The organism is Hymenobacter monticola (assembly GCF_022811645.1).
GTDB classification, from domain to species: Bacteria; Bacteroidota; Bacteroidia; order Cytophagales; family Hymenobacteraceae; genus Hymenobacter; species Hymenobacter monticola.
Window position 1 is genome coordinate 4,933,368 of sequence record NZ_CP094534.1, and the last position, 57,671, is coordinate 4,991,038.

The following is a 57,671-nucleotide window of genomic DNA, read 5'->3' on the forward strand; positions in this document are numbered from 1 at the left end:
CGCAGTTTGAGGATTTCACCGAAAACGTGGTGGGCTGGAGCGGCACGCTCTACGACTGCGAGAACGTGAGCCTGGGCTACCGCCTCAGCAAGCTCGACGTATACACGCCGCTGGACATGCGCGCACCGGGCGCGGCCTCGGGCTCCATCGCGCTGGAAATTGCGATGGACGAAATGGCTTACGCCGCCGGCCTCGACCCGCTCGAATTCCGCATCCGCAACTACTCCGATTTCGACAAGGCTCAGAAGCTGCCCTACTCCAGCAAGGCCCTGCGCAAATGTTACGCTGAAGGCGCGGCCAAATTCGGCTGGGAGAAGCGCACGGCCGAGCCCGGTTCCATGCGCGACGGCAACCTATTGGTGGGCTGGGGCATGGGCGGTGGCATCTGGGATGCTTCCAAGCAGCCCGCCGTGGCCAAAGCCAGCCTCGACGCCGATGGCCACCTCACCGTGAGCAGCGGCACCAACGAAATCGGTACCGGCACCTACACCATCATGACGCAGATTGCGGCCGAAAGCATGGGCCTGCCCATTGAAGCCGTAACTTTCGTGCTGGGCGACACCGAGCTGCCCGAAGCCCCCGTGCAGGGCGGCTCCTGGACGGCAGCGTCCATTGGTGTGGCCGTGCAGGAAGCCTGCGCTAAACTGGGCGAAGCTTTGCTAAAGCAGGCGCAGAAGATGGACCACCCGGCCTTTAAGGACGCCAAAATCGACGACGTGCAATTTGCCAATGGCCAGCTGCGCCTTCGCTCGGATGAAACTCAAGCAGTAGTGTTGCGCGACCTCGTGCAGGCCAGCGGCGAGCCCAAGATGGAAGCTGAAAATTCCACGGTGCTCGCCAAGCTGGAACTGCTGAAACCGCCGACGCACTCCATGCACGCCCATAACGCCGTATTTGTGGAAGTAAAAGTCGACCCCGAGTTGATGACTGTGCACGTCACCCGTGTGGTGAATGCCGTGGCCGCCGGTCGCATCCTCAACCCCAAAACGGCCCGCAGCCAGGTACTCGGCTCGGTGGTTTGGGGCATCAGTTCGGCCCTGATGGAAGAATCGGTGATGGACCACCGCTTCGGCCGCTACATGAACCACAACTACGCCGAATACCACGTGCCGGTGAACGCCGACATCCACGACATCGACGTGATTTTCGTGAACGAGGAGGACGACAAAGTGAACCCGCTCGGCGTCAAAGGCCTCGGCGAAGTGGGCCTGCTGGGCGTGGCCGCCGCCGTGACCAACGCCATCTACCACGCCACCGGCAAGCGCGTCCGCGACCTGCCCGTGACGATTGACAAGCTGCTGTAGCAACTCCGGCGGCTGGTGCCGCTGCAGTGCCATAGAAACGCCCCGCAACTGGTTGGTTGCGGGGCGTTTTTGTGCTTAGCGTTTTGGCTGGTTCTGGTGAAAATTTATAAGCGGCAAACTCAGCCATAGTCATTGACTATAAAGTTATAGATAAAATCGATGTTGCTTATAACCTGCCATAAATTAGCTTTGTCCAAAGCTTTTACCTGAGGTATTGCTTCAGCTTTACAAACAGCTTTCTAAGACTGTCTGCAAGAGTTTACTCAATCTGGTCTTTCACAAGACTATATCAAAACCCAACCATAAGATGAGCGCCAACCTGCACGACCTCCCCGCAGACAACTCCATCCTCCACGACCTGAACGCGGAAGCCGCCCAGTGCCCCTTCCTCAACGGCGCGGTGAAGCAGACGGCCGGTGGCGGCCGCACCAACCGCGAGTGGTGGCCCAACATGCTCAAGCTAAGCATCCTGCGCCAACACTCCACCCTGTCCGACCCGATGGACAAGGATTTCAACTACGCCGAAGAATTCCAGAAGCTGGACCTGAACGCAGTGAAGCAGGACCTGTTCGAGCTGATGACCAACTCGCAGGACTGGTGGCCAGCCGACTACGGCCACTACGGCCCCTTCTTCATCCGCATGGCCTGGCACAGCGCCGGCACCTACCGCATTGCCGACGGTCGCGGCGGCGCGGGCATGGGCATGCAGCGCTTCGCCCCCCTCAACAGCTGGCCCGACAACGCCAACCTCGACAAAGCCCGCTTGCTGCTGTGGCCCATCAAGCAGAAATACGGCAAGCAAATTTCCTGGGCCGACCTCATCATCCTGACCGGCAACTGCGCCCTCGAGTCGATGGGTCTGAAGCCGTTCGGCTTCGCCGGCGGCCGTCCCGATGGCTGGGAGCCGCAGGAAGACGTGTACTGGGGCCCCGAAACCGAGTGGCTCGGCGACAAGCGCTACGTAGACGACCGGCAGCTGGAAAACCCGCTGGCCGCCGTGCAAATGGGCCTCATCTACGTGAACCCCGAGGGCCCGGACGGTGAGCCCATCCCCGAGCGCTCGGCCCGCGACATCCGCGAAACCTTCGGCCGCATGGCCATGAACGACGAAGAAACCGTGGCCCTGATTGCCGGCGGCCATACCTTCGGCAAAACCCACGGCGCGGCCGAGCCCGCCAAATTCGTGGCCCGCGAGCCCGCCGGCGCGCCCCTCGAAGAGCTGGGCCAGGGCTGGCGCAACAGCTTCGGCAAAGGCCACTCCGAGCACACCATCACCAGCGGCCTCGAAGGCGCCTGGACCCGCACGCCCGCGAAGTGGAGCAACGACTACTTCGACAACCTGTTCGGTTTCGAGTGGGAGCTGACCAAGAGCCCCGCCGGCGCGCACCAGTGGCGCCCCGTGAACGGCGGCGGTGCCGGCACCATCCCCGATGCCCACGACCCGGCCGTGAAGCACGCTCCCTTCATGCTGACTTCGGACATCGCCCTGCGCGCCGACCCCGCGTATGAGGCCATTTCGCGCCGCTTCCACGAAAACCCCGACCAGTTTGCCGACGCTTTCGCCCGCGCCTGGTTCAAGCTGACGCACCGCGACATGGGCCCCAAAGAGCGCTACCTCGGCCCTGAAGTGCCCACCGAAGAGCTGCTCTGGCAAGACCCTATTCCCGCCGTTACCTACCAAGTGATTGACGACCAGGACGTGGCCGCGCTGAAAGGCAAAATCGCTGAATCCGGCCTCACAGTGCCGCAACTGGTATCTACCGCCTGGGCTTCGGCCTCCACCTACCGCGGCTCCGACAAGCGCGGCGGCACCAACGGCGGCCGCCTGCGCCTGGCCCCGCAGCGCTACTGGGAGGTGAACAACCCCGCCCAGCTCTCCACCGTGCTCAACAAGCTCGGCGGCATCCAGCAGGAATTCAACACGGCCCAGACTGGCGGCAAGCAGGTTTCGATGGCCGACCTCATCGTGCTGGCCGGCGTAGTTGGCATTGAGCAGGCCGCCAAAAATGCAGGCCACTCGGTAACGGTGCCCTTCACCCCCGGCCGCGCCGATGCCTCGCAGGAGCAAACCGATGTGGTGTCGTTCCAGGCCCTGGAGCCGGCCGCCGATGGTTTCCGCAACTACCTGAAAACGCACCACCGCGCCGCCGCCGAGGAGTTGCTGATTGACAAAGCCCAGCTCCTGACCCTGACCGCCCCCGAGCTGACCGTGCTGTTCGGTGGCCTGCGCGCCATCAACATCAACTTCGACGGCTCGAACAACGGCGTGTTCACCACCCAAGCCGGCGCGCTCACCAACGACTACTTCCTGAACCTGCTCGACCTGAACACCACCTGGGCCAGCACCTCGGATGCCCAAAACCTCTTCAACGGCCGCGACCGCAAAACCGGCCAGACGAAGTGGACCGGAACCCGCGTCGACCTGATTTTCGGTTCGAACTCCGAGCTGCGCGCCCTGGCCGAAGTGTACGCCTTCGGCGATTCGCAGGAAAAGTTCGTGAAGGACTTCGTAGCCGTGTGGGCCAAGCTGATGAACCTCGGCCGCTTCGACTTGGCCAAGTCGTAAGGCCACCCGCCAGCGCTTCCGCCCCGTGAGGTGCGGAACTAGCTGAAGCCTCAAAAGAAACGCCCCGTAACGAATTCGTTACGGGGCGTTTTCTTTTGATGTGAAATAGAATATTGGCGTTTATTTCAGGTATATACCTTTATCCTTTAGTTTTCCAAAATATTTTTCGTACTGCTGGATGGCATATATATCCATCATGCCGCCTATATAGTCTTGCACTTTCCTTTCCCATTTAGGCTCATGACGATAATTCGCAGGAAGTAAGACCATTTTCTTATTGTATGATTTATCAGTGTACAATTCATACAATTTGGTCAAAACATGCTTACCTAACTGCTCATATTCAACAATATCTGGCTGCCGTTTGATTGCCTCAAATGTCAATGTCTTCAACCCGCTGATTAATAATCCAAACTGCTTGTACCCTAGTTTACCATCAACAAGGTCAACATCCCTAACAAATGTGTTTGCAAGAATGGATGTAAGCTCTTTCCTGTATAACATAGCATACTCTTCCGAAGTCTTATAGACATGCGCCTGTTCTGCAAATTGCCTTGCTAGCACGTTGAATTTCTTAAATTCGACAATAATGTCTTTGTATTCATCTCTTATTGAAAATTCATAAAGCAATTCATCAATTGTGAAGTATTTAAGCCTTAATGCATCTTCTAAGTCATGTATCGCATAGGCAATTTCATCTGACAAATCCATGATTTCGCAATCAATGGTCTTATGAGAAATCCCATACGTATCAAGCCAATCAGCAACAACTTCATAGTCACCGTTGTATAAAAACTTTTTGTTTTTAATTTCTTTCGAATTTCCATTCTCGTCCGTCGTAACGCCCATTTCTTGCTTGAAATATTTTACGACACCTAATAATGTTCTAATAGTTAAATTGAGGCCATTAAAATCATAATGCCGCTCTTCAATATTATTTAATATCCGAAATGTTTGAGCATTCCCCTCATAAGGATTGGATGTACACACTCCGCTCAAAAACACTTCCCCTGCGTGACCAAACGGAGGATTACCGATATCATGAGCCAGTGAGCATGTTTGTACAGTTATATTATCCTGTAACTTCAGCCTCTTGCTAATTGTCTTTGCTACCTGTGCAACTTCATTACTGTGTGTTAAACGGTTTCTATAGAATACTTGGCTCTTAGGAACAAACAACTGCATCTTACCTTGAAGCCGGCGATAAGAAGAAGAATAGAGGACTCTAGAGTAATCAACATCAGCGTTGGTTCTGAAGTAATCTGTGCTGCCTAGGTATTTATTGTCAGCACGAATATCTTTTACTACATCGAGCTGTGCTTCCTTAATTCGGGAATATTCTTCAAGTTCTGCGGAAATCATATTTTTCTCTATTTAGGTTAAAAAATTCATTCTCGGTTATTGATGACTGCAAATGGTTCATCATCAAGCATGCGCAATATACATATCTTCTATCTATAAATTTTCAGGTTCCGGAATACGGTTCACGGTGAAGTCTTAATCTAGACAACTAGCATACTCTATCCTTCTTGACTGGCATTAGTGATATTAGTTTTTACCTCCGCTCCCCAGCCGCACCCGCCAAGCGGCACCGAACGGGGGCGGCGCGAATAAAAAATCCGTCTTCATAAACCTTCATTTCCGCTTCATGCCATCGGGGGGAAGTTTGTATTGTCACCCCATGACCCAGGCCGCGCGGCCTCGCCCCTCCCACCCTGCGATGCGCGCTTTTGGCTTGGTTTGGCCCCGGCAGGTTGCTGATGGCCAAGGGCGTTCTGCTAGTTGAGCGGCGCCTTTCGTGAAGTATGAATAACCCCCAAACCGGCTAGCCCGGCCCTACCCATCTGCCGGCCGCGCCCAGCGTCGCGGGCTTCCCCCACTGCATTCTGGGTTTGGCCGGCCGCCGGGTGTTTCCCGCCGCATTACCGCTTTCTATGCAACACCCCCCGCTTGTCACGTTACCCCAGGTACTTATGAAAAGAGTATTCATGCTGCTGAGTTGCGGCGTTTTGTGCTACACCACCGGCTGCAAGGAAGAGAAAAAACAAGTAGAAGAACAGCTTAGACTGGTGGCCACCAGCCCCTTGCAGAAGGACACCACCATCACGAAGGAGTACGTGGCCCAGATTCACTCCTACCAGCGCATCGAGCTGCGGGCGCTGGAGAAAGGCTATCTGGAGAAGATTTTCGTGGACGAGGGCCAGAAAGTAGCGCAGGGCCAGACCATGTTCCAGATTAAGCCCACCGTGTACCAGGCCGAGTTGAAGAAGTCGCAGGCCGAGGCGCACTACGTGCAGATGGAGTACCAGAACACCAAGAACCTGGCCGACAAGAACATCGTGTCGAAGAGCGAGTTAGCGCTGTCGCAGGCCAAGTACGACAAAGCCAACGCCGACGTGTCGCTGGCCCAGGCCCACCTGCAATTCACCACGGTGAAGGCGCCGTTCAGCGGCATCATGGACCATTTCCAGGGCCGGCTGGGCAGCCTTGTGGACGAGGGCGACCTGCTGACGACGCTTTCGGACAACAGCAAAATGTGGGTGTACTACAACGTGCCCGAGGCCGAGTACCTGGCCTACAAGCAGCACGCCAAGACCAACGACAAGGCCGCGCACGTGAAGCTGCGCATGGCCAACAACGAGGTGTTCGACCAGACTGGCATCGTGCAAACCATTGAGGCTGATTTCAATAACGAAACCGGCAACATCGCCTTCCGCGCCACCTTCCCCAACCCCGACGGGCTGCTGCGCAACGGCGAAACCGGCAGCGTGCTGATGACCGTGCCGCTGAAACACGCCCTCATCATCCCGCAGAAAGCCACCTTCGAAATCCTCGAAAAGAAATACGTTTTCGTGGTTGATAAGAACAACGTGGTGCACCAGCGCGAAGTCGGTATCGCCTCCGAAATGCCTGACCTCTATATCATTGGCTCCGGCATCACGCCCAACGACCGCATCCTCCTGGAAGGCCTGCGCAAGGTGAAAGACGGCGACAAGGTGGCCTACGACTACAAGGCGCCGCAGGGGGTTCTCTCGAATTTGAAGGTGACGGCCGAGTAAGCGTCAGGGCGCCGCCCGGCGGGGTGTAGCGTGGACTCTGCGAGTCCGCGCCTGGGCGAACAGCCCGCTCATGCGCGGACTCGCAGAGTCCACGCTACAGGTGCCCGGCATCTCTACCCATAATATCCACACAGCCAGAAGAATATGTTTAGTAAATTCATTCGCAGGCCAGTATTTGCCATTGTTATTTCGGTGTCCATTCTGCTCATGGGCGGGCTGGCCATCATGCAACTGCCCACGTCGCAGTTTCCGGAGATTTCGCCGCCGCTCGTGATGGTGAGCGCCTCCTACCCCGGTGCCAGCGCCAAGGTGCTGACTGAGTCGGTGCTGATTCCGCTGGAGCAGGCCGTGAACGGGGTGCCAGGCATGAAGTACATGACCTCCGACGCCGTATCGGCCGGTGAGGCCAACATTCAGATTGTGTTCAACCTGGGCACCAACCCCGACCAGGCCGTGGTGAACGTGAACACCCGCATTGCGCAGGTGCTCAACCGCCTGCCGCTGATTGTGCAGCGCGAGGGTGTGATTGTGAACCGCGTGGTGCCCAACATGCTGATGTACGTGAACTTGTACTCAAAAGACAAGAACACGGACATGAAGTACCTGTTCAACTTCGCCGGGGTGAACATGATACCCGAGCTGCAGCGCTTGGGCGGCATTGGCCGGGCCAGCATCCTGGGCAGCCGGCAGTACGCCATGCGCGTGTGGCTGAAGCCCGACCGCATGCGGGCCTACAACATCTCGGTGGACGACGTGATGAAGTCGCTCGATGAGCAGAGCGTGATTGGCTCGCCGGGCCGGATTGGCCGCGCCGATGGCAAGAATGCGCAGTCGCTGGAATACGTGCTGAGCTACCAGGGCCGCTTCAACGATGTGGAGCAGTATAAGAACGTCATTCTGAGGGCCAACCCGAACGGGGAAAGCCTGCACCTGAAGGACGTGGCCAACGTGGAGCTGGGCTCGGAATACTACGACATCTACTCCAACCTGAACCAGTACCCTTCGGCCGCTATCGTGCTGAAGCAGACCTACGGCTCGAACGCTTCGGATGTAATTAAAGAGGTGAAAGCCAAGCTGGAAGAGCTGAAGAAAAGCAGCTTCCCACCCGGCATGGACTACAAAATCACCTACGACGTGTCGAACTTCCTCGACGCCTCGATTGAGAACGTGATTCACACCCTGCGCGATGCCTTCATTCTGGTGGCGCTGGTGGTGTTCATCTTCCTCGGCGACTGGCGCTCGACGCTGATTCCGGCGCTGGCCGTGCCGGTATCGCTGGTGGGCTCGTTCATTGCGATGCAGGCTTTCGGCCTCACCATCAACATGATTACGTTGTTTGCGCTGGTGCTTTCGATTGGTATTGTGGTCGATAACGCCATCGTGGTGATTGAGGCGGTGCACGCCAAGATGGACGAGCAGCATCTATCGCCTTATAATGCAGTCCGACAAGTGGTTGGGGAAATCAGCGGTGCTATTATCGGTATCACCATCATGATGACGGCCGTGTTCATTCCGGTGTCGTTCATGAGCGGCCCGGTGGGCATTTTCTACCGCCAGTTCTCCATTACCATGGCCACGGCCATCGTGATTTCGGGCCTCGTGGCCTTGACGTTGACGCCGGTGCTTTGCGCCATGATTCTGAAAAACCACCACGGCCAACCCAAGAAGCAAACGCCGCTGCAGCGCTTCTTCGACTGGTTCAACCGTGGATTTGAGAAGCTGACCAATGCCTATGTGGGTTTGCTGCAGCGCATTGTGGCCAACCGCATTGTGACGTTTGTGATGCTGGTGGCCTTCGGGCTGGGCATCTGGGCCATCTCGGCGGGGCTGCCGGCCGGCTTTATTCCGAGCGAAGACCAAGGCCTGATTTACGCCATCGTGCAGACGCCTCCCGGCACCACGCTGGAACAAACCAACGCCGTATCGAAGCGCCTGCGCGACCTAGCCAAGGACGTGCCCGGCATCGCCAACATTTCGACGCTGGCCGGCTACGAAGTACTGACCGAAGGCCGCGGCTCGAACGCCGGCACCTGTTTGATTGACTTGAAACCATGGTCGGAGCGCAAGGAATCCATTGCCGAGATTGTGGAGAACCTGGAAAAGAAAGCGCACGAGATTCCCGGCGCGACCATCGAATTCTTCGAGCCACCGGCAGTGCCGGGCTACGGCGCGGCGGGTGGTTTCCAGCTGCAGATGCTAGACAAAACCAGCACCGGCGACTACAAGGCCCTGGAACGGGTGAACAACGAGTTCATTGCCAAACTGAAAAAGCGCAAGGAGCTGGCGGGCGTGTTCACCTTCTTCTCGGCCAACTACCCGCAGTACGAGCTCAAGATTGACAACGAGCTGGCCATGCAGAAGGGCGTGAGCATCGGCAACGCCATGAACACGCTGAGCATCCTGGTGGGCTCGACTTACGAGTTGGGCTTCATTAAGTACCAGCGCTTTTTCAAGGTATTCGTGCAGGCCTCGCCGGAATACCGCAAGCTGCCCGAGGACATCCTGAACATGTGGGCCAAGAACGACAAGGGCGAGATGGTGCCGTTTTCGGCCTTCATGAAAATCGTGAAATCGCAGGGCGCCAACGAAATCAACCGCTACAACATGTACCCCACCGGCTCCATCCGGGGCGGTGCCGCGCCGGGCTACAGCTCGGGCGAGGCCATCAAGGCAGTGCAGGAAGTGGCCGAAACCCTGCCCCACGGCTACGGCATCGACTGGGGAGGCTTGTCGAAAGACGAAGTGAGCCGCGGCAACGAGTCGACCGTGATTTTCCTCATCGTATTGGTGTTCGTGTACCTAGTGCTGGCCGCCCAGTACGAAAGCTTCCTACTGCCGCTGGCCGTTATTTTCTCGCTGGTAGCGGGCGTGTTCGGCTCCTTCCTGTTCATCAAAATATTCGGTCTGGCCAATGACATCTACGCCCAGGTTGGTCTGGTCATGCTCGTCGGGCTGCTGGGTAAAAACGCGGTACTTATCGTCGAATTCGCGGCCCTGAAACACGAGGAAGGAATGAGCGTGCGCGACGCGGCCATCGAAGGTGCCAAGACTCGTTTCCGTCCGATTCTGATGACTTCGTTCGCCTTCATCGCCGGCCTGATTCCGCTGGTGGTGGCCACCGGCGCCGGTGCCATCGGCAACCGCACCATTGGTAGCTCGGCGCTGGGCGGCATGTTGTTCGGTACCGTGTTCGGGGTCATCATCATCCCCGGCCTGTACTACTTCTTCGGCACCCTGGCCGGCAACAGCAAACTAATTAAGGATGAGAACGAAGCGCCCATCCTCGAAGGCGTAGAGCCCCGCGTGACACTAGAAGAAATGGAGCCTTATGCTTAAGAAACGAATTTATCAATGCCTCGGCGCGGCCAGCCTGGCCCTCGCCGTGGGAGCCTGCAAAACGCCCGAACTGGTCGTAAAAAATGAAAACCGCAACGTGCCGGGCAGCTACTCTACCGCTGCCCCGGCCACGTCGGCCGGCACGCTCGACAGCACTAACACGGGCCGCGTGCAGTGGAAGCAGTTTTTCACCGACCCCAAGCTGCAGGAGCTGATTCAAACCGCCCTGCAAAACAACCAGGAGCTGAACATCACGCTCCAGGAAATTGAGATTGCCAAAAACGAAATCCGCGCCCGCCAGGGCGAGTACCTGCCCTTCGTGAGCCTGGGCGCCCGCGCCGACGTGGAGAAAGTGGGCCGTTACACCCTGCAAGGCGCTACCGAGGAGCAAGTTCAGATTCAGGAAGACCGCCGCACGCCCGACCCGCTCACCAACTTCCAGGTCGGCGCGTTTGCTAACTGGGAGGTCGACATCTGGCACAAGCTGCGCAACGCCAAGAAGGCCGCGGCCGTCCGCTACCTGGCCACCGTGGAAGGCAAGAACTTCATGGTGACCAACCTGATAGCCGAAATCGCCAACTCCTACTACGAGCTGCTGGCGCTGGACAACCAGTTGGCCATCGTGAAGCAGAACATCGGCATCCAGAGCAACGCGCTGGAGCTGGTGCGGCTGCAGAAGGAGTCGGCCCGTGCCACCGAGCTGGCCGTGAAACGCTTCGAGGCGCAGGTGGAGCACACCCGCGCCCTGCAGTTCAAGCTGCAGCAGAGCATCATCGAGACCGAGAACAAGTTGAACTACCTGGCCGGCCGCTACCCGCAGCCTGTAGTACGCAATACCCAGTCGTTCAACGACCTGCTGCCGTCCACCATTCAGGCCGGCTCGCCTGCGCAGCTGCTGGCCAACCGCCCCGATATCCGGCAGGCCGAGCAGCAGCTGGCCGCCGCGAAAATCGACGTGCAGGTCGCCCGCGCCAACTTCTACCCCTCGCTGGGCCTCTCGGGCGGCGTGGGCCTGGCCGCCTTCACGCCCGGCCTGCTCGTGAGCACGCCGCAGTCGATGCTTTACGCCCTAGGCGCCGACTTTGCCGGCCCGCTGTTCAACCGCAACGGCATCAAGGCCGCCTACTACACCGCCAACGCCGCGCAAACCCAGGCCGCCTACCAGTACGAAAAAACGGTACTGAATGCCTATGTGGAGGTGTCGAACCAAGTGGCCAACATCGGCAACTTGGCCAAGAGCTACGACGCGAAAGCCAAGGAAGTAGCCGCCCTCAACCAGTCGGTGGACATTTCCAACAGCCTCTTCCGCTACGCCCGCGCCGACTACACGGAAGTCCTCTTCACCCAGCGCGACGCCCTGGAGTCGAAGTTCGACCTCATCGAAACCCGCATGCAGCAACTCAATGCCACGGTGAACGTGTACCGCGCCCTGGGCGGCGGCTGGCAGTAACCGGAAATTGAGAGTAGCTGAAGCAGCTTAGTCCGCAAAGGAAACGCCCCGTAACCTGTTGGTTGCGGGGCGTTTTTGGGTTTGAGTAAATTGTAACAACTCCGATAGTAGTCTACAACCGATTAATCAGATGCCAAGCCGTTAATAAAAAGAGAGGTGCCGTTAGAATTGAATAGGATGAATGAGTAACCCCAAAGTATAGAGACATACGGAATGCCTGACTCGGCTGGATAATTAAAAATCACAGTTGAGTCTGTGAGATACTGCTGAATAAACAACTTATATTTTTCCTGCTCTATCAATAGTTCTTTCTCTTTCTCGTTGGAAAGTTTAAGTCCTGCTACATCATCGCCGCGATATTCAAGGCCGTATCTAATAGAATTCCATAAGTCTAATTCACTGGCCAATTCAGGTATTATGTCACAAAATCTAGCATCACTGTATTTCAAACTTAGTTCTTTTCTTATTTCATCTATTGATTTATATCCATCAAGAACATTTAATCCGAAATGCGCTTCATAATTATAGCCGTACATATTTCGTTCTAAATTTTTCAAGTTCTTTTTTGCTTCACCGACTGTCATCGTTTCTTGTTTTATAAGTGGGACTTAGGTAATTTAACCAAATGTATCAACACCAAGTAGCTTCAGGTGCTCCTCGATGGCGTTAAACTGTTCAGGCCGCGGCCACACTAATCGGTTGACTCTTCTGTGCACATCATCAGATGGTTTGAAAGGTAATTGACAACCTATATAAAGCAACGGCCCGCTACGAATTCGTGGCGGGCCGTTGCTTTTGGTTAACCTTACTCATCGAAATAGTCCCCCTCCTCCAAATCCGCCAGCAGGCCCGGGTGGGTGGGGTGCCACCCCAGCCACTGCTGGGTGAGGGCGCTGGAAGCCGTCAGGTCCAATGCGGCGAAGCGGGCCATCCAGCCGAAATGGTCGGCGGCTTCTTCGGGGGTTTTGGAGACGACGGGCAGGTTCAGGTGCCGGCCGATGATGGCGGCGAGGTCGCGCTGGGCAATGCCTTCGTCGGCGACGCCGTGGTAGTTGGTGCCGGCGATGCCTTGTTCCAGCACCAGGCGGTAGAGGCGGGCGGCGTCGAGGCGGTGCACGGCGGGCCATCGGTTGAGGCCGTCGCCGATGTAAGCTGCTTCCCCTTTTTGGCGGGCCGTTTCGATGAGCACCGGCACGAAGCCGTGGTCGCCTCGGTCGTGCACGGAGGCGGCCAGGCGCACCACCATGGCGCGCACGCCCTGCCCCGCCAGTTGCATAGCTGCGGCTTCCGACTGGCGCGGCGAGGCGGCGGGGTTGTCTTTCTCAGTGGCCGGGCGGCCCAGGTTGAAACCCGCCAGCCCGGACGTGACGATGAGCGGCCGGTCTGTGCCCGCCAAGCTTTCGCCGAGGGCCTCAATGGCCTGCCGGTCGGTCTGGCCCGCGGCGGTATACTGCGAAAAATCGTGGTTGTAGGCCGTGTGGATGACGCCATCGGCCCCGGTCGCGCCGCGCCGCAGGCTGTCGAGGTCGTCGAGCGAGCCGCGATGCACCTCCGCGCCGGCCGCCTGTAGCGCCTGGGCCGACGCCTCGGAGCGGGCAAGGCCGAGCACCTGGTGGCCCACGCCGAGTAATTCCTGAACAATGGCAGAGCCGACAAAACCCGACGCGCCGGTAACGAAAACACGCATGTGATGGTCCTTTAAAAGTGGGGAATGATTACGCCACAAAGGACCGGTGCGTGGGTGCCGGCAGCATTGCGCGGTACAAACGGTTTGCTGAATAAATCAAACAATTGGCCTAGCCGCGAAAGTCGCCGGGTGTCAGGCTGGTTTGGCGCTTGAAGAAGTTGCAGAAGTGCGCCGTATCGGCAAAGCCCAGACTGTCGGCAATTTCGGAAATGTTCCAGTTTGTTTGCTTGAGCAGGATTTTGGCTTCCTGCGCCATGCGGCTGCCAATCAGCGCGGTGGTGGTGTGGCCGGTGGTTTCCTTTAGCACGCGGTTGAGGTGGTTGACGTGCACGGCCAACTGCTGGGCGTAGTCAGTGGCCGTGCGCAGGCGTAGGCGCTGCTGCGGCGATTCCAAGGGAAACTGTCGTTCCAGCAAGTCGGCAAACTGGGTGGCCAGACGGGCCGCCGCTGAGTGAGCCGAGGCCTGCTCCGCGGCCGGCTGAAACTTCTGCACGTAATGAATCAGCTCCAGCAGGTAGGCCCGCAGCAGTTCGTACTTATAAGCATAGTCGGAGGATATTTCCCGCATCATCTTTTGAAAAACAGCTTCCATGGCGGCATACTCTTCGTCGGTGACCTGAAACACAGATGCCGCGCCGGGTTGAAAAGCCGGCAGCTCTTCCACCATCGTTCGCCCCTTCACTGGCAGTAAAAAGGCATCGGTGAAAATGCAGAAATGGCCAGTCTGCGCCTGGTCGTGCGGCAGCCAGCGGTAAGGCACGCGCGAGGAGGCAAACCACAGGGCCTTGTCCTCCACTTCCACCACCTGGTCGGCATACTCAATGCGACTGCGGCCCTGTATGAGGCTGATTTTGTAGAAGGCCCGGCGGTCAAACGTCATGGGCGGCCGCTCGCGGTTGGCCAGCATCAGGTCGGCCACGTTGAAAACGTTGAAATCGCCGACTTCGCGGGGCCGCTCTAGTAGCAGCGTTTCCGCAGCCTCGGGAACGAGTTTGGTGTATAGTTCGGAGAGCGGGCGAGATGGCATGGCTTGTAATTGAATAAATCAAATGTAAGCTGCCAGACAAAAACAGCCCGTCATGCTGAGCGCAGCCGAAACATCTCGTGTGTAGCAGTAAACCCTATCGAAAGGATTACTACCACCAGCGGGCTGCTTCGGCTACGCTCAGCATGACACCCTGTGAAAAGCTGACACTTAAAACGCCGCCGCAAACTCCTGGGCAAAATCTTCCAGCTTCACCTGACCCAGCGTGGGGCGGTGCTGCCAGTAGTCTTCGCCCAGTTTGCCGCTGTTGATGCTGGCGTAGACGCCGACTACTTCATCGGCGCGGTTGGCAGGCACGCCGTGGCTGGTCATGTTTTCCCGCATCTGCTCATCAGAAAAGGCGACCCATTTCAAGTTGGGCTTGCCGATGGCGTTGCCCAGCGCCCGCGCCACTTCATTTGCGGTGCGCTCGTCGCTGGCCACGTAGCGTACGTTGTGGCCAGCGCCATCAGCGGGCTTCACCAGTTCCTCTGCGGCAGCGGCGGCAATGTCGCGGGGGTGCACGAAGGCCACTTTGAGGTCGCCCACGTAGTTGGCGCCCATCATTCCCGCGCTTTTTATCATCCCGACTGAGGTGTAGAAATTGGTGTAGAATGACGTAGCCCGCAGGTGCGTGAGCGCCACGCCGGGCACCTCGCGCAACAACATCTCCACGTCGTGTGTGCCAATAATGCCGCCGCTGCCTTCGCTCAGGTGCGCGCCCCAACTGCTGAGTTGCACCATGCGCCGCACGCCCGACTCCCGAACGGCTTGAGCATAATTATGACCAACTTCCTGATGGTATTTCCGCGAATCGGCCACGCCGAATTTGGGCGGCACCATCAAATAAACGGCATCGGCGCCGGCGAAGGCATTGGTCAGAAATTCCGCGTCATCCACGGTTCCAATGGCAGCGGTAGCGCCGAGGGCCTCAATTTCCGCCTGCCTGTCCGCCTTGCTGCTGATGACCGTGACGGTGTGACCCTGCTGCACCAGCGCGGTGGCCAGGGGCTTGCTGATGTTCCCGAGGGAACCGGTGAGTGTGATTTTCATAGCACAAAGCTCCGCCTGGGCATCGCCGGCCGAAAGGGCAAAACAGCGGGAGCATTGGGCCGAAAGGCGGAAAAGCCGTAGCGCGAACGTTGTAGTTCGCGTGCCGGAACGTTAATCGGTCAAATAGCGCGGGCTCGCGAACTACAACGTTCGCGCTACGGCCTGCCGAAAGGCTACTGGCGAAACCCCGGCGCTTTTGCGGAAAAACCGGCCGAACGTGGATTGGTCGGCAAAATGCAGCGTATCGGCAATTTGGGCAATGGTCAGGGCGGGGTTTTGCAGCAGCACGTGGGCTTCGAGCAGCACGGCCTCGGCCAGCCACTCCACGGCGCGCTTGCCGGTGGCTTCCTTCACGGTTTCGGCCAAGTGCTTGGGAGTGATGCAAAGCTTATCGGCGTAGAAACCCAAGCTGCGTTCGGTGGCATAGTGACTGCTGACCAACTGCTTGAAGCCGGTGGCAATCAGCTGGCTGCGCGTTTGTTTGGCCTTGGTCGATACGTGCTGCGCGCTGTAAATCGGTGCGGTTTCGTGCAGCAGAATCTGGATGAGGCTGCGCAAAATTTCTTCCCGGTATGCGTGCGGCGCTTCGTACTTCTGCTCAATGCTGTGCAGCAACGCGGCCATCTCGTTTGCCTGACCCGTGGTTAGCTGAAATACGTGCCGGGCATCCCGCTCAAAAAAGCAAAAGGCATCCAGATTCAAGCCGCCGTTCGCAGAAAGAAACTCGCGGGTGAAAAAGATGCTCAATCCATCAAAATCGGCCGAGATATGCGGCCACTGCTTGATGACGTAGGGCGACAGCAGCATCAGCGAGTTGGGCCCGATGTCGTAGGTTTCCAGGTTTACCTTCAATTGGGCTTGGCCGCGCAGGCAAAGGCCTATTTTATAGTAATTGCTGCGGTAGGGCAGGTTAATGGGCAGCTGCGAAGGCGGAGAATTGGGGCCTAAAAAGAAAACGTCCGCCGGCTGCTGAGCCGTTTCGGTGAGCGTGCTGAGTTGAAAAAGAGGAATTGAGGCGGTCATAGCTTTCCATTTAGCCGCGACGGCTGGCACGTTTTGGCCTGATTCAAACCACACTTCCCGGCCGGTGGTTTACAGAACCCGGCCCCGCCGCCGGGCGTACTGCCTCCGCAAACTACTGCCTCATGACCGAACTCCAACGCCTGCTTCTCGCCTACGACCGCCACCGCGCCGCGGCCCGGCCCTGCGCCCTGGCCACGGTGGTGGAGGTATTGGGCTCAGCCTACCGGCGCCCCGGCGCCCGCATGCTCGTAACCGAAGACGGCGAGTTGACCGGGGCCATCAGCGGCGGCTGCCTGGAGGGCGATGCCCGCCAGCGGGCCCGGCAGGCCATTTTTCGGGGCCAGCCCGCCCTGGTCACCTACGACACCCGTGACGAGGACGACCCGCGCCACGGCCTCGGCCCCGGCTGCCAGGGCGTGGTCCGCATCCTGCTGGAGCCACTCGATTTCGCCGCCCCCGACAACCCCGTGGAACTGCTGCGCGGTTTCGCCCAGCACCCCGAGCCGGCCGTGCTGGCCACCGTGTTTGAAACGGATAATTCCGGCCTGAAAGCCGCCGTGGGGCAGCGCGTGCTGCTTTCGGCCGATGGCGCCCTGCGGGGCACTCCCCTGCTGGCCGCCCCACTGGCTGAGGCCGCCCGCCTCACACTGGCGCAAGGTCAGTCACAGATTCTGGACATCGAAACCGATGGCGGACCGGTGCGGGCGCTGCTGGAGGTGCTCAAGCCGCCGCTGCGCTTGGTGGTGTACGGCGCCGGCAACGATGCCCAGCCGCTGGTGCACCTGGCCGCCTCGCTCGGCTGGCACATCACGGTGGTGGACGGCCGCCCCAATCTAGCCACTGCCGCGCGGTTTCCAGAAGCGACTGAAGTGCGCATCGTGCCCGTGCGCGAGTTAGAAACCCAGAAGCCCGACGCAGGGGCTTACCACGTGCTGCTCAGCCACAACTACGCCTACGACCTAGCCGCGCTGCAAATCCTGCTGCCCACGGCCGCGCCCTACATCGGCCTGCTCGGTCCACGCGCTAAAGCCGGGCGCCTGCTCAGCGAAGACGAATTAAGCCTTTCCGACGCCGACATTCCAGCTATTTTGCAAACCCGCTTGCACAGCCCCATCGGTCTGGGGTTGGGCGGCGAAACGCCGGAGGAAATTGCGTTGGCCATTGTGGCCGAAATCCAGGCGGTGAAGAACAAACGGCAGCCGCAACACCTGCGCGATACCACGTCCGCTATTCACAACGGCTCGCCCAAAGCCAGCCAAGAGCCAGGCACTGTTTCACTAGTTTCGTCAGCTACCGAGGTGGCTTGAAGCATCACGGCGCGGGCACCCGGTAGCTTAGCGCCAGCCGGAACGCCAGGCCTTTTTCCAGACGAGGATTCAGGGGCGTGGGCGCCTTGCCCAGTCCGATGTAGTCGATGGTGGCGGGCCACTGGTCGTCCTTATCAAACACGTCGAGCCGGCGGATGCCGGCGTAAGCGGCCGTGGCCCGCAAGGCCCAGTGGGCGCTCAGGTAGGTTTCGGCAAAAAGGCCGTAATGGGCCTGCTGGTATTGGAAATACTGGTCGTTGTTCAACAACCGGTAGGCCGTATTAATGCCGTTCAGGTTAAAGCCGACATTCACCTTCGGCATGGCGGCATAGCTGATATTAAACGTGGTGGGCAGGTCGCCAAACGCCCGCCAACGCTCTCCCAGCCGCCAGTCGAGGCCCAGCAGCAGCACGTACTGCGGGCCGTAGAACTGCTGCCGGTAGCCCACCGTGAGACGATAAGCGCGACGCGCATTGGCGCGGTAGGCAGCGCGTAGCACACCGCCCCAGGTCACGTCGGTGCCGCGCACTTCGCGCAGGTCCGAGTTGAGGCTGGGCAGGGCGAGGGCCGTGAGCTCGGTGCGGGCCGACAGACGCTGCCGGTAGCCCAGCACCGGCGTGATGCCGTACACGTTCTGCACCGCAAACCCGGGCCGGCTGCCGCTGAAATGCAGCGCTTCCAAGTTCATGCCCGCCAAAACCGCATGCGAAGAATCGGCTGCCATAGCCACCGGCGTAATGATATTGGCCCGAAAAACATCGCCCCGAAATGCGGCTTCGCTTCCGTTTTTCTGTTTCAGCGGCAGCACTTCGTAGCTTAGCCCAATTCCCTCCATGTAGCCTTGCGCATAGCCGATGGCGGGTAATAGCAAACAAGCTTTGAGTAACAGGGCCGGCAGCAACCGGGCTGGTAGAGGGAGTAGCACTAATTATCGAACTGAACTATTCAACAAATAAAGGCGCAATTATCCAATAAGTCAGCATCCTACTTTTGCAAATAGGCTTTTTGCCGGGTTCACTGACTACCTCTTTTCACTTGCATGGCAAACCTGCTACTCATCCATTGCCCCGCCGAACCGGGCCTGATTTATAAAATCACGGGCGTGCTGTTCAAACACAGCCTCAACATTGTGCGCAACGGCGAATTTGTGGACCGCGAAAGCAACCACTTTTTCATGCGCACCGAAATTACCGGCGCTTTCGACGCCGAAACGCTGCAAGCTGAATTGCGCGCGGCCTTGCCTTTAGCGGCCAGCATCCGCCTCACCACCAACCAGCCCAAAAATATTGTGCTGATGGCCACCAAGGAGCACCACTGCCTAAGCGAGCTACTGGTGCGCCACGAGTTTGGCGAGTTGAATGCCCGCGTGCTGGCCGTCATCAGCAACTACGAGGTGCTCGGCGACCTCACCCGCAAGTTCAGCCTCCCCTTCCACTACCTGCCCCACGCCGACCGTACCCGCGAAGCGCACGAGGCCGAGGTGCTGGCCGTGCTGGCCCAATACCAGCCCGATTTTGTGGTGCTGGCCAAGTACATGCGCATCCTGACTCCAGAATTTGTGGCGCACTACGCCAACCGCCTCATCAACATTCACCATTCCTTCCTGCCCGCCTTCGTGGGGGCCAGTCCCTACGCGCAGGCCTACGCCCGGGGCGTGAAAATCATCGGGGCCACCGCCCACTTCGTGAACGAGCAGCTCGACCAGGGTCCCATCATTGCCCAAAACGTCATTCCCATCGACCACACCCAGAGCGCCCACGAAATGGCCCAGGCCGGCCGCGACGTGGAGAAAATAGTGCTGGCCCGCTCCCTCAAAATGGTATTCGATGAGCAGGTGTTTGTGCACGGCAACAAAACCGTAATCTTCGATTGAGCTGCGCGCCATTACCCATGCATAAAAGAAGAAGCGGCCCGCATTGTCATGCGGGCCGCTTCTTGTATTGACTAATTTGTCTTGTCAGCCGGGTTAGTGACTGCGGCCGTGACCACCGCCGCGGTAGCCGCCACCGTTGTTGCCATGGTAGCCGGCGCCGGGGTTGCCGTTCCAGTTGCCACGGCCGCCGTCGCGGCGGTAGCCGTTGTAGTTAGAACGGTAGGGCTGGCGGTAGGGCCGCACAATGACGGGGCGCGGAGCGTAGTACGGGCGGGCATAATAGCCACCGTAATAAGGTTGGGCCGGCGGGTAGTAACCGTAGCCAGCATCATAGCCAGTACCCACGGAGGCCACGCAACCGCTGAGCAGCATCGCGCAGATGCCCAGCGCAAAAAGCAGTGATTTCGTTTTCATGATATGGACAGGCGGCCGAAGCGCGTCGATTTATTGGTGAAGTATGTTATACGTCAATCAACAAATTGCGGACCAGAATAAGTGCCTGTATTCGAGCTTTTGCAGCGGCCTAAGCTTCCGCCGGCGCCACGGTTTCCCCACTGATAATCCGGGCTTTGCCGGGCAGCGTTTTGTAGCGCTCCTTGCCCAGAGCGGCGCTGGGTTCGGGCACCCAGTGGTGGCGGCCGCCGGCCTGTTCATCCTCAAACTTGGTGGGAATATCGCCGGCTTCGGTGCGCTCCTTCCAGGTGAGGTGCTGGGTGCCGGAATCGGTCTGCTCCATGGTAATGCACTGCTCGACGGGGCACACCAGCGAGCATAGGTTGCAGCCCACACAGTTTTCCTCGATGATTTCGGGCACGCGGGTGCCGGCGTTCAGCTTGATGGCCTGGTGGGCGCCGTCTTCGCAGGCCGTGTAGCACAGCTGGCAGCCGATGCACTTGTCCTCGTTGATGTTGGCCGTTACCTTGTACTTCATGTTCAGGTCTTCCCAGTGCAGCACGTTGGGCAGGGCCTTGCCCACCATGTCGTTGATGGTGTTGAAGCCCTTCTCGACCATGTACTGCTCCAGGCCCGATGTCATTTCGCGAATGATGCCGAAGCCAAAGTGCATCACCGCCGTGCACACCTGCACCGAGCTGGCGCCCAGCAGAATGTGCTCTACCGCATCGCGCCAGTTTTCAATGCCACCGATGCCCGAAATGGGCAGGCGCACGTCGGGGTGCTGGGCGCAGTTCTTCACCATGTTCAGGGCAATGGGCTTCACGGCCGGGCCGCAGTAGCCGCCGTTGGTGCCCTTGCCGTCCACAATGGGGTACGGGGCAAACCGGTCCAAATCAACCCCCACAATGCTCTGAATCGTGTTGATGAGCGAGATGGCATCGGCGCCGCCGCGGCGGGCGGCCAGGGCCGGCTCGGTGATATCGGAAATGTTGGGCGTAAGCTTCACGATGACGGGCTTCCGGGCCACCTCCATCACCCATTCCACTATCATTTGCAGCACCTTGGGCTCCTGCCCTACCGCCGAGCCCATGCCCCGCTCGCACATGCCGTGCGGGCAGCCAAAGTTCAGTTCCAGACCGTCGGCGCCCGCATCCTCCGACGCGCGCACGATGTCGTGCCACTCCTGCCGGCTCTGCACCATGAGCGAGGCGATGACGGCGTGGTTGGGGAAGCGCTTTTTCACTTCCTCAATCTCGCGCAGGTTGTGCGAGAGCGGTCGGTCCGAAATCAGCTCGATGTTGTTAAAGCCGACCAATCGTTTGTCGCGGTAGTTCACACCGCCGTAGCGGCTCGACACGTTCACGACGGGCACGCCCAGCGTCTTCCACACCGCGCCGCCCCAGCCGGCGTCGAACGCTTTCATGACCTGATAGCCGGAATTGGTGGGCGGGGCCGAAGCCAGCCAGAATGGGTTCGGCGATTTGATGCCGGCGAAATTTATTGAGAGGTCGGGCATGGGATTTTATTTCTAGCAGAACGTCATGCTGAGCGTAGCCGAAGCATCTCTACTGCGCAACGCAATTATTTACCACTGCGGTAGAGATGCTTCGACTACGCTCAGCATGACGGCCTTTTTTAATTCTATTCAAAAATTTACTTGCTCAAATAAGCGTGAATGCCGCGCGCTGTGAGTTTGGCTTCGGCTGCTGCGTTCACTACTTCGGCCCCGCCATTCCAGGCGTCGCCGGAAGCGAAGTATTTCGGGTTCGACGTCTGCCCGGTGTGCGCGTCGGCCATGATGCGGCCCTTGCCATCCAGCTTCAGGCCGGGAATCAGGCTTAGGAATTCCGTCTGCTTGGCCTGGCCCGTGGCTTTAATAACCATGTCGCAAGGCTCGATGAACTCAGAGCCGGCGATTTCCTGCACGCGGCCGTCCTTGGTTTCGGTGCGAATGAATTTCACCCCAGAAACATAGCCGTTGCCGGTAATTTCCACCGGCGCCACGTTGAACAAGCCCTTCACCCCCACTCCTTTGGCCAAGTCATACTCGAACTCGTAAGCACCCATCTCTACCTTGGCGCGGCGGTAAGCGAGTATCACATTCTCCGCACCGAGGCGCGAAGATTCTGAAGCGGCATCCATTGCCGTGTTGCCGCCGCCAAGCACAATTACCTTCCGGCCCACCGCCACTTCGTGGTGATGCTGCCGCAATTCGGCAATGAATTCCACGGCGCCGGTGCAATTTATTTTATCCTCGCCCGGCAAGCCCAATTCGTTGGTTTTGCCCAAGCCAATTCCGAGGAAAATAGCGTCGTATTTATCTTCCAGCTTTTCTAACTCCTCACGGGAAGAAATGGCGGAATTAAAATGCACGTTGTAGCCGAATTGCGCCTGCAAATAAGTCATTTCGGCCAGCGTTTCTTCGTTGGTGATTTTATAGGGCGCGACGCCGTAAACCGTCAGACCGGAAGGCTGCGCTTTGGCTTCAAATACGTCCACGCCATAGCCCAACGAACGCAGTTCACAGGCGGCCGAAATACCCGCCGGGCCGGCGCCAATAACGGCTACTTTCTTGCCATTATCTGCGCCGGGGCCGAAGAGCTTTTCGCCGCTCTTAATCACCTTGGTAGTGGCAAAACTCTGCAGGCGACCAATCTCAATTGGCTTCACTTCCTGCAGGTTATACACACATGCGCCTTCGCAGAGCACTTCCGTGGGGCACACCTTGCCGCAGGCGTTACCGAAGTAATTGGCCTCGTAAATGGTGCGCGCCGCGCCGGTGTCGTTGCCCGAATTTATCTGGCGAATAAACTGTGGAATGTCAATCCCCGACGGGCACGCTTTTATACACGGCGCATCGAAGCAAAACAGGCAGCGAGAGCTTTCGTACAGCGCCTCGGTGCGGTTCATCACCGGCTTCAATTGCGCGAAATTTTCCGCGAATTGCTGCTCGGTGGTGGGTGTAGAAAATTCAGCCATTGGGGAAGGTTAATTCGAAATTATTAGGAAATAAAAAACGGTCATGCGCCGACTATCCTTCGCATGACCGTTTTTATGTCAGCCAAGCGCCTACAATTCTACCAGTTTCTCGTAGGTTTCAGGGCGACGGTCGCGGAAGAACTGCCAAGTGTTGCGCACCTCGTCAATCATGTCGAGGTCGAACTCCGCAATGAGCAACTCGTCTTTGTACTCGTCGGCCTGCGCGATGATTTGGCCGCGCGGGTCCACGAAATAGCTGGTGCCGTAGAAGCGGCCCAGGTCCCAGGGCTTCTCCTCGCCCACGCGGTTGATGCAGCCCATGAAATAGCCGTTGGCGGCGGCGTGCGCAGGCTGCTCCAGCTTCCAGAGGTACTGCGAAAGGCCGGCCACGGTGGCCGAGGGGTTGTACACGATTTCGGCACCGTTCAAACCCAGGATGCGGGCCCCGTCGGGGAAGTGGCGGTCGTAGCAGATGTACACGCCCACTTTGGCATACTTAGTCTGAAACACGGGGTAGCCTAGGTTGCCGGGCTTGAAGAAGAACTTCTCCCAGAAGCCGGTGGTGTGCGGGATGTGGTTTTTGCGGTACTTGCCGAGGTAGGTGCCATCGGCGTCAATCACGGCGGCCGTGTTGTAGAGAAAACCGGCCGACTCGCGCTCGTACACGGGCACAATCATCACCATGTTGTATTTCTTGGCGTATTCGGCCATGCGCTCAGTCGTCGGGCCGGGCACGGCTTCGGCCGAAGCGTACCAGGCTTTGTCTTGGCCGGGGCAGAAATACGGGGTGTTGAAGATTTCCTGCAAGCAGAGAATCTGCACGCCCTGGCGGCCGGCTTCTTCAATCAGCGGAATGTGCTTTTGCACCATGGCTTCCTTGATTTCCTCAATGGAGCCTTCGCCTTCGGTCATCGGCAAGCTCATTTGGATGAGGCCGGATTTGATAATTCTGGGCATTGTGTAGGTTGGTGGGGGTGAGTACGTTTGGTCATTGCGAGCAGAGCGAAGCAATCCGTCCTGTTCTCAGCATTGAGCCTTTAAATGTGATGAAGTTGAATTCGAGCAGGTAGCCCAAAGGGGGCTAAAAGTTACGCAAAAAACAGGGCTTCTCACTTTAGAAAGTGAGTGGTGTTGACAGAACGGATTGCTGCGTTGCGCTACCATCCACTCGCAATGACAGACGCGGGCCTAAATGTTCGTTTTTCCGCGCTTGATGAACTTCCCGTAGCCTTTCGAAACTTTGGTTTCACCAGCGTCAACGGCTACTTGGCCGCGCAGCAGCACCGTGTCGATTTTGCCGGTCAGTTCCCAGCCTTCATAGGCTGAATAGTCGACGTTCATGTGGTGCGTGACGGCCGAAATTCGGTGCTTTTTCTGCGGGTCAATTATCACCAAATCCGCATCGGCGCCAATGCTAATGGTGCCTTTGCGGGGGAACATGCCGAAGATTTTGGCAGCGTTGGTCGAGGTCACCTCCACAAATTTCTGCGGCGTGATGCGGCCCTTATTAACACCTTCCGAAAACAGCAGTTCCATGCGGTGCTCAATGGCCGGGTGGCCATTCGGAATCTTGGAGAAGTCGTCCTTGCCCATCAATTTTTGCTCCCACATGAATGGGCAGTGGTCCGTACCGACCACGTTCACCAGCCCTTGGTTCAGGCCCGCCCAGAGCGTGGCTTGGTCCTTTTTCTCGCGCAGTGGTGGCGACATCACCACTTTCGCGCCGTTGGCCTCGTCCTCGTACAGCGAGGCATCCAGCGTGAGGTACTGAATGCAGGTTTCGACCAGCACGCGCTGGTTGCGCTCGGTGGCGCGGCGCACTTGGTTGAGGGCGCCTTCGCAGGTGAGGTGCACGATGTAGGCGTTCACGCCGGTGTAGTTGGCAATGTCGGCGAAGCGACCGGAGGCTTCGGCCTCGGTCACTTCGGGCTGCGAGAGGTAGTGGTAGAGCGGCGTGAGCTTGCCCTGCGCCCGGTGCTGGGCGATGAGTGTATCAATCATGTCGCCGTTGGTGGCGTGGGCCGTTACGAGGCCACCGTGCTTTTTTACTTCCTGCATCAGGCCCACCATCTGCGCATCGTCAATCATGAGCGCGCCCTTGTAGGCCATGAAGGTTTTGAAGGAGGTGATGCCTTCGGCAATCATATCCTTGATTTCCTCTTTGGTACTGGGATTAAAATCCGTTACGGCCATGTGAAAGCTGTAGTCGCCCACCGCGTTGCCGGTGGCGCGGCCGCTCCATTCCTCGAAGGCCGAACGCAGGGAGCTGCCTTGCTTTTGCAGGATGAAATCAATGACGGTGGTAGTACCGCCGTGCAGTGCGGCGCGGGTGCCGGTTTCGTAGGTATCGGAGCTAAAAGTACCCATGAAAGGCATCTCCAAATGCACGTGCGGGTCGATGCCGCCGGGCATCACCATTTTGCCGGTGCAGTCAATTACCTCCGCTCCATCGGCTATAAGGTTGCGGCCAATAGACACGATGGTTTCGCCTTCAATCAAAATATCACAGACAGCGTCCGAGTCGGCGGTAATTACGCGGCCGTTTTTAAGCAGGATGGACATTGAGAATTTATTAAAAGCGCTTTCAATCTCACTTGGTGAAGCGCAATCAGTTTGCGTTAATCCGAGGACTGGACGTCAGTTTCTTGTAAATCGAGAAAATGATATAAGCCAGCGCTAACAGATTGATGATGTTCCAAGCAATTAGAAGAACAGAGACTGATTTATCGAAAGATGCCATGCTTCCCCAGCTTCCGTAGTCGCTTTGAGAATCATCATGATTATCGTCATAACTCATCAAAGCAACTCCTAAAGCTGCATAAACCAAGATATTAAAAACAGCCAAAAGCACCCAGACGATTATATGCTTAATTCGAATAGACAACACCATTTTGTGACATTGCTCTAACGGTACAGATAAAACATGCGAGATGCCTCGGCTGCGCTTGACATTCAAAAGATTAGTGTACGTATTTATCCGCGATGCTAATGGCCTCGCTGATAATGGCCAAGCCTTCATCAATTTCCTCCTTATTAATGCTCAGCGGGGGGCAGATGAAAATGTAGTTCCAGCGCACGAAGGTGTACATGCCCAGTTCGCGGATTTTGGCGGCCACCTGGTTCATAATGTCCATTTGGGCGGGCGTGGCGTTCCAAGGAGCCATAGGCTCTTTGGTGTCGCGGTTCTTCACCAGTTCCAGGCAGCCGAAGAGGCCGGTGTTGCGCCAGTCGCCGATGCTGGGGTGGTGGCGCATGAGCTGGGCCACCTGCTCGTCCATGTACTTGCCCATTTCCACCGTGTTTTCGAGCAGGTTGTCGCTCTCGTAGATGTCGAGCACAGCCACGGCGGCGGCGCAGCTCACGGGGTGCGCCGAGTACGTGAGGCCCAGCGGCAGCGGCTTGTCGTCGAAGGATTTGGCGATTTTCTCGTCTACCATCACGGCGCCCAGCGGCAGGTAGCCGGCGGTGATGCCCTTGGCCATGCACATGATGTCGATTTTGACGTTGTGGTGGTCGGAGCCGAACCACTTGCCGGTGCGACCGAAGCCCGACATCACTTCGTCGGCAATGAGCAGGATGCCATGCTTGTCGCAGATTTCGCGAATGCGCGTCCAGTAGCCGGGCGGGTACTTGATGCAGCCCGACGTGCCCGATTCGCCTTCGAGCACAATGGCCGCCACGCTGCCCGGATTCTCGTAGCCGATGATGCGCTCCATGGCGTCGGCGGCGCGCTGGGCGCACTGCTCGGGCGTTTCGGAGTACCAGGGGCAGCGGTAGAAATAGGGGTTCTCGACGTGCACGGTGCCGGGCATGGCCTGGCTGTCGACGGCAAACTTGCGGGGGTCGCCGCCCACGCTCATGGCGCCGTAGCTGGCCCCGTGAAACGACTGGTATAGCGACACAATCTTGTGGCGACCGGTGTAGATGCGGGCCAGCTTGATGGCATTTTCAATCGACTCGGCCCCGCCCAGTGTGAAAAAAGCCTTGGTGAGGTTGGGCGCGGTGATTTCGGCAAGGCGCCGGCCGAGGTCGCCGCGGGCCTTGGTAATCATGCCGGGGTACACGTAGCTGAGCTCGCGCATCTGGGCGGCCACGGCTTCGGTCACACGCTGGTCGCCGTGGCCGATGTTCACGTTCATGAGCTGGGCCGAGAAGTCGAGGTAGCGCTTGCCGTCGCGGTCGTACACGTACACCCCTTCGGCGCGCTCGGCGTTGATGGGGTTCAGGCCCGTTTGCTTCGACCACGAGAAGAGCGTGTGGTCGAGGTTGTCGTGCAGGATTTGGTCTTTATCGGTGGCGAAGGTGGTTTCCATGAATTGGGAATGACGTTGAACACGTCTGTCATCCTGAGCGCTGCGAAGGACCTTATTACGCCCAACTCGCCTGCCCAATTAATTATTTATTGCAAACTGTTCGACTGTCATTAGGTCCTTCGCTGCGCTCAGGATGACAGTTCCAATCATCTAGCTCATCCAGTTCACCCGCGACTCCGGGTTCCACTTCGTCGTCGTCTTTTTCAGCTGCGTCCAGAATTCGATGGAGCTTTTGCCGGTGATGTCGCAGGCGCCAAATTTCGACTCGTTCCAGCCGCCGAAGGAGAAAGGTTCGCGGGGCACGGGCACGCCAATGTTTACGCCAATCATGCCGGCGTTGGCGTGGTCCATCACGTAGCGGGCGCTGCTGCCGCTGCCGGTGAAGACGGCGGCGGCGTTGCCGTAGGGGTTGGCGTTTTCGATGGCCAGGGCCTCGTCCAATGTGTTGGTGCGCATGATGGCGAGCACCGGGCCGAATACTTCTTCCTGGGCGATGCGCATGTCGGGCGTCACGTAGTCAATGACGGTGGCGCCCACGTAGTAGCCGTCTTCGTGGCCCGGCACCACGGCGTTGCGGCCGTCGAGCAGGACTTTGGCGCCGGCCGCTTCGGCTTCGCTGATGTGCTTTTCAATGCGCTCCTTGGCTTCCTTGCTGATGACGGAGCCGAGGTTCTGCCCAGCCACAATCTTCCTGGCTTCTTGCACGATTTTGGCCACGATGTCATCGACCGGACCCACGCCTACCATGGTGGAGCCGGCCATGCAACGCTGGCCCGCGCAGCCCGACATGCTGGCGGCCACGTTTGAGGCCGTCATTTCGGGATGGGCGTCGGGCAGCACCATCAGGTGGTTTTTGGCCCCGCCGAGGGCCACGCAGCGCTTGAGGTTGCTGGTGGCGCGGATGTAGACGACTTTGGCAATTTTGGTGGAGCCCACGAAGCTCACGGCCTGAATGTCGGGGTGGTCGCAGATGGCTTCCACAATTTCACGGTCGCCGTTCACCACGTTGAGCACGCCGTCGGGCAGGCCGGCTTCTTTCAGTAGTTCGGCGATTTTGACGGCGCTCAGCGGCACCTGCTCCGATGGCTTCAGAATCATGGTGTTACCGAGTACAATGGCGTTCGGGATGGTCCAGTGGGGCACCATGTTGGGAAAGTTGAACGGGGCGATGCTGGCCACCACGCCCAGCGGCTTGCGTTCGGCGCGGGCTTCCACGCCCTTGCTCACTTCCAGGAATTCGCCCTGGATGAGCTGCGGCATGGAGCAGGCAAACTCGGTCAGCTCGATGGCTTTCTCGACTTCGGCGCGGGCCTCGTCCATGGTTTTGCCGTTTTCCTCGCGCACCAGTTCGGCCAAGGCCTTCATGTCGCGCTCCAATAAGGTTTTGTAGCGGTAGAAGATTTGCACCCGCTCCTTGATGGGCGTGGCCGACCATGAGGGGAAGGCGGCCTTGGCCGCCTGCACAGCGGCGTTCAGAGCCTTGGCGCCGCTGAGGGGCAGGGTGGAAATCAGCTGCCCGGAAAGTGGGCTGAACACGTCCATGGTGGCCGTGGCGGCATCTTCAAGGGGTTTGCCGGCCACGAAATTGCGGATGGCAGGGTACTTCAAAGTCTGGACTTCCATATTACCTTAATGTTAAGCGGGGCGCAAGCTAAGGGTTTTGCCGGAGACCGCACAAGAGCACAAACGTTTCCGGAGAAAAAATTTCGGCATTTCCTCCTCCAAATCGGGCTCGAAGCAAGCTTATGCAAAGTAACAAACCGGCTACAAACAACCAGCTCCAATGCCTTGTTTCCCGCTTTTGCGTTGTAAAACATAACACCACCCAATCGGTCGGCCGGCCCGGCCTACCAGAATTATTTTATTTCCTCGCCGTGCTTGTTAATCAAGAACGTGCGGCCGTTTTGGGTCACGCGGGCCCGGCCGTCGGCAAAGTCGCTGGCGTGCTGGTAACGGCCAAAGGGCGCGGTGCCCTCGGCGGGGTCGTCGAGGTAGTCGGGAGTGATGTAGGTGAAGCCATCGGCCAGCCGCACCCGGGCCAGGCCGTCGACAAATGAATAGGCTTCCTTGAAAATCGCCGGCTTTTCCGGCTCCTCACGGCCGCTGATGTAATACCAGCCGCGGTAGTCAAGCACGGCGGCGTGGCCTTCGGCAAAGTCGAGGGCATTGAAGTAATAGGAGTCGAACTCTTCTCCTGCTTCGTCAATGAAAGTGTAGGCGTCGCCCACCCGGGCGCGGGCGTAGCCGTCGGCGTAGGGGTTCAGGGCGTCGTAGGCGGGGGCCACGGTTTCCTCCCCGTCTTCGTCCACGAAGCCGTAGGCGCCGGCTTTGGCCACCACGGCCCTGCCGTTTTGGAACGGCTTAGCCGCCGTGAACTGGACCGGAATCACGGGCTGGCCCTTGGCGTCGGCGAAGCCCCAGCGGCCATTCTCCTGAAACGGCACCGGCGCGCTGCCGTCCAGGTGCGCAATGCCCCAGGCTCCCAACCCCAGCAAGGCAACCGCACCCGCCGCCAAGCCCAGCCGCGGAAGCCGCCGGCCCCACACTTGCAGCTGCCGAAGCCGGGGCCCGGCCTGCTCCCGCAGCCTCGCCTGAGCTCCGCTGGCCAGATTTCTGGCCGCAGTAGCGGCGGACACAAAGGCGGTTCCGGAAAGCGGCCGGGATTGGCGCGAATCCCGTGGCTGGGCGTCGGGCCCGGCCGGGTTGGTAGCGGGGCTGGCGATTGGGGGCGCTGCAGGCTGGGCATTGAGCCGCTCGATGAGTTGGGTGAGCTGCTGGATTTTGGCGTCCAACTCCCGGTTTCGGACCTCGGATTCGGCCCGCGAGGCTTCCATTTGCGCCTCCAGCGCCTCTTTTTCGCGGGTTTCGGCGCCTATTTGGGAGACCAGGGCGGTGGCCGTGGCGGCCACGGGCGGGGCCTGGGCCAGTTGCGCTTTCAGCTGGGCGATGCTGCGCTCGCGCTCGGCTTCGCGGGCTTCCAGCGCCTGGAGCTGGGCAGCCACGTCGGCCTGCATTTGCTGGCGTAGGCGTTCGAGGCGCTGCTTTTCTTCGCGCCGGCCAGCGGCGAGGTCAACGCCGTAGGGCGGGTCGTCGGGCACATCGGCGGCACCCAGCCAGCCCCAGAAAGCCCGGGCTTTTTTGGCCAGCGCGTCGGCCGCGCGCGGTGGGGCCGCAGCTTCGGGCCCGGCCGGAGCGGCCTCGGCAGCACCCGCCGCGAAAGCGGCCCACTCGGCAGTCCATTCCCTCAGGTATTCTTCGGTAAGATTGATTTCAGGGGAAGCCAGCTGATGCAGGCAAGGCAGCAAGGCGGCCGCGTCGGGCAGTAGTTTGAAGTTCGCGGGGGCGCTGTTGAGCGCAGCAGTTGCTTCGGGCGCAAAATCGACCGGCCCGTCAAACAGCACGATGCCGGAAATGGCGTTCAGGTTGACTTGCGCAGTACTAAAGCGGGGGCGCAGCCATTCGGTTACGGCCTGCTTCTGCTGCGCGAGTTGTTCAAAGAGGTTGTCGAATTCATAGGCATCCGCAGGCAAGCCACCAGATAATAGCCAGCGGCCGTGGCCATGCGCCGGCATGCTCAGCCGGCCGCCGCTGGGCACCAGCACCAGCAGCGTGAGGCTGTGCGGGCGCACCAGCAGCGCATCAATGGGCTCGGCGCCGTCTTCCAGCACCAGGTTGCCGAGCAGCAGAGAATCGGGAGCGGATTCGCGTTGCAGGGCGGCGCGCACGGCGGCAAACTGGTTGGCGCGGGCCGCGTCATCGAAAGGAGAAGCAAGGAAATGGTGAACCATGGAATGAAACAAGTACTGGAAAAGCAACGGGCCCGGCAGGCGGCTAGTCGTCTTCCCCTTTCCAGCGGCCGTGGCCCTTGCCTTTGCCGTGCTTCTTTTTGGCTTTTTTGCCTTTGAAATGGCCCCAGCCCCTGCCCTCACCGGGGCCACTTAAAAAAGCTTCGATTGCGCCACGGGGCGCCGGAGACGGCGCGGCACTGCCCGGAGCACCCAGGGCCAGCCGGCCATCGGGGGCGGTGCGCACGGCCACGGGGCGGCCGCGCAGGTCGCAGCCCTGGCCCTCGGCCAGCTCGGTGCGCTGGCCGTCGGGGCTCACCACGAAGCCGTCTTTGGTGACGGTGGTGCCGGTGGGCAGGCGGGCATCGTGGGTCATGGGGCGGGGCTGGCCGTTGCGCACCACCTCCATCTGGCCGTTGTGGCGGCGAAAACCGTCGTTGCGGGTCGTTGGCTGGGCCTGAGCCGGCCAGGCCAAAGCCCCCCACAAGAGGGTGGCCGCGCTGCAAAGCCGAAGAGTGCGCGTGGGCATAGAGTGGGCGCGCTCACGGCGCGCGGCCGGGGCATTGGTACGGCCCCGAACGGCGGTATACGTCAAATCCGGCGCCAGGCTGCCCTTGTTTACCAAGAATGGCTGGGGCGGGAACAAAGCAAACGTCGCGCCTAGCAGGTGCCCGGTGCCCGCCCTGGCCAACTGCGCTTGAACCCAAAACCTTATTGCCCATCGATTTGCCGCCCGATTTCAAAGCTCAAGCCCGGCGACTCCGAAGCCGCGTTGTGCTTGCGAAAAAGGCTCGAAGAATTGGACGAGGAAGCGGCCAGCTCGCCGCTGCGCACGCTGTGCTTGACACCCGGCGCTGTGGCCGCTGCATATAGCATATAGAACGGCGTGCCCGTGCTGAAAGCATGGCCTTTGCTTAAGCGCTAGCTGGCTTGGTGGAGGGGCGCTGAACATCAACCGGGAATGGCATCTAAATCAAATGGTTGTGCTCCGCATTCAACGCACCAGATAGCTCAGCAGCCATTTTTTACGGCAGCAATCCCTTGTTATTCAATGGCCTAAAAAAAGCCTTCGCGCAGTATGTTACGTTTATGTTACGGGCCCCGTAGAAAGTGCTTCGTACCCATACCCTTGCAAATGCGCACCTTTCTAATCACCCGCTTCACCGCCGTCATGCTATTGCTCGGCGCCCTCCACCCGGCCACGGCCCAAATAAATCCGACGCCGACCGACACCACCAAAAAATACGCCAACCCCAGCGGCGTTTCCACCCCCGGCAGCAAGCCCTTTTTCCAGAGCAAGCTGTTCAAGGCCGTGGCCATACCGGCGGTGCTCATCACCTACGGCGCCATCACGGCGCAGGGCAACGCGGGCATCAATCGCGACGCGCGCACCTTCGTGCAGCAGCAGTTCCGGCCGGTGAGCACCACGCTGGACAATACCTTTATTTTCCTGCCCTACGTGGAACTGGGCGCGGTGGCGCTGGCCGGCGTCGAGTCGCGCAACGACCGCATCAATACCGTACTCATCATTTTGAAGGGCGAGGCCATCATGCTGGCCAGCACCTTTGCGGTGAAGTATCTGGCCAACGAAACCCGTCCCAACGGTGCCGACGACCTCTCGTTTCCGTCGGGCCACACGGCGCAGGCCTTTCTGGCGGCCAGCATTGTGCACACCGAGCTGCGCGACAAAAGCCAGTGGTACGGCATTGGGGCTTACACCATTGCCACCAGCGTGGCCGCCCTGCGCATGATAAACGACAAGCACTGGCAGAGCGACGTGGTGGCCGGCGCGGGCTTTGGCATTCTCTCGGCTCACCTGGCCTACCTCTCCCACCGCAACCGCTGGGGCCGCAAAAGCATTGGCCGCGACATTGGGATGACGCCCGCCTACTTCGGCAACGGTGCCTCGGGCGTGAGCCTCACCTGGCGGCCCACAAAGTAAACCCCTCTCCTATCGCAGAAAAGCCCCAGGCCCGAAAGGCTCTGGGGCTTTTTGCGTTTGGCGGGGTAGCTGCTGAGCATGGCCAGGGCCGTGCGGATGATGAAACGAGATTAAAAAGACTTTTTTGAAAATTAGCGCAACGCTGGTGCTGCCCTCCTGTCTTTTTGATTAAGATTTGTACCCATCTTTACGAATCTGCTGCTTCTATTCTAAAATAACTACGCTGCTTTGAAACGACGCGATTTTGTGGGACTCTCCGGCCTGGCGGCCGGCGCCCTGTTTTTGCCCAGCTTCCCCAGCCTGGGCGGCACGCCCGTAGATGCCGCCCGCCTGCTAGAGCCGGGCCTCGATGCGGCCCAGAAAAAACGGCTGGCCGACGCGGCCCTGAACGCCGCCAAAGCCGCCGGGGCCAGCTACGCCGACGTGCGCATTGGCCGCTACCTCAACCAAAGCATCTTCACCCGCGAAAAGCAGGTGCAGAACATTGCCAGCGGCGAGAGCTTCGGCGGTGGTGTGCGGGTGCTGGCCAATGGCACCTGGGGCTTTGCCGCCACCAACACCGTGACCGAAGCCGGACTGGCCAAGGCCGCGCAAACGGCCGTGGCCATCGCCAAAGCCAACGCCAAAGTGCAGAAGGAGAAGGTGCAGCTGGCCCCGCAACGCGGCTACGGCGAGGTAAGCTGGCGCACGCCCATCAAGCAAAACGCTTTCGAGGTGCCGGTGGCGCAGAAGGTGGAGCTGCTGCTGGCCGCCAACGCGAAAGCCCTCGACAACGGCGTAAGCTTCGTCAATTCCTCGCTGTTTCAGATTAACGAGCAGAAGTATTTTGCCAGCACCGACGGCTCCTATATTGACCAGGACGTGCACCGCATCTGGCCCACGTTTTCCGTCACGGGCATCGACCGTAGCAGCGGCAAGTTCCGCTCGCGCGATGCCCTGAGCGCGCCCATGGGCCTGGGCTACGAGTACCTCACGCCCCAGGCTGCCGATAAGATTCCGGGCGCCGCCGGCACCGGCCTCATTGGCTACCGCAACTCCTACGACATGCTGGAAGATGCCGCCCTGGCCGCCAAGCAGGTGAAGGAAAAGCTAACGGCCAAGTCGGTGACTGCCGGCAAGTACGACCTCGTGCTGGACCCCAACCACTTGGGCCTCACCATTCACGAATCGGTGGGCCACCCCCTGGAGCTCGACCGTGTGCTGGGCTACGAGGCCAACTATGCCGGTACTTCCTTCGCCACCCTAGAGTGGAAGGAAAAGAAAATTCCCTACGGCTCGAAGCTGGTGAACATTGTGGCCGATAAGCTGCAGCCGGGTTCGCTGGGCGCGGTGGGCTACGACGATGAGGGCGTGAAAACCAAGCGCTGGGACCTCATCAAGGACGGTGTGCTGGTGAACTACGAGAAAATCCGGGACCAGGCGCACATCGTGGGCCAGACCGAGTCGGACGGCTGCTGCTACGCCGATTCCTGGGATTCGGTGCAGTTCCAGCGCATGCCCAACGTGAGCCTGCAGCCCGGCAAAGCCAAAATGAGCGTCGACGACATGATTAAGGGCGTGGACAAGGGTATTTACATTGCCGGTCGCGGTTCCTACTCCATTGACCAGCAGCGCTATAATTTTCAGTTCGGCGGGCAAGTGTTCTACGCCATCGAGAAAGGCCAGATTGCCGGCATGATTGAAGACGTAGCCTACCAAGCCAACACGCAGGAATTCTGGAACAGCTGCGCCGCCATCTGCGACGAATCGGATTACCGCCTGTTCGGCTCCTTCTTCGATGGCAAGGGCCAGCCCTCGCAGGTTTCGGCCGTGAGCCACGGCTCGGCCACCACGCGCTTTAACGGCGTGAACGTGATAAATACAGCGCGCAAGATTGGGTAACTGGACGTCAAGCTCCACTCCTTACCAAGGAGAGGATGTTCGAGCCAACGGCTCGGACGGGGGTGGCTGAATTCCCTGAACGATGCCGGAATGAATCAAGAACAAGTCGTCCGCCCATCGTTCAACGATTCAACCACCCCGGTTTCAGATTCGCTGAAACATCCCCTCCTTGGTAAGGAGGGGAGTGACGTTCATTCCGCCCTCAACATTCAGAACTCAACCCTTCTCTCATGGCCATTCTCTCCAAAGACGAAGCCCAAACCATCCTCAAAAAGGTCCTCAGCTTCAGCACCGCCGATGAGTGCGAAGCCACGCTCAACGGCAACGTGGGCGGCAACGTGCGCTCGGCCCGCAATTCCATCAGCACCGCCGGGGCCAGCGAAAACGTGTCACTGGCCGTGCAGTCGCGCTTTGGCAAACGCAGCGGCACCGCTACTTGTAATGAATTCGATGAAGCCTCGCTGCGGCGCTGCGTGCAGCGGGCCGAGGAAATTGCCCGCCTTGCGCCGGAGTCGCCGGAGTACGTGCCGCTGCTCGGGCCACAGACGTATCTGGCGTCGCCGGGCTCATTTGCCCAGCGCACGGCCGCCATCACGCCCGATTACCGGGCCGAGCAGATTGGGGCCAGCATGGCGCTCTGCGAGCAGAAGAAATTGAGCTCCGCCGGCTTTTTCAATGACGCGGCGGGCTTCGTGGCCAAACGCAACTCCAAGGGACTGGAAGCCTACCAGCAGGTGAGCAGCGTGGACTTTTCAATCACCGTGCGCACGGCCGATGGCACCGGCTCCGGCTACGCCATTGCCAACTACACCGATTTGGCGAAGTTTGACGCGGCCCGCCTCACGCGCGTGGCGGCCGATAAGGCGGCTTCGTCGGTGGGCGCCAAGGCCATCGAGCCGGGCAAGTACACCGTCATTCTGGAGCCGGCCGCGGCCGTCGATTTGCTCAGCAACATGATGGGCGCCATGGATGTGCGCAACGCCGACGAGGGCCGCAGCTTCCTCAGCAAAAAGGGCGGCGGCAACAAGAAGGGCGAAAAAGTATTCGACGAACGGGTGACCATCTACTCCGACCCTACCCACCCCGACGTACCCGACCTGACTTTTGCCAACGACGGCCGCCCGCAGCAAAAGGTGACGTGGGTGGAGAAAGGCGTGGTGAAAAACCTATACACCTCGCGCTTCTGGGCCCAGAAATCGGGCGTGCCCGACATTCCGCCGCCCAACGGCTGGATTATGGCCGGCGGCACCCAAAGCACCGCCGAACTCATCAAAGGCACGGCCAAGGGCATTTTGGTCACGCGCCTCTACTACATTCGGGCCGTCGACCCGCAAACGCTGCTTTACACGGGGCTGACGCGCGACGGGACTTTTTACATCGAAAACGGCCAGATTAAATTCCCGGTGAAAAATTTCCGCTTCAACGAAAGCCCGGTCATCATGCTTAATAACCTGGAGGCGCTGGGCAAGCCCGTGCGCCTGGGCGGCAACCTCGTGCCGCCGCTCAAAATCCGGGATTTCACCTTCACCAGTTTGTCCGACGCAGTGTAAACTGTAGCGTGGACTCTGCGAGTCCGCGCATCGGCCGGTCAATTAGTTTTTTTAAATCCCCCCTGCGCGGACTCGCAGAGTCCACGCTACATTTCTTACCACATGAAAAGACGCGACTTTGTGGGACTGACCGGCCTGGCCGCCGGCGCCCTGTTTCTTCCCGGCTTCCCCAGCCTGGGCAACACCGTTGACCCGCTGCGCCTGCTGGAACCCGGCCTCGACGCGGCCCAGAAAAAACGCCTGGCCGACGTGGGCCTGAACGCCGCCAAAAGCGCCGGCGCCAGCTATGCCGACGTGCGCATCGGCCGCTACCTCAACCAGAGCATTTTCACCCGCGAAAAGCAGGTGCAGGGCATCAGCAGCACCGAGAGTTTCGGCTGCGGCATCCGCGTGATTGCCAACGGCACTTGGGGCTTTGCCAGCACCAACAACGTGACCGATGCGGGCATCGCCAAAGCCGCCCAACTGGCCGTGCAGATTGCCAAGGCCAACTCGAAAGTGCAGAAGGAAAAGGTGCAGCTGGCTCCGCAAAAAGGCTACGGCGAAGTGAGCTGGAAAGCTCCGATTCAGCAGAATGCCTTCGAGGTACCCATCAAGGACAAGGTGGATTTGCTGCTGGGCGTGAATGCCAAGGCGCTGGATTTGGGGGTGTCGTTTGTGAATTCCATCCTCTCGCAGGTGAACGAGCAGAAGTATTTTGCCAGCACCGACGGCTCCTACATCGACCAGGACATTCACCGCATTTATCCTTCCTTCGGCGTCACAGCCATCGACCGGGCCAGCGGCAAGTTCCGCTCACGGCAGGCCCTGAGCTCGCCGGTGGGCATGGGCTACGAGTACCTCACGCCTAAAGCGGCCGACAAAGTGGCCGGCCCGGCGGGCTCCGACATCGTGGGCTACAAAAACAGCTACGACATGCTGGAAGACGTGGCCGCCGCCGCCAAGCAGGTAAAGCAGAAGCTTACCGCCAAGTCGGTGACGCCCGGCAAGTACGACCTCGTGCTCGACCCGCACCACCTAGGCCTCACCATCCACGAATCGGTGGGCCACCCGCTGGAACTCGACCGCGTGCTCGGCTACGAGGCCAACTACGCGGGCACCTCCTTCGCCACGCTGGAATGGAAGGCCAAAGGCATTCCGTATGGCTCGAAAGTGGTAAACATTGTGGCCGACAAGGTGACGCCCGGCACGCTGGGCGCCGTGGGCTACGACGACGAGGGGGTAAAAACCAAGCGCTGGGACCTCATCAAAGAAGGCCGCCTGGTCGACTACGAGAAAATTCGCGACCAAGCCCACATGGTAGGCCAAAAGGAGTCGGACGGCTGCTGCTACTCGCAGAGCTGGCAGGACGTGCAATTCCAACGCATGCCCAACGTGAGCCTGCAGCCCGGTAAAACTTCGCTAAGCGTGGACGAGCTTGTGAAGGGCGTGGATAAGGGCATTTACATCGCCGGCAACGGCTCGTTCAGCATCGACCAGCAGCGCTACAACTTCCAGTTTGGCGGGCAGGTGTTTTACGCCATTGAGAAGGGCAAAATCACCGAAATGCTGGAAGACGTGGCCTACCAGGCCAACACCCAAGAATTCTGGAACTCCTGCGCCGCCACCTGCGACGAGCGCGACTTCCGTTTCTTCGGCGCCTTCAACGACGGCAAAGGCCAGCCCAGCCAGAGCTCGGCCGTGAGCCACGGCTCGGCCACGACGCGGTTTAATGGCGTGAACGTGATTAACACGGCGCGCAAGATTGGCTAATTGAACATCAAGCTCCCCTGCTCAGCGGAGGAGGGCATGTTCGAGCCGCAGGCTCGGACGGGGGTGGTTGATGTCGTTGAACGATGCCCGAACACCCCTTACGCCCGCCGTTCAACGCCACAACCACCCCGGTTTCAGCTTCGCTGAAACGTTCCCTCCTTGGCAAGGAGGGGGTTTTGCTCCCACTACTCAACAAACTTCCTCATGGCCATTCTCTCCAAAGACGAAGCCCAAACAATCCTAAAAAAGGTCCTCAGCTGCAGCACGGCTGATGAGTGCGAGGCCACGCTCAGCGGCAACGTGGGCGGCAACGTGCGCTCGGCCCGCAATACCATCAGCACCGCCGGGGCCAGCGAAAACGTGGCGCTGGCGGTGCAGTCGCGCTTCGGTAAGCGCAGCGGCACCGCTACCTGCAATGAGTTTGACGACGCCACTTTGCGGCGCTGCGTGCAGCGGGCCGAAGAAATTGCCCGCCTCGCCCCCGAGAGCCCGGAGTACATGCCGTTGCTCGGGCCGCAGCAGTACCTCGACGGTAGCCGCTCCTTCGTGCCCGCCACCGCGGCCATCGACCCCGACTACCGCGCCCGGCAAATCGGGGCCAGCATGGCGCTCTGCGATGCCCGCAAGCTGAGCTCGGCGGCCTTTCTGGACGACTCGCACGGCTTCATTGCCAAGCGCAACTCGAAGGGGCTGGAGGCTTACCAGCAGGTGAGCAACATCACGTTCTCGGTGACGGTGCGCACGCCCGACGGCACCGGCTCGGGCTACGCCTCGGGCGACTACGTGGACGCCAGCAAGTTCGACGCGGCCCGCTTCACCAAGATTGCGGCCGACAAAGCCGCGTCGTCGGTGAAGGCGCGGGCCATTGAGCCGGGCAAATACACCGTCATTCTGGAGCCCAACGCCCTCGTTTCCAACGTTGACACTTCGCTGCTCGGCGCGCTCATGGGCTCGCTCGATGCGCGCAACGCCGACGAGGGCCGCAGCTTTCTGAGCAAGAAAGGCGGCGGCAACCGCAAGGGCGAAAAGCTGTTCGACGAGCGGGTGACCATTTACTCCGACCCGCTGAACCCGGAAATTGCCAACGTCACGTTCAGCGGCGACGGGCGGCCGCAGCAGCGCACCACCTGGATTGAAAAAGGCGTGGTAAAGAACCTCTACTCCTCGCGCTTCTGGGCGCAGAAGGCCGGCATTCCCGACCTGCCCGGCCCCAACGGCTGGATTATGGAAGGCGGCACCCAAAGCACGGCCGACCTCATCAAGGGCACGGCCAAGGGCATTCTGGTGACGCGCTTGTGGTACATCCGCCCCGTCGACCCGCAGACGCTCCTCTTTACCGGCCTGACGCGTGACGGAACGTTCTACATCGAAAACGGCCAGATTAAATTCCCGGTAAAGAACTTCCGCTTCAACGAAAGCCCGGTAATCATGCTCAACAACCTGGAAGCCATCGGCAAGCCCGTGCGCCTGAACGGCAACCTCGTGCCACCGCTCAAAATCCGGGATTTCACGTTCACGAGCCTGTCGGACGCGGTGTAATACCGTCTGCCGCAGGAACCTCACCCCTGCCCCCTTCTTTTTTGGAGGGGGGTCAGGGGTGAGGTTGACGCGAGGCTAATGCATTTTCAACTCACCTTTTCCCTTCTGCAAACTGTATGAAAAGACGCGACTTTGTAGGCCTCACCGGCTTGGCCACCGGGGCCCTGTTTCTGCCGAGCCTGCCGGGCTTCGGCCACACGCCGGTCGACCCCGCCCGCCTGCTGGAACCGGGCGCCGACGTCATTGTGAAAAAGCGGCTGGCCGATGCGGCGCTGAACGCGGCCAAGGCCGCCGGGGCCAGCTACGCCGATGTGCGCATTGGCCGCTCGCTCAACCAGTATGTGTTCACCCGCGAGAAGCAGGTGCAGAACATCGTGAGCACCGAGAGCTACGGCGTGGGCATCCGGGTGCTGGTAGGCGGCTGCTGGGGCTTCGCCTCCACGAGCGTGGTGACGGAGGCCAATCTGGCCGCCACCGCCCGCGAGGCTGTGAGCATTGCCAAGGCCAACAAGCTGGTGCTGAAGGAGCCCGTGCAGCTGGCCCCGCAGCAAGGCTACGGCGAGGTGAGCTGGAAAACGCCCATTCAGCAAAGCGCTTTCGAGGTGCCCATCAAGCAAAAGGTGGAGTTGCTGCTGGCCGCCAATGCCGCCGCACTCGACGCGGGCGCCAACTACATCAATTCGGCCCTGTTTCAGGTGAACGAGCAGAAGTACTTCGCCAGCACCGACGGGTCGTATATCGACCAGGACATTCACCGGCTTTGGCCCACTTTCAACGCGACGGCGGTGGACACGAAATCGGGCAAGTTCCGCTCGCGCGAGTCGCTGAGCGCGCCGGTGGGCCTGGGCTACGAGTACCTCACGCCCAGCGCGGCCGAGCAGGTGCGCGGCCCGCAGGGCACCGACACCGTGGGCTACAAGCTGCGCTACGACATGCTGGCCGATGCAGCGCTGGCCGGCAAGCAGGCCAAGGCCAAGCTGAGCATGAAATCTGTCACGCCCGGCAAGTACGACCTTGTGCTCGACCCCGGCCACCTGGGCCTGACCATCCACGAATCGGTAGGCCACCCCACGGAGCTTGACCGCGTGCTGGGCTATGAGGCCAACTTTGCCGGCACCAGCTTCGCCACGCTGGAGTGGAAAGCCAAGAACCTGCCTTATGGCTCGAAGGCGGTTAACATTGTGGCCGACAAGCTGCAGCCCGGCTCGGTGGGCAACGTGGGCTACGACGACGAAGGCGTGAAAACCCGCGAGTGGGACCTCATCAAGGAAGGCAAGCTGGTGAACTACCAGAAAATCAGGGACCAGGCGCACATCGTGGGCCAGAAGGAGTCGGACGGCTGCGCCTACGCCCAGAGCTGGGAAGACGTGCAGTTCCAGCGCATGCCCAACGTGAGCCTGCGTCCCGGCACCGCCAAAATGAGCCCCGACGAGATGGTGAAGGGCGTGGACAAGGGCATTTACATCGCGGGGGCCGGCTCGTTCAGCATCGACCAGCAGCGCTTCAACTTCCAGTTTGGCGGGCAGCTGTTTTTTGCCATTGAGAAGGGTAAAATTACCGAGCCGCTCGAAGACGTGGCTTACCAGTCGAACACCCAGGAATTCTGGGGCGCCTGCCAGGGCTCGTGCGATGCCTCGGACTACCGCCTGTTCGGCACCTTCTTCGACGGCAAGGGCCAGCCGGCCCAGGTGTCATCGGTGAGCCACGGCTCGGCCACCACGCGCTTCAACGGCGTGAATGTGATTAACACGGCCCGCAAAGTTTAGCCCTCTCCTTCTCCTTTCTGCAAATCATCATGGCCATCTATTCAAAAGAGGAAGCCCAGGCGCTCCTCAAGAAAGTCCTCAGCTACAGCACCGCCGACGAGTGCGCGGTGTCGCTGAACGGGCGCACCACCGGCAACATCCGCTACGCCCGCAACAGCGTGAGCACGGCCGGCTCGCAAAACTCCGTGTCGCTGGCCGTGGAAAGCCGGTTTGGCAAGCGCAGCGGCATTGCCACGTGCAACGAGTTCGACGATGCCACCCTGAAACGCTGCGTGCAGCGGGCCGAGGAAATCGCCAAGCTCGCCCCCGAAAGCCCCGAATACGTGCCCCTGCTCGGCCCGCAAACCTACGTGAGCCCGCCCTCGACGGCGACCATGCAGCTCACGGCGGAACTGCGTGCCCAGGCGGCGGCCGACAGCATGACGCTGTGCGCCAGCAAGAACCTGACGGCTGCCGGCTTCCTCGACGGCGGCACGCGGTTTCAGGCCCTGCGCAACTCCAAGGGCCTGGAAGCCTACCAGCAGTCCACCAACACCGACTTTTCGGTGACGGTGCGGACGGCCGACGGGCGCGGCTCGGGCTACGCCATTGCCGATGTGACGGACCCAGCTAAGCTCAACACCAAAGCCCTGACGCAGCGCGCCGCCGACAAGGCCCAGGGCTCGGTGAATGCCAAGGCCATCGAGCCCGGCAAGTACACCGTGATTCTGGAACCGGCCGCGCTGATGGACGGCGGCGACTTGTCGCTGCTGGGCGGGCTGATGTATGGGCTGGACGCCCGCTCGGCCGACGAGGGCCGCAGCTTCATGACCAAGAAGGGCGGCGGCAATCGCAAGGGCGAAAAGCTGTTCGATGAGCGGATTAACATTTACTCCGACCCCATGAACGCGGAGGTCCCAGGCAGCGCCTTCGACGGCGAGGGGCTGCCCACCAAGCGCCTGAGCTGGGTGGAGAAAGGCGTGGTGAAGCAGCTGTACTACTCCCGCTTCTGGGCCGAGAAAAACAAGACGACGGCCACGGCCTTCCCCAGCGGCTTCATCATGACGGGCGGCACGCAAAGCACCGCCGAGCTCATCAAAAGCACCGCCAAAGGCATCTTGGTCACGCGCTTGTGGTACATCCGCGAAGTCGACCCGCAAACGCTGCTCTACACCGGCCTCACGCGCGACGGCACTTTTTACATCGAGAACGGGGCCATCAAATTCCCCATCAAGAACCTGCGCTTCAACGAAAGCCCCATCATCATGCTCAACAACATCGAGGCCATTGGCCGGCCCCAGCGCTTGGCCGGCTGCCTGATTCCGCCGCTGAAAATCCGGGACTTCACCTTCACGAGCTTGTCGGACGCCATTTAGAAATTCGCCTGTCATCCTACGTGCAGCGAAAGACCTTCTCACGCTTGAACAAGTCGTTCGTCAGTGAGAAGGTCCTTCGCTGCAAGCAGGATGACATGCGAATTTACTTCCGTCCGCCAAACTGCAGCGCGGCGTACACCTGGAACACCCGGTTTTGCAGCCGGGGGTCGTTGATGCCACTTAGGTTTTTGGCGTCGTTGATGTCGTTGAGGCCGGCTACGAGGCGGCCGCCAAGCGAGAAGCTGCTGCCTAGCTTGAGGCCCACGCCGCCCACCACGCTGAAATCGCCGCGCTTGAATTCGCTGGTGGCCGGGCGCGACTCGTTGCCGTAGGCCGGCATGCCGTCAGGCGTGAACCCGACTTGTAGATTGCCCTGCTGGTTGGCGCTGAGCAGCACGCCGAACTGCGGGCCGGCCTCCACGAACACCGGGCCCACGGTGAGTTTGGCCAAAATGGGCACGGTGAGGTAGTGCAATTCGCTGTCGTAGTCGGTGTAGGCCGATTTGAGATTACCGCCCTGCAGCGAATACTGCACTTCGGGCTGGATGGACAAAGGGCCGAGAACATTGGCCTGGTAGAAAATGCCGACGTGGTAGAAGGGCTTATAAGAGGCGGTTTCGCCGTCGCGGCCCGTCAGCTCGGCCACGTTCAGGCCGCCTTTAATGCCGAATTGGGCGCGCGCCAACGGCGTGAGAAACAAACTCAGGAAGGCGATAATAAGCAGCTTTTTCATAGCGAACAATAGCAGTAGGGTGATGAAAACGGATGAAGTGCTTCTGTGATTTCGGCCGTAGCTTCGGCCGCAGGCCTTTGGCATCGATTGGGTTGAATACTCCTGGCGGGCAGCAAAAGGTTGTGGTTTCGGGAGCTGGGTTAGCGGTTTTTTAGCCCCTAACCCAACGCTGAAAGCAACGCCATTATTTTCAGTGCGACTATTGCCCAGCCATCTGGTTTACTTTCTTCGTTTTTTACGCCGCTACTTCCTCTGCCGTGCCCGCTGCCCCCTTCACTTTTGTGCGCCTGAAATACCACTCCGGCGACTGGGACGCCGTGGACGAGCGCATGCCCGCCAACCTGCTGCACTCGCTGGTGCAATACACCAAAGTGCCCGTCGACCCCAAGGAAAAAGTGGTGGCCCTCGACAGCCCGGAGCTGTTCAACTATCCCTTTTGCTACCTGAGCGGGCACCGGCTGGTGCAGTTTTCATCCGCTGAAAAGCAGAACTTTACCCAGTATGTACGCAACGGCGGCTTCGTGTTCGTAGATGACTGCAACCACGACATCGACGGCCTGTTTGCCCGCTCCTTTGAGGAGCAGATGCGCCAATGCTTCGGCGCCGGTGCCCTGAAGAAGATTCCCAAAACCCACCCCATCTACTCCCAGTTTTTCACCTTCAAAGACGGCCCGCCCAACACCGGCTTCGAGCTCAACGGCTGGGGCGACGACCTGGTGCACGACTACCTGAAAGCCATTGAAATAAAGGGCCGCATCGGCGTGCTGTACTCCAACAAAGACTACGGCTGCGAGTGGGACTACGACTTCCGCAACAAGCGCTTTTTGGCGGAGGACAACACCAAGTTTGGGGTGAATATTCTGCTGTATGCCTTGACTTAACAGTACTTAATGATTGATGCTTAGAGCCTGATTTTTTACAAATCCAAATGCCAAGCACCATGCACTAGGCACCAAGCACTAAATATGACCGAACAAGAAGTAAAAACCCTACTCGCCAAGCTGCCGGTGCTCAAGGCCGAGATTGCCAAGGTCATCGTGGGCCAGGCCGAAGTGCTGGACGAGGTGCTGGTGGCCCTGCTGGCCGGCGGCCACGCCCTGCTGGAGGGCGTGCCTGGCTTAGCCAAGACGCTGCTGGTGCGCACGCTGGCCGCCGCTACGGATTTGCCCTTCCGCCGCATTCAGTTCACGCCCGATTTAATGCCGACCGACATTCTCGGCACCGAGGTGCTGGAGGAGGACCACGGCACCGGCCGGCGCTCGTTCAAGTTCAACCCTGGGCCTATTTTCGCCAGCCTGGTGCTGGCCGATGAAATCAACCGCACGCCGCCCAAAACCCAGGCGGCGCTACTCGAAGCCATGCAGGAAGGCCACGTCACCTACGCCGGGCAGGAGCACGCGCTGCCCAAGCCCTTCTTCCTGCTGGCCACCCAAAACCCCATCGAGCAGAGCGGCACCTACCCGCTGCCCGAGGCCCAGCTCGACCGTTTCTTGCTGTACGTGCGCATTGGCTACCCCACAGCCGAGGAGGAGCTGGCGGTGCTGCGCGGCACCACCGGCGCGGCCGGCCAAACCGTGCAGCCGGTGCTGGGTGGGGCCGACATCCGAGCGCTGCAGGCGCTGGTGCGGCAGGTGAGCCTCAGCCCCGAGCTACTGGATTTTGTGAACCGGCTGGTGCGGGCCACGCGCCCGGCCACGTCGGAGGTGAAATTCATCAAGGACTACGGGCGCTGGGGCGCGGGGCCGCGCGCTGGCCAGGCGCTGATACTGTGCGCCAAGGCGCGCGCGCTGCTGCACGGGCGCTTCGCCGCCACGCTGGAAGACATTCGCACGCTAGCGCCGCCGGTGCTGCGGCACCGGGTGCTGCTCAACTTCAACGCCGAAGCCGAAAACCTGACGCCCGATGACGCCGTGGCCGAACTGCTGAAAGCGGTGACGGTTTAACTGAACGACACAACAGAACGTCATGCTGAGCGCAGCCGAAGCATCTCGCGTGCAGCAGTAAACCCTGACTGCGGAACTACTAATCCAAGCGAGATGCTTCGGCTGCGCTCAGCATGACGTTCTTGTTTTCTAGCTGAAACAAAAGATGCTTTCTCCCGAACTCTTGCACGGCCTGCGCAACCTGCCCCTAGCGGCCCGGCAATCGGCTGAGGGCTTCCTCAACGGCGCGCACGCCAGCCGGCGGCACGGCGCGGGCATGGAGTTCAGCCAGTACCGCCCCTACCAGCCCGGCGACGACCTGCGCCGCCTCGACTGGCGCCTGGCCGCGCGCTCCGACCGCTACTACCTGCGCGAGTCGGAAGTGGACACCAGCCTGAGCGTGCACCTGCTGCTGGACGCCAGCGCCAGCATGAACCACCGCGACGACAACGGCCTCAGCAAGCTCGACTACGCCCGGCTGCTGCTGGCGGCGCTGGCCTACCTGGCCACCCAGCAGGGCGACGCCGTGGGCCTGAGCATCCTCAGTCCCGGCGGCCTGCGCCACCTCGCGCCCCGCGCCGACGCCCGCCAGCTGCCCCGCCTCTACCACGCGCTGGAGACGGCCGAAGCCGCCGGCCGCTTCCCCGCCGCCGAAACGCTGGCCCCGCTCACGGCCCGACGGCAGCGCGCCCTCACGGTGTGCGTGAGCGACTTGTATGAGGAAGAAAGCGAAATTAACGCCTTGTTCACGCGCCTGCGCGCCACCAGCGGCGAGGTACTGCTGCTGCACCTGATGGCCCACAACGAGCTGGCCTTCACCTACCGGAGCGCCATTGCTTTTCGCGATTTGGAAACGGGGCAGACGCTGCAGCTCGACGCCGACCAGCAGCGGCCGGCCTACCTGCAACGGCTGCAGCAATGGCTGCGCGAAACTGCTCAACGCGCCCGCCGCCAGGGCTTCGACTATCATATACTGGACACCGCCCAGCCGCTCGATGGCGCGATGCGGGAGTTTCTGCGCCGGCGCCAACTGGCCCGGTAATTCCCCAAGCCACCTTCGCCCCTTTTTCACCGTCCATTCCCACGAATCTGATTTCGTTTTACCTTGCTAGCGTTGCTTAACCCTGCCGCCCTGCTGGCCCTCACGGGCCTGCTGGTGCCGGTGGCCATTCATCTCTGGAACCGCCGGCCCGGCCGCGAGGTGGCCGTGGGCAGCCTGCGCTGGCTGGCTGCGGGCGCCAACCGCCGCCTGCGCCACCTGAAGCTGGAACAGCTATGGCTGCTGCTGTTGCGGGCGGCGCTGCTGGGCTTGCTGGCCGTTGCGGTGGCCGGGCCGGTTTGGCGGCAGCCGCAGCCGGCCGGGCGCGGGCAGGTGCTGCTCAGCCCCGAGGTGCTGACGAGCCCGGCCCTGCTGGCCCTGCGGCCCCGCATCGACTCGCTGCGGCGGCGGGGCTACGGGCTGCGCTGGCTGACGGCGGGTTTTCCCAAAATATCGGGCGCGGTGTGGCGGGACGGAGGTGCCGGTTTGCCCGACAGCGCCCGCCTGTTGAGCGCGGGCGCCCCGGCGGCGGGCTTTGGCTGGGCCTGGGTGCAGCAGGCGGCAGAAGCGTTTGCCGGGCAGCCGCTGTATGTGCTCACGCCGGCGGCGCTGCACAGCTTGCAGGGCCCGCACCCCGTGCTCCGGCCGGGCATTGCCTGGCAAGCGCTGCCTGGCGCGGCAACTACTACCTGGCTGCAGGAAGCGAATGAGCACGGCGACAGCCTGCGCCTGCTCATCGGCAAGAGCACGGAAGCCCAAACTGTTTTTTTCCGCCAAGCAACGCCGAAGCCGCAACGGCCTGACCAAGAGCTGCAAGTAGCTGGCGTGGCCCCGTTGCGCTGGCAGCCAGGCCGAAGTGGCCGCCCAACGTTGGCCTCAACCAGCCCGGATGCCCAACCGGGTTCGCCCACCCGCGTGGCGCCGCCATTAACCGTGGCCATCCACGCTGCTCCGGCCTTCGCCCTGGATGCCCGCTACCTGCGCGCGGGCATCCGGGCGGCCGCCGTCGGGCTTGCTTCTGCGCCAGTTGTTGCGTTCACGACTACGCCCCCGGCTCCGAACGCGCAGTGGCTGTTCTGGCTTTCGGATGAGCCCCTGCCCAGGGCGTGGCGCGAGGCGGTGCGCCGCGGCGCGCAGCTGTGGCAGGAAGCTGCCGGGCCGGGCGTGGCCGACGATGCCCGTCTGGTGCCGGCTACGCCCGCCGAAGCGCCCGCGACTCTTTTTCGGCGCAGCAGTGGCGCAGCTCCGGCCGGCGATGAGGCGGTGTGGGTGGATGGCCAGGGCCGGGCGGTGCTGTCGCGGCGCCGGTTGGGGGCCGGGGCCATCTACCAGCTGCACACGCGCCTGCACCCCGCCTGGAGCAATCTGGCCGATAATCCGGCGCTGCCGGCGCGCCTCCTGGCGCTGCTGCATCCCGCTCCTGCCGATGCCTTGGTTTCGACCATTGACAGTCAAGCCCTGGCAACCTACGACCAACGCGCCATCGACCCATGGCAGTTGCTGGCTCGGTCACCCGGCGCAGCGGCTGCAAATGTCAATTTGACGAAAACTGCTCCCACTAATTTCCTGGTGACAGATTTGCGGCCCTGGCTGGTTCTGGCGGCGGGATTGTTGTTTGCGCTCGAACGCCTGCTGGCACGCCGTCGGGAAAACCGCACCTCGAACTCTTCGCTATGAGCCAGACCATCAGCCCGCTAATTACCCCCGACGTGGCTTCGGCCCGGCAGCTGCTCCGGGCTGCCGGGCGCAGCTACGCGGCCCGCCGGGCCCTGGCGGTGCTGCTGCCGGCACTGGCGGCGGCCCTGCTGCTAGGCTTGCTGGCGCGGCACTGGCCGGCGGCCCGGTGGGAACTGACCGGGGCCGCGGCCCTGGTCCTGCTGCTGGTGGGCTGGCGGCTGTGGCCGCTCCGGCAGTTGCGGGCGGCCCACGTGGCGGCCCGACTCGACCGGCAATTCCCTGCCCTGGAAGACAGCACCGGCCTGCTGGGGCGCGAGGCCCGCGACCTGAACCTGCTGGAACAAATCCAGCAGCGCCGCGTGGCCAGGCAGCTGCAGGATCTGCGCGACGCCAAGCACCTCCGGTTGCCGGTTTCGTTTCGGACGTCGCTCGGGCTCACGTTGCCGCTGCTGCTGGCCAGCACCGCGGCGTGGTGGTGGCCTGGGCGCCTAGCGCCTTCTTCGCCGCAGGCCGTGGCGGTTCATTTCTCCAATAAGCCTGCTTCCGCTACGGGCCCGGCTCCGGCGCGCATCAGCGAAACCCGGCTGCTGGTGACGCCGCCCGCCTACACCCGGTTGCCGGCCTTTGCGCCCGCGCAGGCGTCGTTTCAGTGCCCGGAGAATTCGCTTGTGCGCTGGCAGGTGCGGGTGAGCGGCGGCGCCAAACAAAAGCCGGTGCTGGAAATAGGCCGTCTGCGGCGCACGCTGCAACCCGTGGCCGGGCAGCCGGGGGTGTTTTCTTTTGAGATGACGCTCAAGGCTACCACGCTTTACCGTTTGCGGCTGGCGGGCACGGTGTCGGACGATTACGCCATTGACGTGCGCGCCGACCAGGCTCCGGTCATGCGGATTCAAACTCCCAAGCCCTACACCCTGGTGCCAGCCGTGGGCCAGCAGCCAGAGGTGCCCATCCGCGCCACCGTGCGCGACGACTACGGCCTGAGCCGCGCCGAGCTGGTCATCACCGTGGCGCAGGGCCAAGGCGAGGCGGTGAAGTTTCGGGAAGTGCGACGCGACCTGAGCGCGAACCTCCGCGGCACGCAGGGCAACCTGGGCAGCGTGCTGAATCTGCCCAAGCTGGGCCTGACGTATGGCGACGAGCTGTACTTCTACCTCACGGCCCGCGACAACGCCGGCCACACTGCCCGCACCGACTCTTACCTGGTGCAGTGGCAGGACACCGCCGTGGCCGACAGCGCCCCCGACCTGGGCATGGGCGTGAAAGTGGCGCCGGCCTACTTCCGCAGCCAGCGCCAGATTATCATTGACACCGAAAAGCTCATTGCCGAAAAGCCCCGGCTGGATGCGGCCACCGTGGCCAGCCGGGCCAATGCCCTGGGCTTCGACCAACAGACGCTGCGCCTGCGCTATGGCAAGTTTTTGGGCGAAGAATCGGAGGCCGGCATCGGGGCGCCGGCCCCGCGCGCCCCCATTGCCGAGGATGAAGATGCGCCTGCTACGCCCACGGCCGAGGCGCCAGACCACGACGAGCACGGCCACGACGACCATGACCACGCAGCCCCGCCGGTTTCGCCCGCCAAGGCTTCGCCCACGGCCGAAACCGACGCGCTGATGGACCCCTACATTCACAAGCACGACGACGCCGAAACCGCCGATTTCCTGGAACCGGCCATCAAAACCAAGCTCCACGCCGTACTCGACCAGATGTGGGCGGCCGAGCTGCGCCTGCGCACCGGCCAGCTCCAGGCCGCCCGGCCCTACGAGTACCGCGCCCTGCGCCTGCTGAAGGAAGTGCAGCAGCAAACCCGCGTGTTCGTAAAAAAAGCGGGTTTCACGCCTCCGCCCCTACCCGAAGCCACGGTGCGCCTCACCGGCGAGCTGGCGGGCGCGGCCGTGCCGCACCGCCAGCTGCAAGTAGCCGTGCCGGTAGCCCAGCCAGCCGTGCGGGCGGCCCTGCGGTGGCTGGCGGCCCACCCGGCCAACTCCCAAACTAACCCCGCCGATGCGCGCCTGCTCGACCAGGCCGGCACGGTACTGGCCGGGGCAGCGCTGGAGCGGCCCGGCGTCTACTTGCCGGCCCTCAAGGCCTTGCGCCAGCTGGCGGCCGACGTGCGGTCCGGGCGTCCGGCCTGCGCCGAGTGCCGCCCCGCCGTGGAGCGCGCCCTCACCGACCTGCTGCCCGCACCGGCGCCCACGCCGGTTTCGGCCGCCGGCCCCGACCGGTTGGGGCGCCGTTATTTCCAAGAGCTCAGCCGCTAGCATGCCTGCTATTTCGCACCCTACTTCTTATTTCGTTCTGCTGGCTTTCTGCGGGCTGTTGGGGCTGGGCCTGGTGGCGCTGGCTTGGCGAAGTCGGCGCCGCCGGGTGGCCCGGGCCCTGGCCGGCGCGGTAGCAGCCGCAGCGCTGTGGCTCAGTGCGTTTCCACCACTGCGTCAGGTGCCGGCGGCACGCGGTCAGGTTATTTTGCTCACCGAAAACTATGCCCCCGATACCCTGCGGCAACTGCTGCGCCGGCTGGGGGCCGGCACGCCGGTGTGGTATTACGGGGGCTCGCCGGCGCCGGCCGGGGCCCGGTCACTGGGCTCGCTGCTGACGCTGGTGGAGCAGGAACCAAGGTTGCAGGGGCTGCAGGTGCTGGGCCAGGGCCTGAGCGCGGCGGAGCTGCCGCTGCTGGGCGGAGTGCCCATTTCCTGGCATCAGCCGGCCACAGCGGCCCGGCTGAACACGGCTTTTTGGAGCCCGCAGCTGGCGCTGGGCGAAGTGTTGCGGGTGGAAGGCTCCGCTTTTTTGCCCAAAGACGCCGCCCCGGCTTGGGTGTGCCTGCGGGCGGCCGGCGCCGTGCGCGACTCGGTGCGGGTGCCGGCGGGCGGAGGTCCCTTCCGCCTACGCTTCCAGCCCAAAACCACTGGCCTCGCCGTTTATGAGCTGCTGCTCCGTCGAACTGGCCAGCCGCTGGCAGCGGAGCCGGTACCCGTGGAAATCACGTCGCCGGAACTGCCCGCCGTGCTGCTGCTCACGGCCACCCCATCCTTTGAATTCAAGTACCTGAAAAACCATCTGGCCGAAGCCCATTACCCCGTGGCCCTGCGCACCGGCGTGAGCCGTGGCTTGGTGCAAACGGATTTTGTGAACCAACCAGCCACGGCCCTCGACCGCCTCACGCCCGCCCTGCTGGCGCGCTACGCCATCTTGGTGGCCGATGCCGCCACAATGGCGGCCCTCACGCCGGCTGAGGCCAGCACCCTGCAAGCCGCTGTCAGCGGTGGACAGCTGGGGTTGTTGGTGCTGGCAGAAGCCGCGTCCCTGCCGCGCGCCGTGCCCGGCCGCGCCGGCTTTGCCGTGCAGCCCCGGGCCGTGGCCCAGACGGGTGCCCAGCTTCTCAGTTGGTCAGACGGGCCTGCCGACGCCCGGGCGCCCCTGCCCGCGCAGCTACGCCCGGTACCCGAATTGCGCCCGCTGGTTGCCGGGCCCGGCCAGGCACTGGCCGCCGCCAGCCGCCGCGTGGGGCTGGGGTTTGTAGTGGTATCGGCCGTGTCCGAAACGTTTCAATGGGGGTTGCAGGGCCGCACTCATGTTTATAGCTCATTCTGGCACCAGCTACTGACCGCCGCCCAACCGCCCGCCGCGCCCCAAGCCGCCTGGCGCACCGTCACGCGGTGGCCGCGCCCTGGCCAGCCGCTCACGCTGCACCTGGCAGCGGCTTTCCCCGAAGCGCAGCCCACGGTGCGGGCGCTGGCCGGCGGTCCCGCGGTGCGCCTCGCGCTGCGCCAGGACACGCGCTTACCCGAGTGGAGCACGGCGCAATTCTGGCCGCAGGCGGCTGGCTGGCACCAAGTGGCCGGGCCAGGGCGCACCACCCACCGTTTCTACGTGTACCCCACGGGCACGTGGACCGGACCCGAGCAGGAGGAGCGACAACTGGCGCTGGCGCAACGGCCTTCGGTGGCCCCGACTGCCAACGCCGCCGAAACGATGGTAGCTCAGCCGTGGCCGGCATGGTGGTTTTTCGCGCTGTTTCTGTTGGCGGCGGGGTACTTGTGGCTCGAAGAAAAGCTCTAAGGTTTACCCTCAGCCAATTCATTTTTCCTTGATTGGCACAGCCAGAGCAGTCGTCACCAGGCCCGTCAGTGGATTCCAGCGCCCACCAAAGGTCCAGGCCGGCGTTAGGTCCTTGGGCTTTGGCGAGCCTTCAGCGGTGGCCAGGTTGTCTTTCATCCAGGCGTAGTTGCCGCCCCGGCGGTGGCAGCCGGCGTAGTACACGCGGCGCCCCCACTGCTTGGGCCCGGGCCCCGAAGCCGCCTGGTAGATGTCGGCATCGGCCATGTTCTTCGCAAACCGGCAATCAATAAGATAAAACTGCGCTTCCCGGTGAAAGCGACCCAGCTTGAAGCCGTCATCGCCCGAGAAAGTGCAGTGGCGCAGCACGGTTTTGGAGTCGCGGCTGCCTGAGCCGTCGTGCCAGATGGCGGCCTCCCGATTATGGCAGATGAAGCGGCAGTCTTCAGCGTAGGCCCAGCCCCGCGGGCAGTAGAAATCGACGCCGCCCTCCATGGTGCAGTCCTTGAAGTAATAAGCCCCGGCCTCGGTGTCCCAGGGGCTCACCGTGTCGCCGCCCAGGGCCTGGAAGGTGCAGTGCCGCGCAATAATGCGCGTGGCACCGGGCAGGGCGCGCAAGGCCATCTGGTGGCCGGTTTTGCGCACGGTTTTGTGCCCATCGGCCGCAGTGGGGCAGTCTATGGTCACGTCGCCGGCCGCATCGAAGCCGTAGCTGTTCACGATGCTTAGGTTTTCGAGGGTGATGTCGGGGCTGTTGCGTAGGTTGAGGGTGGCCACGCCCCAGTCGCCGGCCTTAGCGTCGGGGCCGCACAGCCACTGGTCGCGAGCCTGCGCGTAGGTCAGCACCACGCCCCGCTCGCTCTGGCCCCGGAGCACGAGGTTGGCTTTGCCGTCGATGAATACCTTCTCGCGGTAGGTGCCGTTATTGATGCGCACCGTGCGCGGCCGGTCCGCGGTGGCCGGCAGGCTGTTGATGGCTTCCTGAATGGTGCGAAAGTCTCCGGAGCCGTCCGCGGCCACCGTCACGGTTTGGGCCAGGGCCGGGCGTAGGCACAAGCCCAGCAGCAAGAGTATCAGCAGCCCCAGCAGGCGCAGCGCGGTTGTTTTCATCAGCGAAATCAGGAAAAGAACAGGCGAGGCCTAAGCCAGAAAGTCGTCGCGGCGCGGCGTGAAGGCATCGACCAGCACGCCCGCCTCCAGGCAAGCCACGCCGTGCCACACCAGCGGCGGCACGTAGCAGCTGTCGCCCGCGCGCAGCGTCTGCGTCTGCTCGCCGATGGTGTAGGCAAACGCGCCGCTTTCCACATAGCTCAGCTGCGCGTGCGGGTGCTGGTGGCGGACACCCACGCCGCCCGTTTCGAAGGCCACGCGCGTGAGCATCAGGTCGGGGCCGTGGGCCAGCACCTTGCGGCGCACGCCGGGGCCGGTGGTTTCCCACTCGGCCTGGCCATCGGCCACAAAGGCATGAGGGATGGGTGACTCGGATGCGGCTGGCTGCATGTTGAAATGGCTAAAAGGTGGCAAAGGGGCTTAAAAGTCCGACGGGTTCACGGCGCAGCCAAGCCCAACGGCGCATTTACTTGCGCAATCGTTCCCGACAATACTACCTGTATGCCCCTTCTTTCCTGCCAAATGCCAAAACCCCTTTCAGCAAAAAAGCCCCCGCAAATGCGGGGGCTTTTCCTAGGCTTCTATCGGGGGCTACCCGAGGTCGGCAATTAGTTTTTTACGATGCGGCGCACGGCGAATACCTCGCCCTGGCGCACTTCGAGCACATACACACCGGCGGCCAGGGTGGCCGGCAGCAGCACTTGCTTGTCGGCGCCCAGCGTAGCCGGAGCCAGCACCAGGCGGCCGGCCAGGTCGCGCAGGGCCACCGTAGCGGCGCCCGTGGCGGGCAGGGTCACGGTCACGCGGTCGGTCGCGGGGTTCGGGAACACCGTGAGGCCGGGCATTTCCTGGCTAGCCGCCACAGCCGATACCAGGTTAAAGATGCCCGTGCTGGTGGCCGTGCCACCCGCCGTCACCACCGAAATCGGGCCGCTCACCGTGCCCGTGCCGCCGGGCACGGTGAAGGTGATGGTCGTGCCGTTCACCACCGTGAAGATGTTCACGATGAAGTTGCCGATGCGCACGGCCGTAGCACCCGTGAGGTTGGTGCCGGTCACCGTCACAATGGTGCCAGGGCCACCCGTGGTGGGCGTGAAGCTCGTGATGGTGGGCGTGGCCGGAGCCGTGAAGTTCGAAATCGAGATGTCGTCGATGTTAATGCGCGAAGAGGTAGCGGTCGACGTGCTGGTGATGCGGAAACGCACGTTGCCAGCCTGGTTCACCGTGAAGGTGTAGGGCGTCAGCACGTTGGTGAGCGTCGTCGGCGCACCGGCCACGGCGGTGAAGGTGGTACCGCCGTCGGTCGATTTTTCCAGGATGAAGCTGGCGGCCGGGTCGTTACCGAAAGAACCGGCGTTCACGATAACCGTACCGGCGCCGTTCGGCTTGTCGAAGTCCATGCGGATGAAGCCCACGCGGATACGAGCCGACTTCAGGCCATTGGCGCGGTCGTTGAAGGCGTTGCCTAGGAGGGCGTCGGAGAAGGTCCAGGTGCCGCTGGCCAAGGTCACCGTGCCGGCGGCGTAGCCCGTTTTGGTGCCGGTTTCGAAGTCTTCGAAAGCGCCGGCCGTGGTCGGGTTGTTCACCGTAAGGGTGAAGGCGTTGGAAGTACCCGCCGCGTTCGTGACCGTAACGGGGAAAGAGCCGGCCGTAGTGAAGGCGCTGGTCGGAATCACGGCCTCAATAGTGGTGGCCGTGCTGGTGGTTTGAGCGTACGAAACGCCGTTGAAGTTCACGGTCGAGGTGGGCGTGAAGCCCGTGCCCGTAATCGTCACCGTGAGGGGGGCGCCGCCCACTACTTGCACGCCGGGCGTCAGTTGCGTAATGGTGGGCGTCACCGCAGCAGGCGTCACCGTGAAGGTGCCGGTGCTGGTGGCCGTGCCGCCGGGCGTGGTCACGGCAATGGTGCCGGAGGTGGCGCCGGTAGCCGGCACGGTGAAAGTGATAGTAGTAGCATTCACCACGGTGAAGCTGCTGATGGCCACACCATTGAGCGTCACGGCGGTGGCGCCGGCGAAGTTGGTGCCGGTAATGGTGACGGTGGCGCCGGCCACGCCGCTGGTGGGCGTGAAGCTGGTGATGGTGGGCGCGGCCACGGCCGAAGTTACCGTGAAGGTGCTGGCGGCCGAGGTGCCACCGTTGGCAGCGGGGTTCACCACCGTTACGTTATAAGTACCGGCCGTGGCAATGGCGCTGGCCGGCACCGCGGCCGTGAGCGAGGTAGCCGACACAAACGTGGTGGTCAGGGCCGTGGTGCCGATGTTCACCACCGAGCCCGACACGAAGCCGGTGCCGGTGACGGTGAGGGTGAAGGCCGCGCCGCCGGCCGTGGCCGTAGCCGGGCTCAGGCTGGTGATGGTAGGCGCGGCTACGGGTGCCGATACCGTGAAGGTACCGGTGCTGGTTACGGTGCCGCCGGGCGTGGTCACGGCAATGGTGCCGCTGGTGGCGCCGGTTGCCGGCACAGTAAAGGTGATGGTGGTGGCATTCACTACAGTGAAGCCGCTGATGGCCACGCCGTTCAAGGTCACGGCCGTGGCGCCGGTCAGGTTGGTACCCGTGATGGTCACGGTAGCACCTGCAGCGCCGCTGGTGGGCGTGAAGCTCGTGATAGTGGGCGCGGCTACCGCGGCAGCTACCGGGGCGAAGGCCGCGCCGCGGAAGGCGGTGCTGGAACCGGCCGTGGCGATAAACGCGGGAACGGTGGTGGTGCTGGGCGCGGCGTTATAGCCGGCGTTGTCGGTGAGCAGGGTGAAGCCGCCGTTGCCCGCTCCCACCAGCGTCACCGTGGTGCCGTTGGTTTGGCCATCGAGGCCGCGAATGACGGTACCGGTAATGACGCCGTTCAGGGTCCAGGTGCCGCCTACCAGGCTCCATTTCTGGATGCCGCCGCCGGCGGTAGTAGCGCCGTCATCGGCCACATATACTACGTCAACACCGGGTACCGTGGTGCTCAGGTCGGCAAAATAGAAAGCCAGTGGGCTGACGCCCACGGTGGAGGAAGTCGTGCCCGGAAAGCCGGGCAGCAGCGTGGCCGTTTGGCCCGCGGTAGTGGGCAAGCCCGTACCCACCTGGCTAAGGCCGATGTAGGGCGAAGAGCCGCTGCTGATGTAGAGGTTGCCGCCAAACGTATTGACGTAGCGTAGGTTGCTGGGCGTGGTGCTGATGGAAACCGTGGTGCCGGACGTGCCGCCGGGGTTAGCAAACGGCACGTAGCGCACGCCACCGCCCGAACCGGCCGTGTAGAATGCCGTGCCATCGACTGTTGTCGCCGAACGGAGGTTATTGCCGCTGTAAGCATCGTCGATGCGGGTGCTGGTGTCAACGGTGCCATCGGCGGCAATGCGGCCAACGATGCGGTTGTTGGTGGCCGAAGCCGTGGCCGCCACGCCGGTCGTGCCTACTGCCACGTCGTAGCCAGTTACTACCAAGTAGGCGCCGTTGGCCGAGCGCGTCATCCCGCCGTCGGTGCTCGACGAGCCGGACACGGTCAGGATGCGGTTGTTGCCTGCTACGGCCGTGGGCAAGGGAATGGTTTGCACCAGCACCCCGGCCGGGGTGTACTCCTGCAAATAAGCAGGCGTAGCCGCCGTGGAGAGCGAGCCCGAGCCATCGCCTACCCGCAACACCACAATGTTGCCGGGGGTGAACGGCGCGGCCGAGCCCACCAAGGGCCACAGGCACGCCAGAAACATCAGGCACTTGAGCAGCCTGGCAGCGAAGAATTGCTTCATACAGAAGGAGTAAAAGTGAACGAAAATAAAAAGATGAAGAAGTGATGAAAAGGCGGAGTCACCTTGCGCAAAGGTAAGCCGGCGCGTCGGGTGAAAGGTTACGGAATAATGACCCTGCGAGGGGCCCAATGGTTGCCAGGCGTTATTCCCACAGCGGGTAATGCTCCAGGTGCACTTCCTGCTCAAAGAAAATGCGCGTGCTTTCCTCAAACGAGCGGGTGAAGTCCGATACGTAGAAATGGTGCGCGGGTGGTGTGGCCGCCGCGGGCGCCAGCAGGCCGCGGGCCGCCAGGTAAGCTTCGGCTTCGGCCGCCACCACATCGGAAGCGTCCAGCACATCCACCCGGCCGGCGTAGTAGGCCGCAATCTGCTCCTTGATAAGGGGGTAGTGCGTGCAGGCCAGCACCAAGGCGTCGATGTCGGCTAGCGTGGCGTGGCTGAGGTAGGTGCCGATGATGTC

The 57,671-nt window shown here is 61.4% G+C and carries 42 protein-coding genes (2 of these 42 cut by a window edge); 20 read left to right on the forward strand and 22 right to left on the reverse strand.

The window, feature by feature from the left end; all coding sequences use genetic code 11:
* Both MTP16_RS20665 and katG read left to right on the forward strand, forming a co-directional pair.
* A protein-coding gene (locus tag MTP16_RS20665; protein ID WP_243513305.1) for a xanthine dehydrogenase family protein molybdopterin-binding subunit crosses the window boundary here: on the forward strand, positions 1-1,304 show its 3' portion. Its footprint begins 937 nt before the window's first position; only the last 1,304 of its 2,241 coding nucleotides appear in the window; its start codon lies beyond the left edge, outside the window; its stop codon occupies positions 1,302-1,304.
* 307 nt (positions 1,305-1,611) lie between these two features.
* Positions 1,612-3,870: a catalase/peroxidase HPI gene (gene katG / locus MTP16_RS20670; protein ID WP_243513317.1), complete on the forward strand. Its 2,259-nt coding sequence runs from the start codon at positions 1,612-1,614 to the stop codon at positions 3,868-3,870.
* 120 nt (positions 3,871-3,990) lie between these two features.
* Here the strand turns inward: katG and dgt are convergent, their stop codons facing one another.
* Complete coding sequence (gene dgt / locus MTP16_RS20675; RefSeq protein ID WP_243513319.1) at positions 3,991-5,232, reverse strand: dGTP triphosphohydrolase; 1,242 nt, start codon at positions 5,230-5,232, stop codon at positions 3,991-3,993.
* Positions 5,233-5,843: 611 nt separating this feature from the next.
* Between dgt and MTP16_RS20680 the strand changes: the two genes are divergently transcribed.
* The 3 genes from MTP16_RS20680 to MTP16_RS20690 all read left to right on the forward strand — a co-directional run bounded on the left by MTP16_RS20680 (position 5,844) and on the right by MTP16_RS20690 (position 11,715).
* Positions 5,844-6,929: an efflux RND transporter periplasmic adaptor subunit gene (locus tag MTP16_RS20680; protein ID WP_243513320.1), complete on the forward strand. Its 1,086-nt coding sequence runs from the start codon at positions 5,844-5,846 to the stop codon at positions 6,927-6,929.
* Between the two features lie 144 nt (positions 6,930-7,073).
* Entirely contained in the window at positions 7,074-10,265 is a 3,192-nt protein-coding gene (locus MTP16_RS20685; RefSeq protein ID WP_243513322.1) for an efflux RND transporter permease subunit, read from the forward strand.
* Positions 10,258-11,715, forward strand: coding sequence for a TolC family protein (locus MTP16_RS20690; protein WP_243513325.1), 1,458 nt, complete (start codon positions 10,258-10,260; stop codon positions 11,713-11,715). Before MTP16_RS20685 ends, MTP16_RS20690 begins: the two co-directional genes overlap by 8 nt.
* 122 nt (positions 11,716-11,837) lie before the next feature.
* Here MTP16_RS20690 and MTP16_RS20695 read toward each other — a convergent pair whose 3' ends face one another.
* From MTP16_RS20695 to MTP16_RS20715, 5 genes are all read right to left on the reverse strand, one after another.
* Positions 11,838-12,299, reverse strand: a complete 462-nt coding sequence (locus MTP16_RS20695) for a hypothetical protein (RefSeq protein ID WP_243513331.1) — start codon at positions 12,297-12,299, stop codon at positions 11,838-11,840.
* Positions 12,300-12,520: 221 nt separating this feature from the next.
* The gene (locus MTP16_RS20700) at positions 12,521-13,402 is read right to left on the reverse strand and encodes an SDR family oxidoreductase (protein WP_243513334.1); all 882 of its coding nucleotides are present in this window, start codon (positions 13,400-13,402) and stop codon (positions 12,521-12,523) included.
* Positions 13,403-13,511: 109 nt separating this feature from the next.
* A complete protein-coding gene (locus MTP16_RS20705) occupies positions 13,512-14,429 on the reverse strand; it encodes a helix-turn-helix domain-containing protein (RefSeq protein ID WP_243513341.1) in 918 nt (305 codons plus the stop codon).
* Between the two features lie 168 nt (positions 14,430-14,597).
* Positions 14,598-15,479, reverse strand: a complete 882-nt coding sequence (locus tag MTP16_RS20710; RefSeq protein ID WP_243513344.1) for an NmrA family NAD(P)-binding protein — start codon at positions 15,477-15,479, stop codon at positions 14,598-14,600.
* 141 nt (positions 15,480-15,620) lie between these two features.
* The gene (locus MTP16_RS20715) at positions 15,621-16,502 is read right to left on the reverse strand and encodes an AraC family transcriptional regulator (protein WP_243513346.1); all 882 of its coding nucleotides are present in this window, start codon (positions 16,500-16,502) and stop codon (positions 15,621-15,623) included.
* Between the two features lie 122 nt (positions 16,503-16,624).
* Here MTP16_RS20715 and MTP16_RS20720 point away from each other — a divergent pair, with 122 nt between their 5' ends.
* Complete coding sequence (locus MTP16_RS20720) at positions 16,625-17,809, forward strand: XdhC family protein (protein WP_243513352.1); 1,185 nt, start codon at positions 16,625-16,627, stop codon at positions 17,807-17,809.
* Positions 17,810-17,813: 4 nt separating this feature from the next.
* Here the strand turns inward: MTP16_RS20720 and MTP16_RS20725 are convergent, their stop codons facing one another.
* Positions 17,814-18,680, reverse strand: a complete 867-nt coding sequence (locus MTP16_RS20725) for a DUF6268 family outer membrane beta-barrel protein (RefSeq protein WP_243513355.1) — start codon at positions 18,678-18,680, stop codon at positions 17,814-17,816.
* 168 nt (positions 18,681-18,848) lie between these two features.
* Between MTP16_RS20725 and purU the strand changes: the two genes are divergently transcribed.
* Positions 18,849-19,682, forward strand: a complete 834-nt coding sequence (purU, locus tag MTP16_RS20730) for a formyltetrahydrofolate deformylase (protein WP_243513370.1) — start codon at positions 18,849-18,851, stop codon at positions 19,680-19,682.
* A gap of 93 nt (positions 19,683-19,775) precedes the next feature.
* Here purU and MTP16_RS20735 read toward each other — a convergent pair whose 3' ends face one another.
* From MTP16_RS20735 to MTP16_RS20780, 10 genes are all read right to left on the reverse strand, one after another.
* Complete coding sequence (locus tag MTP16_RS20735; RefSeq protein ID WP_243513372.1) at positions 19,776-20,096, reverse strand: hypothetical protein; 321 nt, start codon at positions 20,094-20,096, stop codon at positions 19,776-19,778.
* Between the two features lie 109 nt (positions 20,097-20,205).
* Entirely contained in the window at positions 20,206-21,594 is a 1,389-nt protein-coding gene (gene preA, locus MTP16_RS20740; protein ID WP_243513375.1) for an NAD-dependent dihydropyrimidine dehydrogenase subunit PreA, read from the reverse strand.
* 137 nt (positions 21,595-21,731) lie between these two features.
* Complete coding sequence (locus MTP16_RS20745) at positions 21,732-23,057, reverse strand: FAD-dependent oxidoreductase (RefSeq protein WP_243513376.1); 1,326 nt, start codon at positions 23,055-23,057, stop codon at positions 21,732-21,734.
* Positions 23,058-23,147: 90 nt separating this feature from the next.
* Positions 23,148-24,014 (reverse strand): nitrilase-related carbon-nitrogen hydrolase, encoded by an 867-nt coding sequence (locus MTP16_RS20750; RefSeq protein ID WP_243513378.1) that lies wholly within the window; start codon positions 24,012-24,014, stop codon positions 23,148-23,150.
* Positions 24,015-24,245: 231 nt separating this feature from the next.
* Entirely contained in the window at positions 24,246-25,619 is a 1,374-nt protein-coding gene (gene hydA, locus MTP16_RS20755; RefSeq protein WP_243513379.1) for a dihydropyrimidinase, read from the reverse strand.
* A 46-nt stretch (positions 25,620-25,665) separates the two neighbouring features.
* Entirely contained in the window at positions 25,666-26,013 is a 348-nt protein-coding gene (locus MTP16_RS20760) for a hypothetical protein (RefSeq protein ID WP_243513381.1), read from the reverse strand.
* A 4-nt stretch (positions 26,014-26,017) separates the two neighbouring features.
* On the reverse strand, positions 26,018-27,370 hold the full coding sequence (locus MTP16_RS20765) for an aminotransferase class III-fold pyridoxal phosphate-dependent enzyme (protein WP_243513382.1): 1,353 nt from the start codon (positions 27,368-27,370) through the stop codon (positions 26,018-26,020).
* A 150-nt stretch (positions 27,371-27,520) separates the two neighbouring features.
* The gene (locus MTP16_RS20770) at positions 27,521-28,993 is read right to left on the reverse strand and encodes a CoA-acylating methylmalonate-semialdehyde dehydrogenase (RefSeq protein WP_243513384.1); all 1,473 of its coding nucleotides are present in this window, start codon (positions 28,991-28,993) and stop codon (positions 27,521-27,523) included.
* Positions 28,994-29,226: 233 nt separating this feature from the next.
* Positions 29,227-31,158: a WG repeat-containing protein gene (locus MTP16_RS20775; RefSeq protein WP_243513387.1), complete on the reverse strand. Its 1,932-nt coding sequence runs from the start codon at positions 31,156-31,158 to the stop codon at positions 29,227-29,229.
* Between the two features lie 43 nt (positions 31,159-31,201).
* Positions 31,202-31,684 (reverse strand): DUF6799 domain-containing protein, encoded by a 483-nt coding sequence (locus tag MTP16_RS20780; RefSeq protein WP_243513389.1) that lies wholly within the window; start codon positions 31,682-31,684, stop codon positions 31,202-31,204.
* A 606-nt stretch (positions 31,685-32,290) separates the two neighbouring features.
* Between MTP16_RS20780 and MTP16_RS20785 the strand changes: the two genes are divergently transcribed.
* The 7 genes from MTP16_RS20785 (at position 32,291) to MTP16_RS20815 (ending at position 42,940) form a co-directional block, all read left to right on the forward strand.
* A complete protein-coding gene (locus MTP16_RS20785; protein ID WP_243513392.1) occupies positions 32,291-33,097 on the forward strand; it encodes a phosphatase PAP2 family protein in 807 nt (268 codons plus the stop codon).
* 228 nt (positions 33,098-33,325) lie between these two features.
* Positions 33,326-34,978: a TldD/PmbA family protein gene (locus MTP16_RS20790; protein WP_243513394.1), complete on the forward strand. Its 1,653-nt coding sequence runs from the start codon at positions 33,326-33,328 to the stop codon at positions 34,976-34,978.
* 230 nt (positions 34,979-35,208) lie between these two features.
* The gene (locus MTP16_RS20795; protein WP_243513397.1) at positions 35,209-36,528 is read left to right on the forward strand and encodes a TldD/PmbA family protein; all 1,320 of its coding nucleotides are present in this window, start codon (positions 35,209-35,211) and stop codon (positions 36,526-36,528) included.
* Between the two features lie 102 nt (positions 36,529-36,630).
* Positions 36,631-38,280 (forward strand): TldD/PmbA family protein, encoded by a 1,650-nt coding sequence (locus tag MTP16_RS20800; protein ID WP_243513400.1) that lies wholly within the window; start codon positions 36,631-36,633, stop codon positions 38,278-38,280.
* A 204-nt stretch (positions 38,281-38,484) separates the two neighbouring features.
* Positions 38,485-39,819, forward strand: a complete 1,335-nt coding sequence (locus MTP16_RS20805; protein ID WP_243513401.1) for a TldD/PmbA family protein — start codon at positions 38,485-38,487, stop codon at positions 39,817-39,819.
* 116 nt (positions 39,820-39,935) lie between these two features.
* Positions 39,936-41,585, forward strand: coding sequence for a TldD/PmbA family protein (locus MTP16_RS20810; RefSeq protein ID WP_243513404.1), 1,650 nt, complete (start codon positions 39,936-39,938; stop codon positions 41,583-41,585).
* A gap of 29 nt (positions 41,586-41,614) precedes the next feature.
* Complete coding sequence (locus MTP16_RS20815) at positions 41,615-42,940, forward strand: TldD/PmbA family protein (RefSeq protein ID WP_243513406.1); 1,326 nt, start codon at positions 41,615-41,617, stop codon at positions 42,938-42,940.
* A gap of 103 nt (positions 42,941-43,043) precedes the next feature.
* Here the strand turns inward: MTP16_RS20815 and MTP16_RS20820 are convergent, their stop codons facing one another.
* Positions 43,044-43,673 (reverse strand): porin family protein, encoded by a 630-nt coding sequence (locus tag MTP16_RS20820; RefSeq protein WP_243513408.1) that lies wholly within the window; start codon positions 43,671-43,673, stop codon positions 43,044-43,046.
* 257 nt (positions 43,674-43,930) lie between these two features.
* On the opposite strand from MTP16_RS20820, the gene MTP16_RS20825 reads away from it, so the two are divergent.
* The 6 genes from MTP16_RS20825 (at position 43,931) to MTP16_RS20850 (ending at position 52,370) form a co-directional block, all read left to right on the forward strand.
* A complete protein-coding gene (locus MTP16_RS20825) occupies positions 43,931-44,554 on the forward strand; it encodes a DUF4159 domain-containing protein (RefSeq protein ID WP_243513409.1) in 624 nt (207 codons plus the stop codon).
* An 84-nt stretch (positions 44,555-44,638) separates the two neighbouring features.
* On the forward strand, positions 44,639-45,616 hold the full coding sequence (locus MTP16_RS20830; RefSeq protein WP_243513410.1) for an AAA family ATPase: 978 nt from the start codon (positions 44,639-44,641) through the stop codon (positions 45,614-45,616).
* A 145-nt stretch (positions 45,617-45,761) separates the two neighbouring features.
* A complete protein-coding gene (locus tag MTP16_RS20835) occupies positions 45,762-46,637 on the forward strand; it encodes a DUF58 domain-containing protein (RefSeq protein ID WP_243513411.1) in 876 nt (291 codons plus the stop codon).
* 72 nt (positions 46,638-46,709) lie between these two features.
* The gene (locus MTP16_RS20840) at positions 46,710-48,311 is read left to right on the forward strand and encodes a BatA domain-containing protein (protein WP_243513412.1); all 1,602 of its coding nucleotides are present in this window, start codon (positions 46,710-46,712) and stop codon (positions 48,309-48,311) included.
* The gene (locus MTP16_RS20845) at positions 48,308-50,569 is read left to right on the forward strand and encodes a DUF4175 domain-containing protein (protein ID WP_243513413.1); all 2,262 of its coding nucleotides are present in this window, start codon (positions 48,308-48,310) and stop codon (positions 50,567-50,569) included. Before MTP16_RS20840 ends, MTP16_RS20845 begins: the two co-directional genes overlap by 4 nt.
* Before the next feature lies 1 nt (position 50,570).
* Complete coding sequence (locus tag MTP16_RS20850; RefSeq protein ID WP_243513414.1) at positions 50,571-52,370, forward strand: hypothetical protein; 1,800 nt, start codon at positions 50,571-50,573, stop codon at positions 52,368-52,370.
* 18 nt (positions 52,371-52,388) lie between these two features.
* Here MTP16_RS20850 and MTP16_RS20855 read toward each other — a convergent pair whose 3' ends face one another.
* The 4 genes from MTP16_RS20855 to murI all read right to left on the reverse strand — a co-directional run.
* On the reverse strand, positions 52,389-53,477 hold the full coding sequence (locus MTP16_RS20855; protein ID WP_243513416.1) for a pectinesterase family protein: 1,089 nt from the start codon (positions 53,475-53,477) through the stop codon (positions 52,389-52,391).
* 30 nt (positions 53,478-53,507) lie between these two features.
* A complete protein-coding gene (locus tag MTP16_RS20860; RefSeq protein ID WP_243513419.1) occupies positions 53,508-53,867 on the reverse strand; it encodes a cupin domain-containing protein in 360 nt (119 codons plus the stop codon).
* 218 nt (positions 53,868-54,085) lie between these two features.
* Positions 54,086-57,211 (reverse strand): IPT/TIG domain-containing protein, encoded by a 3,126-nt coding sequence (locus tag MTP16_RS20865; protein ID WP_243513421.1) that lies wholly within the window; start codon positions 57,209-57,211, stop codon positions 54,086-54,088.
* Between the two features lie 142 nt (positions 57,212-57,353).
* Positions 57,354-57,671, reverse strand: the final stretch of a protein-coding gene (gene murI / locus MTP16_RS20870) for a glutamate racemase (RefSeq protein WP_243513424.1). It continues 534 nt past the right edge of the window; only the last 318 of its 852 coding nucleotides appear in the window; the start codon falls outside the window, past its right edge — the gene reads right to left on this strand; the stop codon is at positions 57,354-57,356.

What these genes read in the sequence shown, in the direction of transcription:
- katG (WP_243513317.1), top strand. Translation starts at nt 1,612, where the DNA reads ATGAGCGCCAACCTGCACGACCTCCCCGCAGACAACTCCATCCTCCAC.
- dgt (WP_243513319.1), bottom strand. Translation starts at nt 5,232, where the DNA reads ATGATTTCCGCAGAACTTGAAGAATATTCCCGAATTAAGGAAGCACAG.
- MTP16_RS20680 (WP_243513320.1), top strand. Translation starts at nt 5,844, where the DNA reads ATGAAAAGAGTATTCATGCTGCTGAGTTGCGGCGTTTTGTGCTACACC.
- MTP16_RS20685 (WP_243513322.1), top strand. Translation starts at nt 7,074, where the DNA reads ATGTTTAGTAAATTCATTCGCAGGCCAGTATTTGCCATTGTTATTTCG.
- MTP16_RS20690 (WP_243513325.1), top strand. Translation starts at nt 10,258, where the DNA reads ATGCTTAAGAAACGAATTTATCAATGCCTCGGCGCGGCCAGCCTGGCC.
- MTP16_RS20695 (WP_243513331.1), bottom strand. Translation starts at nt 12,299, where the DNA reads ATGACAGTCGGTGAAGCAAAAAAGAACTTGAAAAATTTAGAACGAAAT.
- MTP16_RS20700 (WP_243513334.1), bottom strand. Translation starts at nt 13,402, where the DNA reads ATGCGTGTTTTCGTTACCGGCGCGTCGGGTTTTGTCGGCTCTGCCATT.
- MTP16_RS20705 (WP_243513341.1), bottom strand. Translation starts at nt 14,429, where the DNA reads ATGCCATCTCGCCCGCTCTCCGAACTATACACCAAACTCGTTCCCGAG.
- MTP16_RS20710 (WP_243513344.1), bottom strand. Translation starts at nt 15,479, where the DNA reads ATGAAAATCACACTCACCGGTTCCCTCGGGAACATCAGCAAGCCCCTG.
- MTP16_RS20715 (WP_243513346.1), bottom strand. Translation starts at nt 16,502, where the DNA reads ATGACCGCCTCAATTCCTCTTTTTCAACTCAGCACGCTCACCGAAACG.
- MTP16_RS20720 (WP_243513352.1), top strand. Translation starts at nt 16,625, where the DNA reads ATGACCGAACTCCAACGCCTGCTTCTCGCCTACGACCGCCACCGCGCC.
- purU (WP_243513370.1), top strand. Translation starts at nt 18,849, where the DNA reads ATGGCAAACCTGCTACTCATCCATTGCCCCGCCGAACCGGGCCTGATT.
- MTP16_RS20735 (WP_243513372.1), bottom strand. Translation starts at nt 20,096, where the DNA reads ATGAAAACGAAATCACTGCTTTTTGCGCTGGGCATCTGCGCGATGCTG.
- preA (WP_243513375.1), bottom strand. Translation starts at nt 21,594, where the DNA reads ATGCCCGACCTCTCAATAAATTTCGCCGGCATCAAATCGCCGAACCCA.
- MTP16_RS20745 (WP_243513376.1), bottom strand. Translation starts at nt 23,057, where the DNA reads ATGGCTGAATTTTCTACACCCACCACCGAGCAGCAATTCGCGGAAAAT.
- MTP16_RS20750 (WP_243513378.1), bottom strand. Translation starts at nt 24,014, where the DNA reads ATGCCCAGAATTATCAAATCCGGCCTCATCCAAATGAGCTTGCCGATG.
- hydA (WP_243513379.1), bottom strand. Translation starts at nt 25,619, where the DNA reads ATGTCCATCCTGCTTAAAAACGGCCGCGTAATTACCGCCGACTCGGAC.
- MTP16_RS20765 (WP_243513382.1), bottom strand. Translation starts at nt 27,370, where the DNA reads ATGGAAACCACCTTCGCCACCGATAAAGACCAAATCCTGCACGACAAC.
- MTP16_RS20770 (WP_243513384.1), bottom strand. Translation starts at nt 28,993, where the DNA reads ATGGAAGTCCAGACTTTGAAGTACCCTGCCATCCGCAATTTCGTGGCC.
- MTP16_RS20775 (WP_243513387.1), bottom strand. Translation starts at nt 31,158, where the DNA reads ATGGTTCACCATTTCCTTGCTTCTCCTTTCGATGACGCGGCCCGCGCC.
- MTP16_RS20780 (WP_243513389.1), bottom strand. Translation starts at nt 31,684, where the DNA reads ATGCCCACGCGCACTCTTCGGCTTTGCAGCGCGGCCACCCTCTTGTGG.
- MTP16_RS20785 (WP_243513392.1), top strand. Translation starts at nt 32,291, where the DNA reads ATGCGCACCTTTCTAATCACCCGCTTCACCGCCGTCATGCTATTGCTC.
- MTP16_RS20795 (WP_243513397.1), top strand. Translation starts at nt 35,209, where the DNA reads ATGGCCATTCTCTCCAAAGACGAAGCCCAAACCATCCTCAAAAAGGTC.
- MTP16_RS20800 (WP_243513400.1), top strand. Translation starts at nt 36,631, where the DNA reads ATGAAAAGACGCGACTTTGTGGGACTGACCGGCCTGGCCGCCGGCGCC.
- MTP16_RS20805 (WP_243513401.1), top strand. Translation starts at nt 38,485, where the DNA reads ATGGCCATTCTCTCCAAAGACGAAGCCCAAACAATCCTAAAAAAGGTC.
- MTP16_RS20810 (WP_243513404.1), top strand. Translation starts at nt 39,936, where the DNA reads ATGAAAAGACGCGACTTTGTAGGCCTCACCGGCTTGGCCACCGGGGCC.
- MTP16_RS20815 (WP_243513406.1), top strand. Translation starts at nt 41,615, where the DNA reads ATGGCCATCTATTCAAAAGAGGAAGCCCAGGCGCTCCTCAAGAAAGTC.
- MTP16_RS20820 (WP_243513408.1), bottom strand. Translation starts at nt 43,673, where the DNA reads ATGAAAAAGCTGCTTATTATCGCCTTCCTGAGTTTGTTTCTCACGCCG.
- MTP16_RS20830 (WP_243513410.1), top strand. Translation starts at nt 44,639, where the DNA reads ATGACCGAACAAGAAGTAAAAACCCTACTCGCCAAGCTGCCGGTGCTC.
- MTP16_RS20835 (WP_243513411.1), top strand. Translation starts at nt 45,762, where the DNA reads ATGCTTTCTCCCGAACTCTTGCACGGCCTGCGCAACCTGCCCCTAGCG.
- MTP16_RS20845 (WP_243513413.1), top strand. Translation starts at nt 48,308, where the DNA reads ATGAGCCAGACCATCAGCCCGCTAATTACCCCCGACGTGGCTTCGGCC.
- MTP16_RS20850 (WP_243513414.1), top strand. Translation starts at nt 50,571, where the DNA reads ATGCCTGCTATTTCGCACCCTACTTCTTATTTCGTTCTGCTGGCTTTC.
- MTP16_RS20855 (WP_243513416.1), bottom strand. Translation starts at nt 53,477, where the DNA reads ATGAAAACAACCGCGCTGCGCCTGCTGGGGCTGCTGATACTCTTGCTG.
- MTP16_RS20860 (WP_243513419.1), bottom strand. Translation starts at nt 53,867, where the DNA reads ATGCAGCCAGCCGCATCCGAGTCACCCATCCCTCATGCCTTTGTGGCC.
- MTP16_RS20865 (WP_243513421.1), bottom strand. Translation starts at nt 57,211, where the DNA reads ATGAAGCAATTCTTCGCTGCCAGGCTGCTCAAGTGCCTGATGTTTCTG.